43 protein-coding genes and 1 tRNA gene (2 of these 44 running past the window's edge) are annotated in these 57671 nt (G+C 40.3%); 24 read left to right on the top strand and 20 right to left on the bottom strand.

Translation table 11 applies throughout. The features are described from left to right. A protein-coding gene (locus VXM68_RS21670; protein ID WP_367210021.1) for a response regulator crosses the window boundary here: on the bottom strand, positions 1 to 1701 show its start. Its footprint begins 2370 nt before the window's first position; 1701 of the gene's 4071 nt are visible here — the first part of the coding sequence; its start codon is at positions 1699 to 1701; its stop codon lies off the left edge, out of view. Between the two features lie 376 nt (positions 1702 to 2077). On the opposite strand from VXM68_RS21670, the gene VXM68_RS21665 reads away from it, so the two are divergent. The 6 genes from VXM68_RS21665 (at position 2078) to VXM68_RS21640 (ending at position 13077) form a co-directional block, all read left to right on the top strand. Next, positions 2078 to 3193, top strand: coding sequence for a glycoside hydrolase family 88 protein (locus VXM68_RS21665; protein WP_367210020.1), 1116 nt, complete (start codon positions 2078 to 2080; stop codon positions 3191 to 3193). Positions 3194 to 3200: 7 nt separating this feature from the next. Further along, positions 3201 to 4448, top strand: a complete 1248-nt coding sequence (locus VXM68_RS21660; protein WP_293952141.1) for a DUF2264 domain-containing protein — start codon at positions 3201 to 3203, stop codon at positions 4446 to 4448. Between the two features lie 46 nt (positions 4449 to 4494). After that, on the top strand, positions 4495 to 5832 hold the full coding sequence (locus VXM68_RS21655; RefSeq protein WP_367210019.1) for a BNR repeat-containing protein: 1338 nt from the start codon (positions 4495 to 4497) through the stop codon (positions 5830 to 5832). A 14-nt stretch (positions 5833 to 5846) separates the two neighbouring features. Beyond that, a complete protein-coding gene (locus VXM68_RS21650) occupies positions 5847 to 7853 on the top strand; it encodes a DUF2264 domain-containing protein (RefSeq protein ID WP_367210018.1) in 2007 nt (668 codons plus the stop codon). Between the two features lie 463 nt (positions 7854 to 8316). Then, positions 8317 to 11325, top strand: a complete 3009-nt coding sequence (locus VXM68_RS21645; RefSeq protein ID WP_293952147.1) for a TonB-dependent receptor — start codon at positions 8317 to 8319, stop codon at positions 11323 to 11325. Between the two features lie 39 nt (positions 11326 to 11364). Then, a complete protein-coding gene (locus VXM68_RS21640) occupies positions 11365 to 13077 on the top strand; it encodes a RagB/SusD family nutrient uptake outer membrane protein (RefSeq protein WP_367210017.1) in 1713 nt (570 codons plus the stop codon). A gap of 434 nt (positions 13078 to 13511) precedes the next feature. Here the strand turns inward: VXM68_RS21640 and VXM68_RS21635 are convergent, their stop codons facing one another. Next, a complete protein-coding gene (locus VXM68_RS21635; protein WP_367210016.1) occupies positions 13512 to 14009 on the bottom strand; it encodes a DinB family protein in 498 nt (165 codons plus the stop codon). A gap of 307 nt (positions 14010 to 14316) precedes the next feature. Between VXM68_RS21635 and VXM68_RS21630 the strand changes: the two genes are divergently transcribed. Further along, complete coding sequence (locus VXM68_RS21630) at positions 14317 to 20316, top strand: alpha-2-macroglobulin family protein (RefSeq protein ID WP_367210015.1); 6000 nt, start codon at positions 14317 to 14319, stop codon at positions 20314 to 20316. Between the two features lie 73 nt (positions 20317 to 20389). Here the strand turns inward: VXM68_RS21630 and VXM68_RS21625 are convergent, their stop codons facing one another. The 4 genes from VXM68_RS21625 to VXM68_RS21610 all read right to left on the bottom strand — a co-directional run bounded on the left by VXM68_RS21625 (position 20390) and on the right by VXM68_RS21610 (position 26610). Further along, positions 20390 to 21829 carry a TolC family protein gene (locus VXM68_RS21625; RefSeq protein WP_367210014.1) on the bottom strand — a complete coding sequence of 480 codons (1440 nt, stop codon included), beginning with the start codon at positions 21827 to 21829 and terminating at the stop codon, positions 20390 to 20392. Then, entirely contained in the window at positions 21822 to 24983 is a 3162-nt protein-coding gene (locus VXM68_RS21620; RefSeq protein ID WP_367210013.1) for an efflux RND transporter permease subunit, read from the bottom strand. Before VXM68_RS21620 ends, VXM68_RS21625 begins: the two co-directional genes overlap by 8 nt. Before the next feature lie 16 nt (positions 24984 to 24999). Next, positions 25000 to 26121: an efflux RND transporter periplasmic adaptor subunit gene (locus VXM68_RS21615; RefSeq protein WP_367210012.1), complete on the bottom strand. Its 1122-nt coding sequence runs from the start codon at positions 26119 to 26121 to the stop codon at positions 25000 to 25002. 66 nt (positions 26122 to 26187) lie between these two features. Further along, complete coding sequence (locus VXM68_RS21610; protein ID WP_367210011.1) at positions 26188 to 26610, bottom strand: hypothetical protein; 423 nt, start codon at positions 26608 to 26610, stop codon at positions 26188 to 26190. Positions 26611 to 26969: 359 nt separating this feature from the next. Here VXM68_RS21610 and VXM68_RS21605 point away from each other — a divergent pair, with 359 nt between their 5' ends. Together VXM68_RS21605 and VXM68_RS21600 are read left to right on the top strand one after the other, a co-directional pair. Next, positions 26970 to 27704 (top strand): YoaK family protein, encoded by a 735-nt coding sequence (locus VXM68_RS21605; RefSeq protein ID WP_367210010.1) that lies wholly within the window; start codon positions 26970 to 26972, stop codon positions 27702 to 27704. A gap of 112 nt (positions 27705 to 27816) precedes the next feature. After that, the gene (locus tag VXM68_RS21600) at positions 27817 to 28224 is read left to right on the top strand and encodes a hypothetical protein (protein WP_293952186.1); all 408 of its coding nucleotides are present in this window, start codon (positions 27817 to 27819) and stop codon (positions 28222 to 28224) included. Between the two features lie 52 nt (positions 28225 to 28276). Here the strand turns inward: VXM68_RS21600 and VXM68_RS21595 are convergent, their stop codons facing one another. From VXM68_RS21595 to VXM68_RS21585, 3 genes are all read right to left on the bottom strand, one after another. Beyond that, entirely contained in the window at positions 28277 to 28453 is a 177-nt protein-coding gene (locus tag VXM68_RS21595; RefSeq protein ID WP_209577976.1) for a DUF6496 domain-containing protein, read from the bottom strand. Positions 28454 to 28536: 83 nt separating this feature from the next. After that, on the bottom strand, positions 28537 to 30348 hold the full coding sequence (locus VXM68_RS21590) for a glycoside hydrolase family 2 protein (protein ID WP_367210009.1): 1812 nt from the start codon (positions 30346 to 30348) through the stop codon (positions 28537 to 28539). Between the two features lie 182 nt (positions 30349 to 30530). Beyond that, on the bottom strand, positions 30531 to 32570 hold the full coding sequence (locus VXM68_RS21585; RefSeq protein WP_312363391.1) for a M13 family metallopeptidase: 2040 nt from the start codon (positions 32568 to 32570) through the stop codon (positions 30531 to 30533). Between the two features lie 411 nt (positions 32571 to 32981). Here VXM68_RS21585 and VXM68_RS21580 point away from each other — a divergent pair, with 411 nt between their 5' ends. Next, positions 32982 to 33950: an ROK family protein gene (locus tag VXM68_RS21580; protein WP_293952192.1), complete on the top strand. Its 969-nt coding sequence runs from the start codon at positions 32982 to 32984 to the stop codon at positions 33948 to 33950. A gap of 94 nt (positions 33951 to 34044) precedes the next feature. Beyond that, the gene (locus VXM68_RS21575; RefSeq protein ID WP_293952194.1) at positions 34045 to 34428 is read left to right on the top strand and encodes a hypothetical protein; all 384 of its coding nucleotides are present in this window, start codon (positions 34045 to 34047) and stop codon (positions 34426 to 34428) included. A gap of 62 nt (positions 34429 to 34490) precedes the next feature. Here the strand turns inward: VXM68_RS21575 and VXM68_RS21570 are convergent. Next, positions 34491 to 34572 (bottom strand) — tRNA-Leu (locus tag VXM68_RS21570). Between the two features lie 385 nt (positions 34573 to 34957). Between VXM68_RS21570 and VXM68_RS21565 the strand changes: the two genes are divergently transcribed. The 4 genes from VXM68_RS21565 to VXM68_RS21550 all read left to right on the top strand — a co-directional run bounded on the left by VXM68_RS21565 (position 34958) and on the right by VXM68_RS21550 (position 40540). Then, positions 34958 to 35524 (top strand): sigma-70 family RNA polymerase sigma factor, encoded by a 567-nt coding sequence (locus tag VXM68_RS21565; protein WP_312363198.1) that lies wholly within the window; start codon positions 34958 to 34960, stop codon positions 35522 to 35524. 2 nt (positions 35525 to 35526) lie between these two features. Next, positions 35527 to 36363 (top strand): anti-sigma factor, encoded by an 837-nt coding sequence (locus VXM68_RS21560; protein ID WP_367210008.1) that lies wholly within the window; start codon positions 35527 to 35529, stop codon positions 36361 to 36363. A gap of 391 nt (positions 36364 to 36754) precedes the next feature. Continuing rightward, positions 36755 to 39568, top strand: a complete 2814-nt coding sequence (locus VXM68_RS21555) for a PAS domain S-box protein (RefSeq protein WP_367210007.1) — start codon at positions 36755 to 36757, stop codon at positions 39566 to 39568. Between the two features lie 237 nt (positions 39569 to 39805). Then, on the top strand, positions 39806 to 40540 hold the full coding sequence (locus VXM68_RS21550) for an SDR family NAD(P)-dependent oxidoreductase (RefSeq protein ID WP_367210006.1): 735 nt from the start codon (positions 39806 to 39808) through the stop codon (positions 40538 to 40540). A gap of 154 nt (positions 40541 to 40694) precedes the next feature. Here VXM68_RS21550 and VXM68_RS21545 read toward each other — a convergent pair whose 3' ends face one another. Beyond that, a complete protein-coding gene (locus VXM68_RS21545) occupies positions 40695 to 41726 on the bottom strand; it encodes a fatty acid desaturase (protein WP_293952204.1) in 1032 nt (343 codons plus the stop codon). A 375-nt stretch (positions 41727 to 42101) separates the two neighbouring features. Between VXM68_RS21545 and VXM68_RS21540 the strand changes: the two genes are divergently transcribed. Then, a complete protein-coding gene (locus tag VXM68_RS21540) occupies positions 42102 to 42485 on the top strand; it encodes a DUF202 domain-containing protein (RefSeq protein WP_294183173.1) in 384 nt (127 codons plus the stop codon). 98 nt (positions 42486 to 42583) lie between these two features. Here VXM68_RS21540 and VXM68_RS21535 read toward each other — a convergent pair whose 3' ends face one another. Both VXM68_RS21535 and VXM68_RS21530 read right to left on the bottom strand, forming a co-directional pair. Next, a complete protein-coding gene (locus VXM68_RS21535) occupies positions 42584 to 42946 on the bottom strand; it encodes a VOC family protein (RefSeq protein ID WP_294183171.1) in 363 nt (120 codons plus the stop codon). Positions 42947 to 42951: 5 nt separating this feature from the next. Further along, positions 42952 to 43155, bottom strand: a complete 204-nt coding sequence (locus VXM68_RS21530) for a hypothetical protein (protein ID WP_293952210.1) — start codon at positions 43153 to 43155, stop codon at positions 42952 to 42954. Positions 43156 to 43444: 289 nt separating this feature from the next. Between VXM68_RS21530 and VXM68_RS21525 the strand changes: the two genes are divergently transcribed. Beyond that, the gene (locus VXM68_RS21525) at positions 43445 to 45367 is read left to right on the top strand and encodes a hypothetical protein (RefSeq protein ID WP_367210005.1); all 1923 of its coding nucleotides are present in this window, start codon (positions 43445 to 43447) and stop codon (positions 45365 to 45367) included. A gap of 82 nt (positions 45368 to 45449) precedes the next feature. Here VXM68_RS21525 and VXM68_RS21520 read toward each other — a convergent pair whose 3' ends face one another. Beyond that, positions 45450 to 45713 carry a hypothetical protein gene (locus VXM68_RS21520; protein ID WP_367210004.1) on the bottom strand — a complete coding sequence of 88 codons (264 nt, stop codon included), beginning with the start codon at positions 45711 to 45713 and terminating at the stop codon, positions 45450 to 45452. A gap of 56 nt (positions 45714 to 45769) precedes the next feature. Next, on the bottom strand, positions 45770 to 46687 hold the full coding sequence (locus VXM68_RS21515; RefSeq protein ID WP_367210003.1) for a diacylglycerol kinase family protein: 918 nt from the start codon (positions 46685 to 46687) through the stop codon (positions 45770 to 45772). Positions 46688 to 46738: 51 nt separating this feature from the next. Here VXM68_RS21515 and surE point away from each other — a divergent pair, with 51 nt between their 5' ends. After that, on the top strand, positions 46739 to 47515 hold the full coding sequence (surE, locus tag VXM68_RS21510) for a 5'/3'-nucleotidase SurE (RefSeq protein ID WP_367210002.1): 777 nt from the start codon (positions 46739 to 46741) through the stop codon (positions 47513 to 47515). Positions 47516 to 47528: 13 nt separating this feature from the next. After that, positions 47529 to 48560, top strand: coding sequence for an aldo/keto reductase (locus VXM68_RS21505; protein ID WP_367210001.1), 1032 nt, complete (start codon positions 47529 to 47531; stop codon positions 48558 to 48560). A 100-nt stretch (positions 48561 to 48660) separates the two neighbouring features. Here VXM68_RS21505 and VXM68_RS21500 read toward each other — a convergent pair whose 3' ends face one another. From VXM68_RS21500 to VXM68_RS21485, 4 genes are all read right to left on the bottom strand, one after another. Further along, the gene (locus tag VXM68_RS21500; protein WP_293952221.1) at positions 48661 to 49839 is read right to left on the bottom strand and encodes a GAF domain-containing sensor histidine kinase; all 1179 of its coding nucleotides are present in this window, start codon (positions 49837 to 49839) and stop codon (positions 48661 to 48663) included. Positions 49840 to 49916: 77 nt separating this feature from the next. Further along, complete coding sequence (locus tag VXM68_RS21495; RefSeq protein ID WP_367210000.1) at positions 49917 to 51341, bottom strand: SDR family oxidoreductase; 1425 nt, start codon at positions 51339 to 51341, stop codon at positions 49917 to 49919. A 207-nt stretch (positions 51342 to 51548) separates the two neighbouring features. Continuing rightward, positions 51549 to 51728 carry a DUF5670 family protein gene (locus tag VXM68_RS21490; RefSeq protein WP_293952225.1) on the bottom strand — a complete coding sequence of 60 codons (180 nt, stop codon included), beginning with the start codon at positions 51726 to 51728 and terminating at the stop codon, positions 51549 to 51551. A 259-nt stretch (positions 51729 to 51987) separates the two neighbouring features. After that, complete coding sequence (locus VXM68_RS21485) at positions 51988 to 52503, bottom strand: ferritin-like domain-containing protein (RefSeq protein WP_209577996.1); 516 nt, start codon at positions 52501 to 52503, stop codon at positions 51988 to 51990. Between the two features lie 349 nt (positions 52504 to 52852). On the opposite strand from VXM68_RS21485, the gene VXM68_RS21480 reads away from it, so the two are divergent. The 5 genes from VXM68_RS21480 to VXM68_RS21460 are packed head-to-tail and all read left to right on the top strand — an operon-like array spanning position 52853 to position 57056. After that, complete coding sequence (locus tag VXM68_RS21480; protein ID WP_367209999.1) at positions 52853 to 53503, top strand: MarR family winged helix-turn-helix transcriptional regulator; 651 nt, start codon at positions 52853 to 52855, stop codon at positions 53501 to 53503. A 53-nt stretch (positions 53504 to 53556) separates the two neighbouring features. Next, the gene (locus VXM68_RS21475) at positions 53557 to 55035 is read left to right on the top strand and encodes an NAD(P)/FAD-dependent oxidoreductase (RefSeq protein ID WP_293952229.1); all 1479 of its coding nucleotides are present in this window, start codon (positions 53557 to 53559) and stop codon (positions 55033 to 55035) included. Between the two features lie 4 nt (positions 55036 to 55039). After that, complete coding sequence (locus VXM68_RS21470; protein ID WP_367209998.1) at positions 55040 to 55876, top strand: phytoene/squalene synthase family protein; 837 nt, start codon at positions 55040 to 55042, stop codon at positions 55874 to 55876. Positions 55877 to 55896: 20 nt separating this feature from the next. Beyond that, a complete protein-coding gene (locus VXM68_RS21465) occupies positions 55897 to 56355 on the top strand; it encodes a sterol desaturase family protein (protein ID WP_293952233.1) in 459 nt (152 codons plus the stop codon). Further along, entirely contained in the window at positions 56352 to 57056 is a 705-nt protein-coding gene (locus VXM68_RS21460; protein ID WP_294183147.1) for a lycopene cyclase domain-containing protein, read from the top strand. Before VXM68_RS21465 ends, VXM68_RS21460 begins: the two co-directional genes overlap by 4 nt. A 75-nt stretch (positions 57057 to 57131) precedes the next feature. On the opposite strand, the gene VXM68_RS21455 is transcribed toward VXM68_RS21460, so the two are convergent. Next, positions 57132 to 57671, bottom strand: the 3' portion of a protein-coding gene (locus tag VXM68_RS21455; protein WP_367209997.1) for a hypothetical protein. The gene runs 759 nt beyond the window's last position; only the last 540 of its 1299 coding nucleotides appear in the window; the start codon falls outside the window, past its right edge — the gene reads right to left on this strand; it ends in the stop codon at positions 57132 to 57134.

Here is a 57671-nt window from a genome sequence, read left to right as displayed (position 1 = left end):
TTGATAATTGAGTAATCGATTATCTTTGGTGCCAATCCACAGATTTCCGGCCCGATCAACATCCATGGTTTCAATCTGATCCGTTCGTAATCCTGGAGTCTCCTTTCCTAGGTGTCTGATTATGGACTGTAAATCGCGATTATCGATACAATAGATTCCGTTTTCTTTCGTTGCGATCCAGATATGGTTTTCCTTTCCTTGGGCAATCGCTACAGGCTGATCCTTTATCTTAGCAATCATCGTGATGGATTCCGATTCCGATTTTTTTAGGAGGAGACCCTGCGTCGTTGCAATCCAGAGTCGTTTTTGCATATCGGTAAAGAAAAACGAAGGTTTCCCTTGATGCTTGATCTGTTGAACTAAATTGATCTTCCGTAAGAATTGAATTGTATTGCTCTTCTTCTGAAAAACATTGATCGAAGCTTCATAGGCAGAGCCGACCCATAGTTCCTGTCCAAAATCTGTGGCACAGGTAACAGCACGGATCGAAATTAGATCCCTGAAATTGGAATTGCTGTAGGTATTGAGTTGATTTGTTTTCGGAGAGAGGCTACCAAATCCAAAACGTTCCAGATTGAACCAAAAGGTTCCGGTTTGATCGCGATAGAGCATATTTAGATTTGGAGAAATACTATAAAGTGCCTTTATCTCTTTGAAACTATAGTTTTTGACAATTGGTTTGTCAAAGCTAAACATAGACACCCCCTTACCACCTACAGCGAGCCACAATGTGCCGTGTTTATCTTGGTAGATATCGTTAAAAATATTTGTCGTGTTGTTGAAGTGGCCCGAAAGATCAATTTCTTGTAATTGACCATTTCGATATTGAAGTGTCGATATGCCCGAGAAAGACAACACCCAAATATATCGGCGGCTTCGATCCTGAAGAATGTTGTAAAAGAGATCCTCTTTACCGCCATGTCGGCGCTTATTTTTTATTTCAATTTCTCGGTAGGGATTCGTCGAACGCATCGGATCGAATAAATAAATTCCATCTCCCCAAGTACATATCCATAGTTGTCCATGGTCGTCTTCCATGAGTTTGAACGGATTGTTGCGATGGCCTAGTCTAGGATAAGACTGTAATTTGTTGTTACCCTGACTTAACCTAAATAAGCCATCTCCCCAGACACCCAGCCAAATCCGAGCCTGGCTATCCTGAAAGATCGTATTGACGGTTTTGCCTCGCATGCTATTCGTTAGAATAGAAGCCATTTGGGCATCTGTTAAAGGCTTCAATGTGCTATCGTAGATATAGATACCATCATCTGTGCCGATCCAGAGCCGTTTTGATCCGTCAACCAAGAGGGTGTTGACGCGAACGTTGGCTACTCGTGGATCGTTCAGTGGGACAACTTTATAATTACGCTTATTTAATACGTAAACGCCCTTTTCTCCCCCTAAAATAAGTTTGTTTTCTAATTCTATCAGCGTACGGATCGCTTGTTGACTGCTAGCTCTCCCGCCGGCATCCTTCAATTTAAAATTTAGGATATTATAAGCATCATATCGACTTAAACCCTGTGTGGAGGCAAACCAGATGTATCCTTCCCGATCCTGTATCGTCTGATTGATCGTGAGTGAGGGAAGTTCATAATTTTTTGTTACGGGATCAAGTCCCATCTGTTGGCTATAAACAACAGTAGTCAAGGATAGATATAGATGCAAAAATGCAATAATCTGCCGAATACGTGCGCTCATCTTAATAATCTTTTAATCCACCTCTTTCAACATCCAGTTTAGTTAGCGTTCTTATTCATCAATCGCTGTTGTGCTACATTGACCGAAACGGGCGTCAGTGTGTTCTTTCACTCCGAGGTAGCTGTTTCACTGGGCGAATAGCGGGAATCCAACTGAAAATTTTTAGGTTTATAGGGATTAAAGATACAAATGTTTTTTAAATAAGTGTATATTGTACGTTTATTGAATCTGAGCTACTCTACGCGATTTTTAGACCCTCTAGAAGCAAAATGATCCCATTTTGGGTCATGATTAGTCTTTATTCAAACATCGACAAAATCGATTTGTGGTAGCTTTGTTTGTCCCGGTTGGGGATCAAATTTATAAATCTCAAGACATGCGTATCAATTTTATTTTATGCCTATTGTTTTTAGGGCATTTTTCTTTTGGACAGAAGCTAAAAAAAGAAGTTGTCCTTTCTCAACTCAGAAGTGCGAACGATTATTGGCAATCTCATCACAAGCCACAAGTTTGGGCATTTTGGGACCAAGCGGCCTATCATACTGGTAATATGGAATTCTATAAGATTTCCAATTCAAAAAGTGATCTGAAATATTCTGAGGACTGGGCCAAATTCAATGATTGGAAAGGTGCGAAATCAACCAACAAACAACAGTGGAAATATAGTTATGGTGAAACGGATGATTATGTTCTTTTTGGAGACTGGCAGATTTGTTTCCAAACCTATATTGATCTTTATAATTTGTCGCCAAGTCTTGAAAAGATAGCGCGTGCTAGAGAAGTTATGCACTATCAGATTCATACACCCAATACAGATTATTGGTGGTGGGCTGATGGTTTGTATATGGTCATGCCGGTGATGACCAAGATGTATAAATTGACGCAAGATCCTCTTTATCTTGATAAAATGTATACCTATTTGCGTTACGCCGATAGTATTATGTTCGATCAGGATGAGCATTTATATTATCGCGATGCCAAATATGTCTATCCCAAACACAAAAGCCTCCACGGTAAGAAGGATTTTTGGGCGCGAGGTGATGGTTGGGTGTTTGCAGCCTTGGCAAAGGTTCTTCAAGATTTACCCAAGGAGGATAAACATTATCACTATTACCAGGAAAGGTTCAAAAAAATGGCACATGCAATCGTGAGCTGCCAGCAGGAGGAAGGGTTTTGGACGCGAAGTATGCTGGATCCTGATCATGCTCCCGGGCGGGAGACAAGCGGTACAGCTTTTTTTACCTATGGTTTACTTTGGGGACTCAACCAAGGGATACTTATTGATCCGGAGTTTTCGAAAGCGGCACTTAAGGGATGGAGCTACCTCAGTGAAATTTCATTGCAAGCTGACGGAAGAGTTGGATATGTACAGCCTATCGGTGAGAAAGCTATTCCCGGACAGGTTGTGGATGCTCATTCTACGGCTCCATTTGGTGTAGGTGCATTTTTACTGGCCGGAACAGAGATGTACCGTTTTTTGAATAAAAAATAAGTGCCGTATGACAATGATAAATCGGGTTGTATTTTTCTTCCTTTTACTGTGGGCAGGTCAATCTGTTCAGGGACAAACTGTAAAAAAGACATCTACTGTGCCTGATGAGGCAAGTAGAACGTTCTGGCTCCAGGAAATGGACCGTATGCTACGGCCCGTATTGAGGAGTTTAGCACAGGATAGTCTTCGATTAAAAATGCCTCAGATGACATCCACGCAGGTGGATAACAAAGCGCATCGGATTAAAGTGCAGTACGTTGAGGTATTGGGAAGGGTATTGTCGGGTATTGGTCCGTGGCTTGCATTGGATGGAGGGTCCAAAGCAGAAAGAAAGCTTCGCGATCAATACAGAGCGTGGACTGTTCAGGGACTAAAAAATGCGTTAGATAGCAATGCGCGGGATTTCATGCGTTTTGATCTGGGCGGACAACAGCTTGTCGATGCATCTTTCATTGCTTTAGGTTTTATCCGGAGTCCGTGGCTGTGGGATCACCTTGATGAACGAACCAGAAAAAATTTGATTGCATCGATCAAGATAACGCGTCAATTTCGGCCTGCCTATTCCAATTGGCTGCTATTTTCGGCGATGAACGAAGCTTTTTTAGCTAAATACGCTACCGATTGGGATGTAATGCGGGTAGACTATGCCCTGCAGCAGTTAGAGCAATGGTATGTCGGCGATGGTATGTATATGGATGGTCCGCATTATGCTTTTGATTACTACAATAGTTATGTCATTCATCCTTTTTTGGCTGGCATCATGGACATGATTCAATTGAAGACCAAACATTACGATAGCATGTTTGCTAAAATCAGCCTTCGTAATGAGCGATATGCCATCATCCAAGAGCGGTTAATTAATGCAGATGGTAGTTTTCCGCCAACGGGAAGATCTGTAATTTATCGTGCTGCCGCCTTTCACCACTTAGCCGACATGGCGTTCAAAAAGCGACTTCCTCAAGAACTGACCAACGGGCAGGTCCGGGGTGCACTGTCTGCTGTGTTAAAAAAGACCACCGAAAATCCAAGTACCTACCAAAATGGCTGGTTGACATTGGGCTTGTATGGTAGCCAGCCTGGCCTGGCAGATTCGTATAATAACCAGGGTAGCCCTTATCTCTGTTCGGTTATTTTCTTGCCTTTAGGCTTGCCTGATGATGATCCTTTCTGGACAAGTGAAGTGGAAGACTGGAGTGCCAAGCGGATTTGGTCGGGACAGGATTGGAGTAAGGACTATAGTAAAACTATTCAATAAGATAGTGGCTCTGAAACCAATATTTCAGGCTCAAATAACAGAATGAATGAAAAGATATCGTAGTCAAATAGGTAGAATTGGAATGCTGTGCGCTGCATTCCTCTTGATTCTTTGTGCCGCGCAAGGACAAGAAATTAAGGAAACAATAGCCGGAAACGGATGGGCTAAGAATACGGTCAACACCGCTGTATTTCGAAAAAATTCCCTAACCAGCAACGGCAAATATCAATATATAGCCTATTACGATGGGCAGGGATATGTCGTTTTAGGGCGACGCCTACTTTCCGGTAAACTTTGGCAGCTGCGTCGCACAGGTTATACCGGCAATGCCAAAGATGCACATAATGTGATCAGCATCATGGTGGACCAGGAAGGGTATCTCCATGTGTGCTGGGATCAGCACAATAGTCGATTGCGCTATGCGCGGTCTATCCATCCGAATAGTCTTGTGCTTGGTGAAGAGCGGATTATGGTAGGTCAAAATGAAACACGGGTGACTTATCCTGAATTCTTAAAAATGCCCGATGGTCAGCTGTTATTTCTATATCGGGATGGTGGATCCGGGAATGGCAATCTTGTGGTGAATAGTTACGATAGTAAACAGCAGCAATGGAAACGTATCCATAGCAATTTAATTGATGGAGAGGGAAAAAGAAATGCCTATTGGCAAAGTTATGTCGATAAACACGGGACGATACACCTCTCTTGGGTTTGGCGTGAAAGTCCAAATGTAGCGAGCAATCATGATATGGCTTATGCTTGTTCAAAGGATGGTGGATTAACATGGGAGCGAAGCGACGGAATAAGATATGACCTGCCCATGAAAGCATCTACAGCAGAGTATGCCGCCCGGATTCCGGAACGGCACGAATTAATCAATCAGACCTCTATCGCTGCTGACGATAGCGGGAATCCTTTCATTGCAACGTACTGGCGTGCTCCAGCATCAGACATTCCGCAATATAAAGTTATTTATTTACAGGATGGTCAATGGAAGGTGCGATCTTTTGATTTTAGAAAAACCCCATTTAGCTTAAGTGGTGGTGGTACAAAGGAGATTCCTATTGCAAGACCACAGCTATTGGTTCGGGGTAAGGATAAGAAGATTGCATTAACATTGATCTTTCGCGACCAGGAAAGGGGTAGCCGGCCTTCGATTTTGACGTTACAGGGTATGCTGCAAGAATCCCACAAGATTACTGATCTGTGTCAAGAATCTGTAGGAGCATGGGAACCAACTTACGATACCGAGTTGTGGCGAAAGAAACGTAAAATTGCGCTATTCGTACAAGCTACGGTACAGAAAGATGGGGAGGGATTAGCAGAAACGGAGCCAACTGCAGTAAAAGTGCTGGAATGGCGCGACAAAGCGAGAACAAAATGATCAAATTAAGCAACATGAAAATAAAACAGAGCCTACTTAGACTGCTGGTGTTGAGCTGCGTTTTTATTGGATTCGCAACAACCGCTCTGAGCCAGAATAGTTCAGTTTTCGAACTGAAAAATCCAGATTTTAAAAAAAGTCCTTACACTGGACTGACACGCCAGCATTGGATGGATGCTGCATCCTATCTGTTGGAAGGGGCATTTTCTGTCGTTAGCGAATTAAATAGTCCCATGTTGTTTCCCAAGCAGCCTGGACGTAGCTACCCTAGAGATGGGGTGCACAATGAAACAGAACGATTAGAGGGTCTTTGCCGTACGCTTTTCATCGCTGTGCCGCTTTTAAAGAAAAATGCCGACTACGAGATCCGAGGTATTCGCGTAGCAGATTATTATAGGCATCAACTGGAACTGCTATTGCATAAGGGCTCCGAAAGCTATATTGCCCCACTTCCAGAAAAAGGCGGACCGAGTCAAAAGCTGGTCGAATTTGGAGGTTTGGCTGTGGCGCTAATGGCAGCGCCTGAAGTGCTTTGGGATCCGTTGCCACAACATACTAAAGATGAACTCGCACAAACGATGCTGAGTTACGGTAATGGACCAACGATACAGATGAATTGGCGATTTTTCAATATTATGATTCTAAGCTTTTTTAAAAGTAGAGGTTATCCTGTTCGGGAGGAGTACCTGAAGGATTTATTGGAAAAATGTCTTCAAGATTATAGGGGCGATGGCTGGTATAATGATAGTCCTTACTACGATTACTACAGTATGTGGGCTTTTCAGCTGTATGGATCGCTTTGGGCTGCTAACTATGGTGCGACAATGTACCCTGAACTTGCTGCAAAATTCAAATCGAATTTGCGTGATGTGGTGAAAAGTTATCCCTATTTATTTAGCCGTAATGGTGAAATGATTATGTGGGGCCGTAGCATTTCATATCGTATGGGGGCCGCAGTACCCTTTCCATTATTGGGGTTACTGGATGACCCTTCCATCAATTATGGTTGGATGCGGAGAATTGCTTCGGGTACTTTGTTGCAATTTTTAGCGCATCCGGATTTTCTTTCGGACGGTATTCCCAACCTGGGCTTTTATGGCGCTTTTGATCCTGCGGTACAGGAGTATAGTTGCCGGGGAAGTGCGTATTGGCTGGGGAAATTCTTTTTAGGTCTATTGGTTCCGGAAAATAGCAGTTTTTGGACAGCTTCAGAAAATCAGGGTGCCTGGGATCGTCAGATTCCAGATGCGAAGGTGTTGAATACCTATGTGGAGGGAGCCCAAATGTTGATCACTGATTATGATAGCATCGGTGCCTCCGAAATCCGATCTTGGAACACCAGTAGGGACATTGGCTATTATCAAGGGACGGAAAATTACAATAAGCTTTCTTATAATAGTGCTTTTCCTTGGCAGGCCGATGGCAAGAACGGGGAAATTGCAATGAATTATACCTTTCAGACCCAACCGGGCAAGTGGGAATCACTTCGTATGTATCAATTTGGTGGGTACGAGGCAGGAGTTTATCGCCGTAGGGCGACCTTGGCCTCAGACACGAGTATCCATCTATTTTTGGCGGAACGGACAATAGCAAATGGAATTTTGAGATGTGATCAATTACTTTCCGATAAGCCTTTGGCCTTACGGCTGGGGCATTATGCCCTCCCAAAATGGAAGGATTATCCTATCCTTTCAGAAAAAATTGAGTATAACGGCAATGAGGCGATGATTTTAGATAATGGGCAATACCAATTGGCTATGGTAAGGCTCATGGGTTGGGAGGGAATGGAAAACTTAAGTTGCCGAGGACTTCATCCTGTAGCGCAAGAGAGTGCTGTATTGAATTGTTTTGTAGGTGGAGAAAAGTCGCCAGGAAAATGGTATGTCACCTTGCAGTTGTGGAAGAAATCGGGAGAAAAATGGACGAATGAAGAGCTTTTTCCGCAATTGGAAGCAACGGATAAGAAAGTGGAAATTCGCTGGCGTAATGGAGAGAAATACATCTTTCCCACGCGCATTTAACAAGTAGTAGCTGTAAAGTGTACCAGGGTTGCCAAAAAAATGGCAACCCTTTTTTGTGGTCAAAGAAGGATATCCTTATCACCTGTGTTGCTCGATTGAACGTGGCTTTTTAAGCCTGGCTGTTTAGACTATCGCACTGTCATGAAGTGGCTTATTATTGTTTAATATTGATTTTTCAGCATTTTGAAGCGAATTTCAACTCAATTGAACTAAAATCGAACACCAAAATCTGGCTTCAAAGGTAATTTTGTCTTGTGCTCAAAACAATTTTGGGCGGAATTATTCACTTGTTTTCTTCTAAGATTTGCGCACTATTTTTTGAAGGAAACAAGGACACCAATTATAAACGACAAGCTATGAATTCAACTTGAGAAGCGTATGCATTGAATATTCTGGCATTGCTAGGTTTATTCCAGAATCATTAAGAATATGAAAAACTAACCAAATCATTTATTAATAAATTATGTTAAAACATTATTATAATCGATATTCAAAAAAGGGCATTTTATTGAACAGCCTTTTTCTGATAGCCCTATCCAGTTACGGGCAAAGTGCAAATGTGAAAGGGGTTGTTAAAGATACCTCGGGCAAGGGAATTGCAGGTGTTACGATTCGCGTAAAAGGCGGTGCGGAAACTGTGCAAACTAATGGACAGGGGAATTTTTCAATTCAGGCATCCCCAGGTAGTACCTTAATCATCACCTCCGTTGGTTTTAAAGAGAAGCAGATCACCATAGGGCAGCAGGCCAATCTGGACGTTGCACTTGTACCTGCAGAAAATGTTCTGGAAGAGCTTGTGGTGGTGGGCTATGGTAGTCAGAAACGATCGGATATAACCGGTTCGGTCGCTTCAGTTCCTAAAGACCGTCTATCAAAGATCCCTGTCAACAATGTCATGCAGGCCATTCAGGGTGCGGTGTCTAATGTGACGGTATCTCAGGCATCATCGATTCCTGGTGATGCGCCCTCGGTGCAGGTAAGAGGAAGAAATTCAATTAATGCAAATTCCCAACCTTACATTGTAGTAGATGGCATACCATTGTCTCGTACGGATGGCTCTATTAATGATATCAATCCCAATGACATTGAATCCGTCGAAATCCTGAAAGATCCTTCCGCTGTGGCTATTTATGGTGTAAATGGTTCGAACGGTGTGATATTGATTACCACAAAGAGAGGAACAACCGGTAAACCGTCCATTCGGTACAGTGGCTATGGCGGGGTAGAAAATATAGCGCACATCCTCGAACCTGTATCTGGCGAGGAACTGTTAAAGCGTTATGCGGAATATGCCCGTATCACCAATACGAGTTTGTACAATGGCGGTCCGGTGCGCAATCAATACGAGTATGACAATTATAAGAATGGCGTAACGACGGATTGGCTGGATGCGGTTACGCAGACAGGCGTCATACAAAACCACAATGTCAGTTTATCGGGCGGTAGTGAAAATGCCAAATATTTTGTGTCGGGCGATTATTTAAATGAAAAAGGAGTTTTGTTGGGTTACAATTACAAGCGTTATTCGTTCCGTACAAATACCGATTTTAAGGCCACCAAATACCTTTCGGTGGGTACGTCCTCCTTTATCGTTGCACACAATAGAGATGGTGGACGGGCTAATTTGTTGCAAGCTGCGGCAATGAGTCCCTACGCCAGAATGTATAATGAGGATGGCTCTTTAACACAATACCCGATGTACTCGGAGCAACTCTGGTCCAACCCTTTGTTGCCAACAACCTTAGATCCACAGCGCCGTCAATTTAACATTAGCCTGAATGGCTATGCCGATTTGAATTTTGGTGAATTGTACAAACCATTGACAGGGTTGAAATATAAGTTGAATGCAGGTTACTCCTTTGTGCCGGTTAGAAACAATGTATACGAAGGTGAGTCGGTATATAATTTTGCTGGTTTTGGACGCATAACCAATAATGAAACACAGACTTATACGTTAGAAAATATATTGACCTATACCAAAGATTTTGGTAAGCACCATATTGACTTTACCGGGCTATATGCGGCAAAAAGCAAATATTGGCAACAGGCAATTGCAACGGGCGAGGTTTTTCCCAATGATGCACTTGGTTGGGGAAATCTAGGGGCGGCTTCAACGCAAAAGGTTTCTTCACAGGCAGATTTATACCGTTCGATCTCACAAATGGGCCGTTTAAATTATGCGTACGATAGTCGTTATATGATGACCTTTACCGTTCGCCGGGATGGTGCATCCGTTTTCGGCAGAAACAACAAGTATGGTACTTTTCCATCCGCAGCAGCAGCGTGGAATTTGCATAACGAATCCTTTATGCAAAATGCCAAACATATTGTCAATAATTTAAAATGGCGTATTTCTTATGGTCTTTCGGGTAATGAGGCAATCGGTATTTATCAGACTCAATTTTTAATGAATTCGTATCCTATAGCGATGAATGGCTTGTCAAATACGGCCTTAACTATCCGAACCATGATGGGTAATGATAATCTGCAATGGGAAAAGACGAAAGGGTTCAATACCGGTGTTGACTTTGGATTATTCAATAATCGGATCTCAGGTAGTATTGACGTATACAAATCCAATACCTATGATCTACTTCTTCAACAACGTCTACCCAATCTAACAGGTTTTGCCTCAGTATATTCGAATATTGGCAAAATTGAGAATAAAGGCATCGACCTGACTTTAAACACTAAAAATATCGTAAAAGATCAATTTAACTGGTCGAGTACAGTGGTTTTTTCGCGTAATAAAAATAAGATCACGGATGTATATGGCAACGGGAAAGACGACTTGGGCAATCGGTGGTTTATTGGACAGCCCATCGGAGTCATCTATGATTATACAAAAGTGGGTATCTGGCAGGAGGAAGAGATCGCGTCGGGAGCGAACAAAGGATGGGATGATGCTGCGCAAGCGGGCGACCTTAAATTGGCCGATCTAAATGCCGATGGAAAGATTGATGACGGTGATCGATCTGTTCTTGGACAGACGACACCGAAATGGACTGCAGGTTTAACCAATACGTTTACTTATAAAGCATTTACCTTAAACGTTTTTCTCAATACGGTCCAAGGTGTATTGCTTAATAATCCGCAAATTGGTGCTGCCTCGGACGAGATGGGACGTCGAAGCACACCTGCGGCCCTCGGATATTGGACGCCGGAAAATAAAAGTAATGAATGGCGTTCGCTGGGGAATCATTCCAATGTTCATGGATATGGCTTTCCTTCCAATGCCAGTTTCACCCGTTTGAAAGATGTAACCTTAAGCTATACAATGCCACAACCACTTGTGGAAAAAATTGGTGTTCAGGGGCTGACAGTATATGCAAGCGGTCGAAATCTGTATACCTGGACCAATTGGCTGGGATGGGATCCGGAGGCTCGGGATATCGGACGCGGTTCTACAGATGACAATATCAATTATCCAATGGTGAGGACGTATGTTTTAGGCATTAACCTTAGTTTTTAATGCTTAGACATTTATTTTTCAAAAATCAATTACATACACATGAAAAAGACGATTAACAATTATACCACCTTATTTTCCATATTGGCTTTGTTATCCGTAGGAGCCAGCTCTTGTGGTAAAGGCTATTTGGACGAGAAACCATATTCTAATTACGATGCAACGAATGTTGATCCGACGACAGTGGAGAACAGGTTGCTGGGTTTACATTATAACTTTGCCCAGCTTTGGGGCTACAGTGGCAGGCAAGGATTTCTTTCCTGTTGGCAGATCGGGACGGATATTGCGAGTGCTGGATCGACAGAGGGGGTTGAGAATCCTTTTTACCAATATGCCGATCTCAATTCAGAAAATGGAGGCGTAAGTTTCTTGTGGGAAAAATGCTATGCATTTATTAATAATGCCAACCTCATCATTGACGGAGTAGGCGATAGCAATCCGAAGGCCGCCGCTGAGGCACGATTTTTTCGCGCATACGCCTATAATATGCTGGTTACTTTGTGGGGAGATGTACCTCTGTTGACCAGCTCCATTAAAGTGCCTTCATTTAATTATACACGAACCGCTGTTGCTGAAATTGACAAGGTTATCGCCGATGATTTGAATTATGCCGTGAAAGAACTTCCTGATCTTGCTACAGCGAGTACAGCTAGCCGAATCAATAAGGATATGGCGAGACAGCTTGCTGCAGAAGCTTTTTTACGTATTGGTATGCGTGACGCAAGCTATTTTGCACAAGCTGAAACGATGGCAACCGCTATTATCAATGGTGGTAACTATAAGTTGATTGAGGCACGTTATGGCAAATACCTGGCCGAAGGTGGTGATTACTTTAGGGATATGTTTCGTCAGGGAAACATGCGCCGTAGGCAGGGAAATACCGAGGCCATCTGGACTTTTGAGTTGGAGTATAACCGAGAGGTTAATGGCGGTACAATAGATAACCCACAGCAGCGCCGGGTATGGCAGCCGGCTTACCACAAATGGGACGGTATGGTCAATGCTGATTCGCTGGGCGGAAGAGGAAATGGCCGTTTACGGTTGAGTAATTTTATGAAATATACGGTATGGAAAGGGCTGAAAGGCGATATCCGGAATAGCAATTTCAATATACGCAGGACAACCAATTATAATCGTCCGAATTTCAGCGCAGAAATTGGTGTTGATGCGGATGGTTATCGGGTTGCAAAAGGTGCAGGAACTAAAAACATCGTCATTAAAACCGGAGATAAGGTCGTTCCTTTCCGTACCGATAGTTTGGAAGTCTGGTATCCATTTCCAACGAAATGGGGTGGTTATGATCCACTCGATGATTTTGGTTATGCGCTGGTGAAAGACTGGCCAGTCATGAGATTTGGAGAAACCTATTTGCTGCGTGCAGAAGCTCGGTTGCGGCAGGGAAATGCAGCCGGTGCGGCGGAGGATATCAATAAGCTGCGTGATCGATCATTTAAAGCAGCACGCGCAGAGTCTGGTAATAATCAGTTAGGTAAAGTGGCCTCAAGTGATTTGACGGTAGATTTTATCTTAGATGAACGCGCCAGAGAACTGATTTCAGAAGAGAACCGTCGGATGACTTTAGTCCGAACCAATAAACTGAAAGAACGGATTTTACGCAATGGGGATGCGGGACCTGCAAATAAGATAACAACTGGTTTTCAGGATTATAATGCTTTATTACCTATCCCCTTAAGTGAAATTCAGCTGAACAATAAAGACGGTGACAACCTGAAACAAAATATGGGCTATAAATAGTATTTTTTTGCGGATTAAACGTTTATTGTGGGGGGTGAAAGACCCTATTTGCAGGCAATGGGCTGATGCTCGAATCAGCTCATTGCCTTTTTTTAGGATAATGCTATTGTCGTTTAACATTACTGATGTTTATGTTAATGTATTTGATCAATAGCCATTACCGCAAGATCATCCGTTTTGGGATTGCCCTACTATTATTGTAGCCCGAATATTGCGAGCAGAATTAATATAGGCTCGTCCGTCTTACAGGTGGAGGATAATCATTTTGCGAAGAAAAAGTGCTTGTTAAATTTTATGTTTATGCTAGACGATAATAAGGGAGAAGATAGTATGTTTAACGTTGCGGTGTAATGCTCCGCTTGAAGACTGGAATTTTTGAGGAAAACCTACACTTTTTTGGATGAAAGTGTAGGTTTGGTCAACCCACTTTTGGCCTAAAAATTCTGCGAATCCGCAGAGGGGCCATAACTCGCTGGTAAAGGAATATCGTTGAGCCTATAATACACGCCTAATTGTGCTCTGTGATGTGTGATCTGATTTAATGCGTGGCGAATCGCTTCATATTTGCTCCAACTTGCCAATATATGGCCGTCATTTTTAATTGCCCAGTTTCCGGCCAAGTCTAACTCTTGCGCTTTTTCTAAGGCGTCTATTCCCGCTTGGTATGCTTCGTCCAATTTTTTTAAAAGATCTTCGGATGTCGCTAGGCTTGTAGGGACGTAAGGAACTTTGGCAAAATCAAGTTCTGAGGTTTTTAAAACGGTACTTGGCCATTCAAAAACCTCGACTATGTGAGTTGCCAGACGCATCATTTTCATACTTTTCTGATGTGGTGCATACTCATTCTTTCCAACCGGAAAAAGTGCGATAAAGTTTCTTGTAATTTGATACTCATTCGCTAACTCTGCTTTTAATTGTTGTAACGTATTCATTTTTTTTTGATTATGATTTAAAAATTTGATCCTACTTCCCATAGGGATATGCACAAAGATCAATCCAATGAGTGACAATAGTTTGTCAGCATAATCGCTGCCCCCGTTCGGCCGCTGTTGATTTTTCTTCAGACACTGAAGTTGTAGCTTCGATTAAAGAGCGGTTGAAGTTGTATTTTTCTTCATTTATGGAATAATGATATTCTCAACATCCCTGCACAAAAGTTGAAGTACTGGATGAAAGAATCTAGTGCTTGGGTTTAGTTAATTTTATTTATTTTTAAAAGAATTTAGCCAGTATCTAAATATGAAATGGAAATCATTTGTAGTATGCTTTTTAGCTGTGTTGTATGCTTCTGTACTTTGTGGACAATCGAGCTTATTCGATAGTCCACGCGGTTCTGCTGACTATTATATTTATAAGCTAAGCCCTGAGATTTTAAAAAAGATTCATTTGGATGGAAGAAAATTCGATGAAGCCATGCTCAGCGATTTTATTGTAAAATATAAGGTTGGAGACTCAAATCCGGTGTTACCACGTGGTAACTATGTAGAGGTCCGCGCTAATGGAACAGATCTCATGTATCGGGAGTTGATCAGCGATAACCTATATGTCAAAATTATTCCTGCGAAAGCTTTTGCGATTTGTCTATACGATTCTTTGGGAACGATTATAAAAGATGCGCAGGTAAAAGTGAACGGACGTCGCATGTCACTCGATAAAAAGTTCCATTATTATACAGCTGCCAATGCAAATACTGACGATATCGTCAGTATTGAACATCAGGGTGTCTATCATTATCTGACTGTAGAAAGGGTCTGGCCCTATAAAGATAAGGTGTTATTATGGAAAAAAATCAGCAACCGCTGGCTCAGAACTCGGTTGAAAATTCAGCGGATCTTTCATAAAAAAGAAACTGGTGGTACAGAAAGCTTTATGGTTTTTAATAAACCGATGTATAAACCAAATGAGCAAGTTAAATTTAAAGCGTATCTGGAGAAAACAAAATGGAAACCTTACCGTGATTCTATCGTCGTACGTCTAACGGGAGGATATGGTTATGCGAAGGATACCATTTTGGCTCGCCTAGCGCCTTATCGTCCGGGCATGTATAACTTCGCATTTGATTTGAAGGGGTTGGGCCTTACTCTGGATAGAAATTATTGGATTTCTTTGGAATCTCCGAAAACCAAACTAGTCTTGCATCGACAGCATTTCCGATATGAAGACTATGAGCTAAAAAGTCTGAGCTTTACTATGACTTCTGAAAAGACAGATTATGCCAAAGGAGACAGCGTGCGGCTGAAACTTAAAGCAGTAAATGAAAATGATATGCCCATATACGATGGGAAAGTCGATTTACAGGTGGTGGCTAGTCCAGTTTTGATACATACTTTAAAAGCCAATAAGGTCAATTTTATTCCAGATACATTATGGAAAAGAAGTGTTTCGCTTGCAGATGTGGCAGAAAAGGAGATTGTATTACCGGATTCAATTTTTCCGCCTGACATTGGTATTTCCTTTCGCGTTATTGGTACTTATTTAAGTTCGGATAATGAAAGAATAGCGCGAAGCCTTGATCTCCGTAGGCTCAACCGCGAAAAGGAAATCCGTGTTACGGTCAAAGATGGACAAGCATCGCTGAACTATGTGGAAAAGGGCATTGAGCAACCAGCATCTGCTGAGCTCAAGATATTTGGAGAACATGATGAAGTGCTGAAGGCTGAAAATTTAAGCTTACCAAATCTGGTTTCAATACCTTGGCAGGCCAAAAAACTTGTTGTCAAATCGAATGGTTTTAGTAAAAGTGTTGATCTGGAGGAACAACAGCAGGTCCAACTAAATTATCAATTTTACCGCACTGTAGATTCGGTACTATTGCATGTCGGCAACCCTGCTAGTATTCCATTTTGGTATCAAGTTCATCGTGGTGGTCGTATGATTGCTGCAGGCTATGAAACCGAATTGAATCGCGCATTTTTAGCTCGTGGAAAAGAGGGGTACAGCTTGGAGATCACCTACCTTTTTGGAGGAAAATCCAAAGTTATTCGTGAGGAATTGCCCTATGTGGAGAAAAATTTAAATTTGGAAGTTAATACCGCCACGACAGTATATCCGGGGCAGAAGGCTTTGTTCGAATTTTTTGTTACGGATAAGAAGGGCAAACCCTTGAAAGATGTCGATATTACAGCCTATGGTTTTACCTCAAAGTTTAAGTCAGCCGGGTCGCCAAAAATTACCGTCGGCGGGCTGATGCGCAGGGCGGCGGTCGGGCAAAACCTTCATGTTAGTTTGGATGATGATGAAAAAGTTTATCAGGGAGCGCTGCAAGATTATGAGAAATGGTCTAAAGTAATGCAGTTGGATACAATGCCCTTTTATCAGTTTTTAAATCCAGACGTCTATTTTCAGGAGTCTCTTCCGCTCAATGCCGTTAAGAGTCAGGTATCCCCTTACATTGTAGTAAACGGTGCTGTACAAGGGATTCATCTGGTTTGGATAGACGGCGTACTGACCTATGCTAAGCAAGATCAGCAAAATAATCCTACTATTTTTGAGGTTGCTCCAGGGCAGCATGATTTTAGGTTTAGAACCAAGGATCGTGACATTCGGGTAGAGGGGTATTATGTTGAAAAGGGAAAAAAGGTCATTGTTTCCTTTAATGCTTCACGAGATACGATTGGTTTTGATTACCCCGACAAAGCACGGAGAAAAGGCCATATTTCGGTTCTTCGATTGCCAAAAGAGCAACAGAGTAAGCTTTTCGATAAAGAAGTGGCCGAATTGAAACGACAGTTGATCACCGTGACCAACAATTTTGGAGCCTGGCAATTACCCAATAGTAATGTGCTGATCGAGCGACCAGCATATATCCAAACTGCTGGAGATCTCTATTACCTCAATCCGGTACAGCGAAGCGTTTACAATAATAGGTTGCAGAAACAGGTTCCCATTCCGCTGATGGCAGGGCCATTTCCAAGAACAGAAATGTATAATGGTGTGTCCAAAATAGGTACGCTTATGGTGGATACAGCGAAAATTGGCCGGTTTGAAATTGAGGGCGGCTATCAATATAGCATCTATAAAAACTATCAAAAGCAAAAAAGCTGGGATGGTAATCTTATCCGGCTGGATCTGTATGATTATAAACCAAGTTTAGATTTTCGGGAGAAAGTATGGTCGATAGAGGATATCAAGGCAAATGTAGAGCAGCGTTTTAGGGAGACGATGCAAAACAGTGCTGGACTTGCACAGTTTGCTACGGTGAAAAGAGAACATGAAAATGCTGGTTTTAAACTTAATTTAATGTTGGGCAATGATGCTTCACAAAAAAGCATTCGACCTACATTGATCTTTATCGAGCCGACGAATGTAGCGGAGCGAATGTATTTTCGCCTGTTTTACGGTGGACATCGAACTTTTGGAGATCTTCCGGTCGGCGATGTTACTTTGCATATTGTACAGGATGATTCAACTTCCTTTAGTTTGCCCGTCAAGCTCAAAGCGCATGGAATGAATTATTTGAAACTAGATTCTATCCAATGGAGTAAGACCTCCCAAGCAGCTCGGTTAGCTTACAAACTTGTACGGGATGAAATTATTCTGCGTACCGTGGATAATCCATTACGCGATGCTATCCAGGCTGCACAAGAAAACGATCTGCAGAGCTTAAAAATCAACCGGGATGATTTTAGCGCGCGAAGAGAGAGCAGCACGGCTGCGCGGATTTTGGTTTATGACGGTGATACGCCTTTAATTGGTACTAAAGTGCTTGATCGGGAGACGAAAAAGCAATATTTTACCAGTTTTGACGGTAGTTTGGAAATTGAGCTCTCCAACAATAAAAATACGGTACTTGAGATCGTAGCATTAGGGTACAATACCGCTACAGTTAAAGTCTCCAGTGGCAAAGATTATTTCGTGGAATTAAAGCCAAGCGAAAATGAATTGGACGAAGTGATTGTGATGGGATATGGCGTCCAGAAAAGACAATCATTGACTGCGGCAGTGCAATCGATCGATGCTAGGATGGATGGGGTGACTACGGCTATGTTACAGGGTGCGGTAGCGGGAATTCGAATTCGTGGAGCTGCGAGCCCTTCCCCTAGCGATAAGCCGTTAATTTTAGTGGATGGGCTTCCTTTTGAGGGTGATATTTCAAGTATTGATCCTGCTAGCATCGCGTCATTTAATGTGATTAAAGACCAATCCATGCTTGCCCTATATGGTGCTCGTGCTGCCAATGGTGTAGTGATGGTTCAGCTGAAAGCCGGAACTGCTGCAGTAGTGAAGGGTGCGGCGGATATGCCCTATTTGGAATCTGGAAATACGATGCGTGTAAACTTTCACGATGATGCATTCTGGCAGCCAAAGCTCACGACCGATGCTCAGGGAAGAGCTCATTTTGAAGCGACTTATCCGGATGATATTACGAATTGGCGAACATTCTTTATTGCTAAAGGAGGTGAAAATTTCGCCGACATGAAAGAGCTAAATGTCAAATCCTTTAAAGCTGTTTCGGCACATCTGGCAACTCCCCGATTTGCCATCAGAGGTGACCAGTTTACCGCCATGGGACGGGTTGTTAATTATGTTAGCGATAGCTTACAGCTCGCGCGTACCATCAACAATGGGTTAACAACGCAGGAGGCAAAGTTGAACATTGCGAAGTCCTATCGGGATCGTATATCGGTCATTGCCAATCAAGGTGACAGTATTCAGCTGTCTTATTCGATCGGAATGTCCAACGGATATTTTGATGGTGAAAAACGAAGCATTCCGATATTTGAAAAGGGGCTTGAACAGCATGAAGGAGATTTTAAAGTGCTCAACGGTGCGGCAGAATATGTGCTTAAAACTTCTCCGGCGCTAGGCGAGATCACCTTTCATGCCGAAGCAAATTCGCTGGAATTTTTACAACGCGAAATCGAATCGATCGATCGTTACAAATTTCTTTGCAATGAACAGATGGCCTCCAAATTAAGCGCATTGCTTTCGAAAAAGGTGCTAACTAAATTAATTGGAAAGCCCTTTACAGAGGATAAGAAAATAAGGGATCTCCTGAAAGAGTTACAGAAAAACAAAAATGCCAATCAGGGCTGGGGCTGGTGGAACAAGAGTGAAACTGTGACCTGGATCAGCAACTATGTGATCGGGGTACTGCTGGATGCGCGCGAAGCCGGATACCAGGTTGAGATCGATACGGAGAGCTATGCAGAACGTGAAAAGGCCCTATTGAAAAGCAGCTTGGCTTCGCTGGATTTTCTATTGGATAAAGATCAGCTTCACGGGGCCAAAGAGAATTTGTTTAGCTCCGTGCTATATCTACTCCGGTTGGATCCTAAAACCGATTACAAAAACTATTTCTTCGAAATTGATACAAAACTGAAAAGTAAAACCATCAAGGATAAACTGTTGAAATATCTCTTGATTTCAAAACTGGGTCTTAAAGATTCTCATGCGGCAGATACTATTCTTAAATACGCCTCAAAGACTATCTTAGGCGGGCTTTATTGGACTTCTGGAACTACAACAGATCAGAAAGGCAGATTTTTTATGCGACCTACGGAGACCAATACTGAGAATACACTGTTGGCTTATCATGTCTTAAGATCAATTGGTGGTCATGATTCGGATTTAGAAAATATCCGTAATTACTTTTTCGCGCAGCGGCAGCAAAACCAATGGTATAATATCTACGAATCTTCGCGTATCATACGAAGTATTCTTCCTGATTTACTGAAAGAGGGTGAGTCTTTCCAGGCACCGGTTATGGTCATCAATGGCAAACGTATCACGACATTTCCGTATACGCAAAGCTTTAAGTCGGATGAACAGATTAAAGTGCGGAAAGAAGGGACGGGGCCGGGGTTTGTGACAGCCTATCAACATTTTTGGAATCCAGATCCTGCCGTAGAAAAAGAAAAGGGGCTTGCCGTGACAACGCGATTTAAGGACAACGGTGCTACGGTAGCGGCGCTCAAGGAAGGAAAGCCTGTAAAACTTGAAGCAAGTGTAACGTTAACTGGTGAAGCGGAGTATGTGCAGATCGAAGTTCCGATACCGGCAGGATGTTCTTATGAAACCAAAACCAATGGATACTATAGAATCGAAGCGCACCGAGAGCATTTTAAAGATCGTGTTGTCATTTTTTGCAACAAACTGGGGAAAGGTACGCATACCTTTGAGATTGAACTTTTACCTCGTTATACCGGGACTTATACAGTCAATCCAGCGAAGGCTGAATTAATGTATTTCCCGACATACTATGGAAACGAGAAAATGAAAGAAATCGTGGTGGAGTAAATATGCTTTTACAAAAAAAAGGGACTTATCACATGATAAGTCCCCAACATATAAAAACTAAAATTAAATTGTGCTATTGATGATCCCATCCACCCCCCAGGGATCTGTATATGGCTACGCTCGCTTTGAGTTGGTTGACCTTCTTCTCCACAAGCTCAAATTTGGATTCCAGGGCATCGCGTTGCGTTAGTAGAACTTCCATATAATCTGCGCGGGCGTATTTAAAAAGGTCGTTGGAAATACCGATAGACTCATTTAATGCATCCACTTCCTTGGTCTTAATTTGTAGGCCATTCTCCAGGTTTTTAATTTTAGAGAGTTGGTTTGCAACTTCAATATAAGCAGCCAATATGGTTTGCTCATAATGGTAAACAGCCTGAACCTGTCGTGCATTTGCGCTGTAATAAGCGGCTTTAATTGCCCGTTTGTTGATCAGAGGGGCGGTGAGTTCACCAACGAGGGAAGAAAGAAAAGATTCTGGCTTAATGAGATAAGTCGGATCAAAAGCTTGAAAACCTACTCCTGCCGCAATGTCCAAAGACGGGTAAAAGCGGGCTTTGGCCGATTTAATATCCAGTTTGGATGCAGCAAGTTCATACTCCGCCTGCTTAATATCTGGCCTGTTCTCCAAGAGATCGGCCGGGATGCCTGCATAAACGGTTTGCGGAACAAGCTTATCAAATGATTGTTGATCCCTTTGAACCGGCTGCGGGAATCTTCCAACAAGGTAGTTTATTCTATTTTCTGTTTCTGTGATTTTCTGCTTGATATCATATTGCATACCTTGGGTTTTCAATATCTGGGCTTCAAATCTTTTGACGGCAAGCTTATTGGATCGTGCATTTTTCTTCAAGTCATTGACGACAGCCAGCGCATTGTTTTGAATCTTTACATTCTCATTGATAACTAGGAGTTCATTGTCGAGTGCAAGGAGTTCATAGTAGGAATCTGCAATTTCAGCGATCAGATGAGTGACCATAAAGTTTTTGCCTTCTACACTTGCAAAATACCGCTGTAACTGAGCCTTCGTTGCGTTATGGAGTTTACCCCAGATATCTGTTTCCCATTGTGCTTGTACACCTACTCCAAAATCAAATAGCGGTTCAGGCATTTCACGGCCGGGTTCGATTTCTGTATTCTTTTCCATCGCTCCAATGTTCGTGTAACGACTCACTTTGTCGACTCCGGCACCAACTTTTACACCAACAGAAGGTAGATATTCACCTTTTTTGGCACTTACCTCGTTTTGGGCAATTTGAATTTCCTGAAGCATAATATGTAGCTCCTGGTTGTTTGCCAATGCCTGCCCGATGAGTCCTTGTAAGTTGGGGTCCTTAAAATAGTTTTTCCAATTGATTTTTCCAGTATTCAAGGTGTCGCTTTCAGCATTACTATATTTCTCAGGTACGTTTTTATTTTCAGTACGTTGTTTTATTTCAAGTGGTTTGCAGGCCGCAAGACTAAGCAAGAAAAGCGCGAAACCTGTATAGTGATATAATTTATTCTTATTCATAATGTATCATGTCTTCGCTTAATGGTGAATCTTCTTCGGCTTGAATCATTTTTCTTCCGTCAGCCAATTTTGCAAAAATATAGTAGAGTCCGGGGATCACGATAACGCCAAAGACCGTTCCGACGAGCATCCCCCCAAGTGCGGAAGCACCTATGGTGTGATTACCTATCGCACCAGCTCCGCTGGCAAATACGAGTGGAACAAGTCCAGCGATAAAAGCAAACGAGGTCATGAGAATAGGTCTGAAACGTGCTCGTGAGCCCTCAATTGCTGCCTCTAATATACTGTCGCCAGCTTGTCGCCTTTTCACGGCAAATTCCACAATGAGCACGGCATTTTTACCCAATAAACCAATAATCATAATCAGCCCGACCTGTGCATAGATGTCATTTTCAAGTCCCATAGCTTTTAAGAGGAAGAACGATCCAAATACACCAACTGGTAGCGACAACAATACCGCAAACGGGATGATGAAGCTTTCGTACTGCGCAGCAAGTACAAGATAAACGAAAACTAAGACGACTAGAAAGACATAAATAGCTTCGTTTCCACGTTGTGCCTCATCGTAGGAGAGGCCTTCCCACGCCACCTTGTAGCCGTGCGGTAATGTCTGAACTGCGGTTTCGTTGATTGCCTGAATGGCATCGGCCGTTGTATATCCATTGGCCGGAAGCCCGCGGATGGCGGCTGAATTGTACATATTGTAACGAGTAATCTCATTTGGTCCCTGTGTTTTTTTAAGGGTCATAAAGGCCGAATAAGGAACCATCTGATCATGATCGTTTTTGACGTATAGGTTCATGATATCCGAAGGTAACCTTCTAAATTCTGGTGATGATTGTACATAGACCTTGAAGAATTGACCAAAACGGATAAAGCCCTGTTCATAGGTACTACCGATAAGGATATTGAGATTATCCATGGCTTTACCTATCGAGACTCCTTTCTGCATAGCCGCATTATTGTCAAAAACCAGTTCGTATTGCGGGTAGTTGGCGGCAAAGAAAGTAAAGACTCCAGTCAGTTCCTTACGTTTCTTGAGATTGGCGATAAATGCTTTATTCACTTTATCGAAATCTTGGTAATCGGTGGTTCTATTGAGGTCGAGTAGGCGCATGGAGAAACCACCTGAAGAACCAAAACCCGGAACAGCAGGAGGTTCGAAGAATTCTACTGTGGCACCTAAATTTTTAGATTTTTCTTCGAGTTCTTCCATGATCTCCTTCACTGAATGTTCACGTTCACCCCAGGTTTTGAGGTTGATAAGACAGGTTCCGGCATTCGATCCACGGCCTTCGGTCATGATTTCATAACCTGCCAGTGATGAGACAGATTCAACCCCATCTACCCCTTGACAAATCTTTTGGAGCTCTCTGGAAAGCTTGTTGGTTTGTTCGAGCGTTGATCCTGGAGGCGTCTGAATAATGGCATATATTGTACCTTGATCCTCACTCGGTATAAAACCTCCTGGTAGCGTTTTGTTAATGACGAAAATGCCGACACAGAAAGCGATTAAGATACCCCATGTCACCACTCTTCGGCTGGCAATTTTACGAAGTAAGGAGGCATATTTGCCGGTTATTTTATCGAAAGTTCGGTTAAAAACGTCAAGAGATTTAGTGAATACGTTTGATTTTTTGGGTTTACCGTGGTTATTTTTTAATAACATTGCGGCAAGCACAGGAGTAAGTGTTAACGCGACTACGGCCGATATCACGATGGAACTTGCCATGGTAATTGAAAATTGACGGTAAAATGTTCCGACAGGACCCGTCATAAATGAAATGGGGATAAAAACGGCTACCATAACAGCTGTAATGGCGATAATAGCACCTGCGATTTCGGCCATGACTTCTTTTACTGCACTGTACGGCGATATGGCACTTTCTTCCATTTTGGCATGTACGGCTTCAATGACTACAATGGCATTGTCTACGACAATCCCGATGGCAAGCACCAACGCAAACAAGGTCACTAAGTTGATCGACATGCCGAACCATTGGATGACGAAGAATGTACCTATCAACGAAACGGGCACGGCGATAATCGGAATTAAAGTCGAACGCCAGTCGCCCAGGAAAATAAACACGACAATAGCAACTAAAATAAAAGCATCGCGTAGGGTATGCATCACCTGTTCGATCGAAGCATCCAAGAATTGGGATACGTCATAGCTGATTTTATAGTCTATACCCGGCGGAAAGTTATCTTTCATTTCAGCAAGTTTGGCTTTTACATCTTTGATTACGTCATTGGCATTACTACCATAGTTCTGTTTCAACACGATCGAAGCCGACGGATGCCCGTCCAAATTGGAATAGATATCAAAAAATTCACTTCCCAGTTCGACTTTAGCCACGTCTTTTAACTTGATGTTTTCACCGTCGCCGTTTGCGCGAACAATAATATTTTCGTATTCTTCAGGTGTATTGTACTGCCCTTTGTAAGTCAGGACATATTCGAGGGATTGCGCAGCAATACCTGAGCTTTGTCCCAGTCGACCGGGACGGCCAATGATACTTTGTTCTCCTATTGCTTTCATCACTTCATCAACTGATAAGCTATAGGCGCGCATGCGATCCGGATTTAACCATACACGCATAGCATATCTACGGCTACCCAAAATTTGCGATTTGGCAATGCCGTGGATACGATTGATTTCGGGAATGATATTTACTGTTGCATAATTGTATAGGAACTTTTCGTCCATACTTTTATTTGTACTGTAGAGATTCACGTACATCAACATACTCGGCTGAATTGGATTAACGACGACCCCTTCCTTTTGGACAAGTTCAGGCAGAAGTGGCATCACCTGATCCACCCGGGTTTTGACCAATACGACGGCATCGTTGGGATCTGTGCCGGGATCAAATACAACGTTTACGGTCGCTTCACCTGCACTGGTTGCATCTGTGGCGATATAGCGCATTCCTTGTACACCGTTGATGGCATTCTCAAGGGTAATCAGTGACGATTTTACAAGTACATCCGCACTTGCACCAGGGTAGGCAATAGATACCGCAACTGTGGTCGGTGCGATTTTCGGAAATTGCTCTGTAGGAAGTTGCTTGATAGCCAGACCTCCAATAAATAGGATGACAACCGATATGACAATAGCAAATACCGGTCGATGTATTACTTTTTTAAACATGATGCTGCTTTTTTAATTACTCTGCATATAAATCTAAGTTTGACATGACTTTCTCCGGCGTCTGATATTTGGATTCAATAGTCTGGTTTTCCTGTACCATGCGAAGTCCATTCAGCAGAATCTTTTCGTCCTTACTCAATCCGGAAGAAACAACATAGATATGTGGCAGTTCGGCAGCAACTTTTATTTCTCTAGCTTTTACTTTATTATCTTTTGTAATAACATATACATATTTTTTTTCAAGCTCCTCGAAAGTCGCTTTTTGGGGGATCATAAGCGCATTGTTATAGGGGGATGTAATGACAATATTCCCTGTCTCGCCATAGCGTAATAAGCCCTTTGGATTAGGGAAAGTCGCTCGGTAGGCAATATTGCCCGTTTCATTATTGAAGTCTGATTCGATGGTCTCGACAATCCCCTCATGGCCAAATTCTTTTCCATTGGCCATGTTTAACCGCACATGCAGTGGGCTATTGTCTTTTTTTGCGTCCATTTGGTTGAGGTATTCCACTTCGGGGACATTGAAGTAAACCCACATCTTACTATTGTCGGACAGCTCAGTGATCAACTCGCCCTCATCTACAAGACTTCCTTTACGCACATGTAGCTTACCAACAATTCCTGAGAATGGTGCTACGATGTCGGTAAATTTGAGGTGCGTATTCATAGCGGCTAACTCAGCTTTGGCTTTTTCATATTTTGCTTTTGCCATTTCAGTTTCCTGCGGCGCTACAATATCTTTTTCAGACAGGTTTTTGGTGTTCTGATATTCGATTTCAGCATATTTTACCTCGGCTTTGGCGCGATTAACATCGGACTCATAGAGGTTGGGCATGATTTTAAAGAGGGGTTGTCCTTTTTGTACAAACTGACCCTCGTCGACAAATATCGATTGAATGTAACCTTTCTCCTGCGCGCGGAGTTCAATATGGTTAATCGAACGGATTTGGGCGACATAATCTTTATTGACGATGGTATCTTTGACCAAAGGTGTAGTAACGTTGAAAACTGCAGCTTCTTTTTTCTCTTTTTTTCTGACTGGCAGCTTGTCGATAGCATAATAAGGCACAGGCTTGTATACATGAAGCTTCTCATGAACATGATGATAGTTTTTAATTATTTTCGAAAAATTGAACAATAGTGTAACATGCTTTCAATTGATTTTGAAAGCTATTTTGATGTTTTTTAAGAAAGTATTAAAAAATCACAGCCTGAAAACACTGTATTGGATATATAGTGCGTTTTTGCGGAGAGTAAGAGGTGTTGTATTTGCTAGCGAAACCGCGGTGAGCGTATTGTGAAATTGGGGGAGGAAATCGTTTATTATATTGCCAAAACTGTCTCCTGTAAGTGCGAATAAATTTGGGCTATTGGAATCATTTCCTGTGTCATCGTTTTCATTTTCATTTTCTGAAAAGTAAGCTCTTAATTTTTCGTGCCGATGACGTTTAGTTTTGCGAATGACTTTGGTTCCATAACCTTTGCTTTCTACCTGATGACTGTGGTGATTGGCCGCATTCAGGTGGAAGTCAGGTGAATATTTTGGTGTGGAAATAGCATACCAGCCAAAACTGATAAGTATTGCGTAAAATACGCTGCACACATATTGATGGAATTTTCCTTGCATCGCTGTGAGCAAATGTAATTAAACTTTAAAAATGATACAAGCGGTTTTGGTCTACAAATTTTAAAGTTTAAGTGAATTGTTACAAAATGTTTAAATTGTATGTTAACGCGTTTAAAATGCCTTATTTCCGAAACAGCTGATTTGTTGATTGCTATAAAATCTGACGCCTTTTATATGATCTTAATCCTTTCGATATGAACTAATGTATTCGTATTTTTGACTCGTTTTATCACCTGTTGTCTAGGATAATAACATGATGAGCTTTTGGTGAATGCGCATGACGGACAGCGTTTTGTCAATCTCAATCATAAGCATCTGGGTGAAATGTGGAATAATGTAGGATATAAAGTTTAGTTCAAATGTTTAGACACCAAGGAAGAGGAAGGAATTACATCCACAATTTGAAGTTAGCCTCAATTTTATCCTGTGTTGCGGGGCTGGTTAATATTACGGGAGTTCTTTCACTTAACACGTTGACCACAAATGTCACGGGGCACTTTGCTTTTTTTTCTGAGCAGTTGATTTTGACAAATTATAAAATGGCCTTGATTTATCTATGGTATATCGGCTTCTTTTTATTAGGAGCTTCTGTTTCAGGTTTCATTATTGAATTGGCCTCAAAAAAGAAATCCCATAATGCCTATATCATCCCAATTTGTATAGAATCTATGATTTTGATTTCTGCAGGGCTTCTCCCACTTTTCATCCGAATAGAACCACCGTTTGTAACGTTAATTTCATTCGCCCTGCTTTTTGCGATGGGACTTCAAAATGCATTAGTAACAAAAGTCTCCAAGTCCGTTGTCAGAACGACACATTTGACCGGATTGTTTACTGATTTGGGGATCGAAATTTCACAGTTGTTGTTTTATAGCGAAGTTGGTGAACGAGTGAAACTACACAAAAGTATTTTTCTTAAACTAATGATTATTGCAGGTTTTTTCATCGGAGGGATACTCGGAGGTTTTATGTTTCAATTTTTTAAATTGAAAACATTATTACTACCCGCAGTAATGCTTTTGTTTGCTTTGTGGTACGATCATATCCTGCTTCAGTTTTATCATCTGAAACGAAGTTTAAGACACGATGAATAGCATCGGTTAATTGAAGTTTTTTGCGATCAAGAAATTATCTTTTGAGCCATTTGTACTTTGGCAGAATCTTTGTGCCTCGTCGTTAACGATATTGAGTAATATAGCAATTGATATGAAAATAAGACTAACGGCCCTTCCATTTCTTCTATTTAATTTCCTCTTTTTGGTTGGATGTCATAATAATCAACCGATCAGAATGATTGATAAAGATGGAAATACACATTTGCTGACAAGAGAAGGTGATCGAAAAGGTGAATTAGGGCTAGAGCGCATTATCGCACGTGGTAATGACACGGTAATAACTATTGACGGTACAGGCCGTAAAATGATTTGGACAGCTTCCGATGTAACAAATATAGACACGACAAAGATTCAATACTATCTCAAAAAGAGAAATGGAAACAGTATTCATATTTATACACCAGTCGATGTCAATCAAAATTTTATAAATGTTGAGGATAGTCAAAATGTTTTGTCCGATCCTTATGATCATAAAGAAGAGAAAAAATCGCTACTGTAGCTTTTTTGTAGAAAGCTTAATTTGATTAAAAGAAATCCTAGCAGTATAAATGCTAGGATTTCTTTTTAGGAACTTTGGCACCTTCCTTTCGGGCTTCGGATAAGCCAATAGCAACAGCCTGTTTTTTGGAAGTTACTTTTTTTCCGCTGCCGGATTTCAATTTTCCTTCCTTCATTTCATGCATTGTCTTTTCAACTTTTTCGGATGCTTTTTCTGAATATTTTGCCATAATCGTGTTTTTTTAATGATCATTGAACACTTACTACAAGAAGAACAGCGGTTTAATTCCAATGGTTTGAACATTTTTGAACCCTATTCATTCAATTCATTTCCAACGTTAATCACGGCTTTGTTTGCTACTTTAATTTTTTCGAGGTCCATTTTTTGTATTTTACGGTCATAAGTCAACAGTCCATTGACTTCGTGTTCCACATCGGTAGTTTGCGTATAAATTGCGACACTGAGACCTTTGTATCGGAGCAGTTGCTCGACATTATCCATGAGGAATATATAGCGGTCGGTAAGTGCACCGATCGTGGGCTCGTAGGCATAAGCATTATTTTCGACAGGCCACATATGACCGCGGACAAATAGACCTACACCACCAAATTCTCCAAGCGAGGCGGCTCTTTTATTGTCAGGTTGTGAAGCTCCTTGAGGACCAACGTAGATGTGCGTATCCACAAAATCACCATTTCCGGGGTCGCCATACGCTTTCTGATAGGACGGATTGTTATTAAATCCGGAGTTCCCGTTTACTAATCGCGAAGGGTCGTATTGTTTGGTCCACGCTGTAATATTGCGTACATCGAATGCACCCCAATTCTCGTTAAACGGAACCCAAGCAATGATGGATGGCGAATTGTAGTGGTCGTCAATAATAGCTTTGTACTCGTCACGGAAAGCTTTTCGATAAATTGTTGTATCTTCTTCCGGATACCAGAGGCAGGGCATATCCTGCCACACCAGCAGCCCCATTTTATCTGCCCAGTAATAGAAACGCTGAGGCTCAGTTTTCATGTGTTTACGAATGAGATTATACCCAGCTTTCTTTGTGAATTCGATATCATATTTAAGGGCCTCTTCGGTAGGAGCTGTTAGTATTCCGTCAGGCCAGTATCCCTGATCTAACAAACCGAGCTGCATAACAAATTTGTTATTCAATAAAGGCCTTACAATTCCGTTTACCTGACCAAGTTTAATATCACGCATGCCAAAATAGCTCTTCACTTCATCGACAATTTCTCCGTTCTCCCCGTGGATACTTAATTTTAAATCGTATAAAAAGGGAGAGTCAGGAGACCAAAGTTGAGGATTATCGATAGGAATATTAGACGCAACGCCGGTTTGTAGTACCGTTTTTGAAATTTCTTTCCCGCCTACTGAAACTATGGCTGTAACTTTTGACTTTTGGGAAGTATTGACCTGTAGTTTTAGCTGACTTTCGGCTACTTTAGGCAACAATTTGATTCCCTGTATATAGCTTTTATTTACTGGCTCTATCCATACCGTTTGCCATATTCCAGAGGAAAATGTATAGTCACCGCGAGGTCCATTTTTGCCTGAAGGATACTTGCCGTCATTCTTATCATGCGCAGCTACGACAATATTATTGGTGCCAGACTTTAGAAACTCAGTGATATTGACCCAAAAGGAATCGTAACCACCTGAATGGTTACCCGCCTTTTTCCCATTTACAAATACGGTCGCATCGTGATCCACTGCGCCAAAGTGAAGGATAATATCTTTCCCTTTCCAATGTTTAGGTAGTTCGAAGTTCCTATGGTACCAGAGGTTGATTTCTTGTTTGCGCTGTATTCCAGATAAATAGGATTCTGGGCAATAGGGGACAAGAATACTTTCCCGACTCTTATCAAAAGAAATCGGCATCACAGGGTTCAGCGCATTTGGAGCATTTTTCCCACCGATATAATCCCATTTACCATTTAGACATAGCCATTCGTTCCTTTCCATTTGAGGACGTGGATATTCGGAAAGTGGAATTTGTGTTTTTTTGGCTGTTTCGGTCCATGGAGTAGAAAGCAGGGGATATTGTGCCAAGGCATTCATCCAACTGAAGAACGATAATACGAGCGCAAAAATTGAGGTTTGGGTTTTTATCATGGTACACTTAATTGGTAATTTTATAGTGAATATAAGTATACTAAAATGATTTAGTGCATTATAAAAGAAATGTTACTAGCCGATCGTTAAGCGTTAGTGTGGTTGTGATTTTAAAGAAATGGTGGGGAGATTAAGCAGAAATGTAAAGGAGCAGCCTAAAGACTGCTCCTGTAGAAGTATGATTACCAGATTTTGATTCTTTCTTCTGGAGACTTGTAGAGTTTGTCGCCCTTTTTAATGTCAAATGCTTTGTAAAAAGCATCCACGTTGATCAGTGGAGCAAAACTTCTGAAATATCCAGGGGAGTGTGGATCAGTCTTAACTTGGTTAATCATGTATTTTTCACTGGATAAGGTTCTCCATACAGTTGCCCAACTGAGGAAAAATCGCTGATCTTGCGTATATCCACTTATTTCGCCTGGATTTCCCTTATCTTTTAAATACATTTGAAGGGCATCATAGGCGATGTTGACCCCGCCTAAATCTGCAATATTTTCGCCGTTTGTAAACGTTCCGTTAACGAACGTACCTTTCACAGGTTCATATTTATCGTATTGGGCGGCCAGTGTTTTTGTTGCTTTTTCGAAATTTGCTTTATCTTCTGGTGTCCACCAGTCGACCAAGTTTCCGTCCGCATCAAATTGCGCTCCCGAATCGTCAAATCCATGGCTCATTTCATGGCCAATCACAGCGCCTATACCACCGAAATTGACCGCGGCATCAGCTTGTGCGTTGAAAAATGGAGGTTGCAGAATAGCTGCCGGAAACACAATCTCGTTGTTCACCGGATTGTAGTAGGCATTTACGGTTTGTGGAGTCATGCCCCATTCCGATTTATCGACCGCTTTTCCAATTTTAGCCAGATCTTTTTCATATCGCCAAGTGGTGATATGTTGAAGGTTAGTATACAGATTACCGCCTTTGTTTTCGGATAGAATATTTAATTTCGAATAATCTTTCCACTTGTCCGGATAGGCGACTTTTACGGTAAATTTGTTGAGTTTGTCAAGCGCTTTGCCTTTTGTGACGGAAGACATCCAAGTCAAATCGTTGATATGCACAGCAAAGCTTTTCTTTAGGTAGTCGATCAATTCGACCATTTGCGCTTTAGCTTCTGCTGGAAAATATTTTTCCACATAGAGTTTTCCAAAAGCTTCACCCAATGTGGAATTGATCAGTTCAAATCCTCTTTTATTTAATGCGCGTTGTTCTTGTTGACCTCTTAAATATTTGCCATAAAAAGCAAAGCGCATATCGCCTAATTTTTCACTTAAATAAGAAGCACTGCCATTGATCATATGGAATTTTAAGTAATCTTTGATGATAGGAAGGTTTTGAGCATTGACCAACTTGTCGAAGTTTTTGTAATAACCTAACTCTCCAATAATTACTTTTTCGGTGTTGACACCTACTTTTTTAAGGTACTCAGGTAGATTGACATTTTTAACCAATGCTGTTAATTCATCCATAGTCTGCGGGTTGTACTGCAGCGTATTATCTCGGCTCTGTTCATTGGTCAAGTAGGTTTTAGCGATACTTTTTTCGTAGTCAACGATTCCTTTTGCGGCAGCATCACTATTTTTATAGCCCAATTCTTTCAACATTGAAGCTACATATTTTTGGTATTCTGCAATAGCTTCTGTATTTTTTTCATTCTCTTTTTGATAATAATCTCTTCCTAATCCTAAAGTCGCATCGCCTAAATATACCGCATTCATTTTAGAATCTTTCAAGTCAGCGTACACGCCCCAACCGTAAAAGTTGTTTTCACCTTCTTTTGTTACCGATATTAAATAATTCTGAAGATCTTTTAAATTTTTGATGGCGTCGATTTTGCTTAAATTTACCTGAATGGGCTTAATGCCTTCGGCATTTCTTTTCTGCAAGTTCATATAGGAAGCATACAAATCTTGTATTTTTTGGCCTTCACTGCCTTCCGGAAATTTATCTTTTAATAAAGAGTTCAGAATTTTCATCGAATTGTTGTCCGTATCTTCTGCCAATTTATTGAAGCTTCCCCAAGTAGGTTTGTCGGAAGGGATTTTAGCAGTTTTCATCCAGGTCCCGCTCACATAATTGTAAAAGTCATCTTGTGGGCGTACGGATCTGTCCATCAAGCTCAAATCAAGACCTTTGTCGGAATTTGTATCTCCTGTTTGCGCTTCCGCATGCTGAGTGTAGATTCCAGCCAAGAAAATTAAGGCAAGTGTTAGTTTTTTCATTGTTTTTTAACGTTGTATGATTTCAATAATTCAATCTGGAGATACGCACAAAATACGAATAAAATAGGGTAAATTATTTGCTTCGAATAATGGAAGCTGTATCAATCCTATCACTAATAATGAGCTGCGATTTTTTAAGCTAAAAAATCGACGACACAAATGACGGTAAATTCTAATTCAGCAACAAGTAAATTTGATCATTATCGCTAATTTTACAAAACATAAGGCAATAAGAAGCCTTTTTTTTAATGCCAATTTATAGCGCAGCGAGGTTTGGTGCATTCACCGTTGAACGGATTCGTCTGACAACCAAAAGGCAAGAGATTAAAATTAATTGTCAAGAAGATTTTGTCGACTGCTCATAAAATATTATATTTTAGTAATTTTTTAAATTAAGAAACATAAATAGAAATGTCGTTAATAAATTTATCAAGACGCGTGGCGTTGGGAATAGATATTGGGGGGACCAATACGAAGTTTGGCGTGGTCAATCATCGCGGTGAAGTGCTTGAAAAAGGGAGCATAAAAACAGATGATTATGAGACAGTAGAAGAGTTTATTGATGCGCTGTATGAAAAGGCACTTCCTTTAATTGAAAATTTTGGTGGCAAAGACAGTTTCGATGGAATTGGAGTTGGCGCCCCAGATGCCAATTATTATACTGGAACAATAGATCATGCGCCCAATCTTCCGTGGAAAGGTGTGATTCATTTCAGCGATTTAATGACTACCAAGTTTAGTATTCCTTGTACCATCACCAACGATGCGAATGCCGCGGCTTATGGTGAGATGCTTTTTGGTGCAGCCCGAGGAATGAAAGATTTTATTATGATTACCTTGGGGACAGGTGTCGGGAGTGGTATCGTGGCCGGAGGAAAGCTAATTTATGGTCACGACGGATTTGCGGGGGAGTTAGGTCACACGATCGTGAAACCCGGAGGGAGGAAACATTGGAGCACAGGTTCTGAAGGGAGTTTAGAAGCGTATGCTTCCGCTACGGGAATAACGATCACGGCAAAGAAAATGCGGGCTGAATTTCCCGAATCGATGTTAAATCAATATCCTGAAGATGCTATAAATTCCAAAACTGTCCATGAATGTGCAATGAAAGGAGACGCAATAGCCATTGAAGTATTCCGATATACCGGGCAGAAGCTTGGTGAGGCCTTGGCTAATTTTGTCATGTTTTCATCTCCTGAAGCAATTCTTTTATTTGGCGGTGTCATTAAAGCCGGAGATTTTATATTGAAACCCGCTAAATTGCATATGGAAAGAAATCTTTTCCCATTGTTTAGGAATAAAGTGAAACTTGTCTTTAGTGAATTGGAAGAAGCCGATGCAGCAATTCTAGGGGCAAGTGCATTGGTTTGGGAAAAATAAGCATTTCTATCACTTGCGTCATAGACTACAATTATCTTTATACGGGCTAAAGGCATAGTCTTTGCGGATAGATTGATTTAAACTCACAAATTATATGAAAAAGATCGTATTTCTTTCCCTGTTGCTATGCGCAGCTTTATTTTCGAAAGCAGACCAACTGCAGGCCCTTACACAGAAGCAGGCCGAAGCAGCTGTTGTTTACCTAAAGAAAGAGCCTATTATTATTTTGTGGTGCAGCTGCTGCGACAACCAAATTCCTCAAAAAATATCGGTAAATGAAGTTTATTATAAGAAAGATTCCGATGGAAAATATTATTCTGTTATCGTAAAAGGCCGAGATGAAAGCGGGATGGAAGTAGAAGAAGATGTGGATTTGGCTTATGTATTTGTAAAAAAAGGTAAAAAAGCGAAAAGTTTAGGGAAGGTTTTAAAATTTGAATGCGATCCTTGTACAAAACCATTCGATTGGTCTGCTTAATTGATGGAGCAAAGAGGACATTCTAAAAAAAATCCCGAACGTAACGTTCGGGATTTTTTTTGTGCGGAAGAAGGGACTCGAACCCCCACGCCTCGCGGCGCCAGATCCTAAGTCTGGTGCGGCTACCAATTACGCCACTTCCGCATTGGGATTTCTTATGGGACAAATATAGAAACGAAAGTATGATATTGCAAGTATGGAAGATATATTCTGTGCTTTAAATACGGATCATCCTGTTTATGAACACAATATTTTTCACCACAATGCTTATTTTTTTTTATCCTCTAGTTTTTAAGTAACCTTTTCAGGCTACTTCTCCGTTAAAGTTCGTGCTGATTGATGAAAATTTTATAGGATAAGAAACGTTTAAAAAATTGTGGTCATCATAAAGCCATTCATGTAACCATAGTCTTCTAAGTAGCATGATACGTATTTTTACTCGTTTTTCAGGAACTTTAACTTATTTTATTTTAGCTCTTTCTTTATGTAATTTTTAATGATCATCTTTAGTCTGTTATAAGCATAAAATTTGAGTCCATTACACAATCTTTCTGAAGAGACATTAATTCTTTTATTGAAAAAGAAGAATCAACAGGCTTTTAGTTATCTTTATGATCACTATGCCGATGCGCTCTTTGGGGTGGTTTGCCGTATCGTTATTTCAAATGAGCATGCCGAAGAAGTGATACAAGACGTCTTCGTCAAAATTTGGCGGTATATCGATGTCTTTGATGAGTCAAAAGGCCGTCTTTATACCTGGATGATTAATATCGCCCGTAACACAGCACTCGATCATCGAAAATCAAAAGCAATTGTTAACGAGCAGAAAAACCAACCGCTTTCAAATATCGTAAATAGGGAAGAAGAACAGGATCAAAGTCAGGGTGGATTACATATAAAGTCAGATTTTATTGGTTTCAGCACTATTTTAGATAAATTAAAGCCTGAATGGCGTATCTTGATTGAAATGGCTTACTATGAAGGTTATACACAACAAGAGATAGCCGAACAACTTGATGTTCCGCTTGGGACGATAAAAACCCGTACCAGGGCAGCATTTATACAGTTACAACAACTATTAAAAGAGTACCGTTAATTTTGGATATTAAAGCATACATATCATCGGGGATTATTGAATCGTACGTTTTGGGGCTCGCATCCGAAGAGGAAGTGAGTATCTTAAACTGTATTCGAAAAAATAATATCGAAGTGGAACAGGCCATCGCGGAAGCAGAGATAGCACTCGAAGAGCTGGCCGATAACCAAGCGATTGAAATGCCTATGCAGTTGAAACAAAATATTTGGAATAAGCTCGTTGCGGAGAATCTGATACCAAGCGAAGGTGGGGAAGTTAGCGAAATACAATCGGATTCTTCGGCCGACCCTCATGAAGTGGTTGTTATGAATTCAAATAGGAAAGCATTTGTTAAACGATCTTACGCGTGGGCCATTGCAGCGAGCCTATTGGCGGCTGTTAGTATCGGTACAAATATATACTTATATCAACGTGAACAAGAGTCAGTCAATAAATTGAATCAGACAGCGATCTTATTTGATGCCCAACAGGAAAAGCTCGCGATATTGCAGGATAAATGGACACTTGTTGAAAATCCTACGATTAAGACAATCCCTCTTAAGGGAGTAGAGAATAAACTGGATTATCGCGCCTTGGTATTTTGGGATCAGTCATCAAAGACAGTCTATCTGAGCATTGAACATCTGCCCCCGGCACCCAAAGGAAAGCAATATCAATTGTGGGCAATGGTTGATGGTAAACCCGTTAGTGCAGGAGTTTTCCCACTCGACGTAAAGACAGATATCGCAAGTAGGATGCTGGACATTGCTAAAGCGCAGGCGTTTGCTATTACACTCGAGGATGAAGGTGGAAAAGATGTGCCCACACTTAGTGCATTATGTGTGATGGGTAGTATATAAGAATAATCCTGCGCAATAACTTATTGCCATACCACTATTAATGCTTCCCAAAATCTAAGCTTCTTTTGATTGAATGCCCACTTCTATGGGCACAGTATTATTAAATGTCAGTTGATAAATTTTGATAAATTCAATGCAGAAGTTAGTTTACATTTAGTATGCTAATAATTTTCGATGCTTAGTTTTTTAAAATAAAAACTTTTTTAAAGTAGAGATGTTCATCTTTATATTTACAATGCTATTCTCTCTGTTGGTCTGCCTTTTTGTATAGAGCAAAGTACACTAAATTAAATCTATCTATGCGGGCGGAAAGGGGATAATTGAACCAAGCTATACCTTAGTACCTATAAATACGTAGAAGAAATAATTGATAACCAATACGGGTTTTTAAATGAATGCTAAATTATCGCCAGCAAATGAATCAGATCGGATACGTGTTTTGCACGAATACGAAATTCTAAATACAGCAAGAGAGGAAGAGTTTGACCGCATCACTAAAATTGCATCGCTTGTATGTGGTACGCCAATTTCTCTAATTTCATTTGTTGATAAAGATAAGCAATGGTTTAAATCGCGCGTAGGGTTAGATACTGAAGAAACAAAAAGAGAAGTATCGTTTTGCCAGTACACACTTCACGAAGATCAGTTAATGGAAGTGGAAGATGCCGAAAAAGACGAGCGTTTCAAATCCAATGAATTGGTGACTTTAGCACCCCATATTCGTTTTTACGCAGGCTTGCCACTCATTGATCCCAATGGGTATGCACTAGGTACACTGTGTGTTATCGATCGTGTTCCGAGGCAGCTCGATCAATATCAAAAGGAAATTTTAAGACTTCTGCGAGATGAAGTCGTCACACTGATCGTCAATAGAAAAGAAAAAGAGAAGTATAAAGAAAGTGAACAGAAGCTGAAAGCATTTTTCGAAAACTCTCAAGGACTGATGTGTACACACGATCTGAATGGTAATTTCATAACCGTGAATGATGCTGGGGCCAGAATTCTGGGTTATACAAAAGAGGAGATTCAGTCACGATCCCTTTTTGATATTGTTCCCCCCGAGGGACATCAAAATTTACAAGAATACCTACACGCAATTGTACAACGAGGAATTATCAAAGGGGAAATGCGTACCATCACACGTTCGGGCGAGATGCGTGTTTGGATGTTTAACAATATTCTACAAAACAGTACGAACAAAGTACCTTATGTGATTGGAAATGCCGTGGATATTACTGAGCAGCATTTTCTGGAAAAGAAACTTAAACATGCGCAGGCAACTTTAATGCGAACGGGTAGGGTGGCTAGGATTGGTGGTTGGGAATATACACCTACTGATGGGAAGATTGTATGGTCGGAAATTACCAGAGAAATTCATGAAGTACCTGATGCATATGAACCAAACTTAACAACTGCACTGAACTTTTATAAAGAAGGGGAATCTAGAAATAAAATAAGCCTTGCAATTGAACATGCACTCAAGACAGGAGAGCCTTGGGATTTGGAACTCGAAATTGTCACATTCACGGGGCACATCCTTTGGATACGCGCGTTGGGAAATGCCGATTTTGAGAATGGACATTGCGTTCGTTTATACGGTACTTTTCAGGATATTGACAAACGTAAACGCATCGAAGCCGAGTCCTCGCATTCCAAAAAAATGCTTACAGAAGTGTTGGATGCAACCTCCGCGGTCGCAATTATTGCAACCGATAAAAATGGTGTAATTACATTATTTAATACAGGAGCCGAAAATCTTTTGGAATACAGCAGTGAAGAAGTCATTGGAAGATTAGGTCTAGCCCATTTTCATTTGAAAGAAGAACTCGTTTTGAGGGCTAAAGAAATGGAGGTTGAATTGGGGCGGCTAGTGGATGAATATCGTATTTTTTCGGATATCGCTGACTTACACGGCGCAGAACAACGAGAGTGGACCTATTGTAGAAAAAATGGAAGTAGATTACATGTTTCGTTAGCAGTTACTCATATACGCGATATAAATGAAGATGTCATTGGTTACCTTGCTATCGCAACAGATATCAGCAGAATCGTCTATCAGCGTGAGGAGCTTGAAAAGGCTAAAATAGTTGCAGAGCAGGCAAGTGTAGCAAAAACGCAATTTTTGACGAACATGAGCCATGAACTTCGTACGCCTCTAAACGGAATTGTTGGCTTTACCGATTTATTGCTCGGAACCGCACTTGAGGATACGCAAAGGGAGTACCTCACTATCGTTGATCAATCTGCCAATTTATTGCTTGGAATTGTCACTGATATCCTAGACTTTTCTAAAATCGAAGCAGGTAAATTGGAACTGGATGTTGAACAGACCGATCTTTATGAATTGGTTATTCAATTGACAAACTTTCTTAATATTCAGCTCAAAGCCAAAAAACTGGCGTTTTATTTGAATATTGCTCCCAATGTACCAAAATACATCTGGGTTGATGCGCTGCGTATCAAGCAAGTATTAATGAATTTGCTGAGTAACGCGACTAAATTTACGGAGAAGGGCACCATTGAACTCAGCATTTCAGTCGAATCGGAAAGTCCTCATCAAGCTGTGTTGTGTTTTAGCGTAAAAGATACAGGTATAGGTATCAAACAAGAAAAATTAGAAAAGATATTTGAAGCTTTTTCACAAGAAGATAACTCGATGACTAAACGGTATGGCGGGACTGGTTTGGGACTGACAATATCGAATAAATTGCTTCATATGATGGACAGTGAATTGAAAGTTGAAAGCATTTTTGATGCAGGAAGCCGCTTCTTTTTCAATATCCAGGTTCCTGCTATTTGGGAAACAGATGATTTGGAAGGATTGGGCAAAATAAAGGACGTGCTCATTGTTGCTGAAGAAGAGTCTGAACGAAATCTTTTGGCTCGGATGCTGTCTTTGAAAAATATTAATGTAACCCAAGCAAAAACTGGATTTGAAGTAGTACAAATGTTGAAAGGGGGACGCCGTTTTGATTCGATTTTGATTGATAACCAATTGCCTATTATGAGTGGTATTGAAACCATACAGCATATTCGCGAAAAACAATACGATAGCAATTTTGAGCAGCATATTATTCCTATTTTTAGTGCTGACCGGCACAATATAGCTCAGCTTTGTCAGCCTCTTGCCATAACTTGTTGGTTAGTCAAACCTGTGACGCAGCAAGCCCTTTATGCAGCGTTAGTAAAAAAGTATATTGCCTAGTAATAACCAACTGTTTGTTTAGCACTATTGAATGTCTTTGCGTGTTGTATTATCCTATAGCTGCTTTGGTACTCAAGCTAGTCATTAACCACAATGAAATATCAATACGAGCTATTGATTTTCAACGATATAATTTATAGTCTTCCATAAATCAAGAGGACAGCAATTATCGCAAGTTTCGGATTTTTTAAGGTTTTCTTTTAATATAGTTTTGTGGGAACTAATAACGATAACATTATGCAAGTTTTTAAAGATAAAACCATCCTGGTTACAGGAGCCAATAGAGGAATAGGTAAATCACTGGTGAGCGCACTGCTTAATTTGGGAGCAATAAAGATATATGCCACCTGTAGAAATTTGAAATCGATGCCATTATTCGATGATGAGCGAATAGTCCCCTTACAACTAGACATAACGGACGATGAACAGATAGAAGAGATTGCAAATACTGCTTTCGATACAGAAATTCTGATCAACAACGCGGGAACCTTAAATCCGGGAAACATGCTACAAGGAGAACTGTTGGGCATGGAGCACGATTTAGCGGTGAATTATTTTGGGACAATAAAAATGATGCGTGCATTTGCTCCAATTCTTGTTAAGAATAGACCTTCTATAATGATCAATATTGTTTCTATTGCGGCATATTCTCCGTTACCCTCAATTGCTGGCTATGCGGCCTCAAAAGCAGCGCTTTATTCGGCTACACTATCCGTACGCATCGAATTGGCTAAAGATGGTGTAACCGTGTATGCCGTAAACCCTGGGGCTATTGACACGGATATGAACAAAGGAAGCGATTGGGAGATGCCAGATCCGGATACAACAGCGGTGAAAATATTGGACTATGTATCCGCCGGAAAACTAGACATCGTTCCGGATGATATGGGGCAAGGTATGTATGCTGCATGGAGGGAAGATCCTGAGAAATTGTCAAAAATGTTTTCGGATCTTTATTACATAGAAAAATAGTTTATAAATCTTTCGGTACCTATAAGCTTCTTTATAGGGCCGAATAGCTAGCAGGGTAGAATAATAAGCAATTCACAGCGCGTATCAGCTACGATCGGCATAATCTCGTCGGCGACATAATCGCTGTGAATGCGGTTACCACCAAATGTGAATATTATTCTTTTGATTGTAGGTAAGGGAGGCGGTATTGCTCATTAAATCTTTTCTTGTCATCCCGATAGCTGCTAACTGCTCCTAGTTTATGCATTATTTTAATATAACACCACGCAAGGTCTATTTGGTAGGGTTTGAAACCACTACGTGCACTCTTGGGGTATAAATGATGGTTATTGTGCCATTCACCTGCTACAATGCCAGGCCATAATTGATTTATGGATTTGTCCTTCTCATTAAAATCGACGCCTTCCCGTTGTTTGTCTTCGCCTTTTGCATGACCTTCATAGTTGAAGGTTCGGACGCCGACAGCCCAGAAGCCAGCGGCGCCAAAGAGTGTGCAAGCAAGGGCATGACCACCAATCAGATAAAATATGGCATACCAAAAGGCCCAATTAAGGATCCACGACCACACCGCGTGCGAGGGATTGACATAAGATCCCCACTTTTTATATTGTGCATAGCTATTGGCTGTAACACCTGTGTGTCGCATAAGTAATTTGACCCTGTTATATGAATTTTCCGTCAGGTCCTTAGCGATAGGCTGATGATTTACATCGGCTAAGAAACAGTATAGAAAACCCGCTTGCGCATTGTAAGGATCACCGGGTTTATCCGATTTGGCATGATGCACATGATGCGAAATCACATATATTTCTTCGGGAATGACATTGATAGTCAGATTTTGTGTGACAAAGCGCCAGAAACCGTTACGGAATTTAAATGCACCATGTGTGGCAAATCGATGATGCCATATCGTTCCATGGGTACCCATAACAATCATACTATAGAGGAAGGCTGCCAATACTGTCCACCAACTGAAGTGGTACACCAAAAAGAGGATAAAAAAGGGAATTAGGCAGGCTACCTTTAACCAGCTAAAAAAGGGTAGCCAATTTCGCTTATCCTTAAAAATATTGAGACGTTTGAAGAATTCTTTGAATATTTCTCTTTTGGTTGGCTTTACGAGGTTTCCATCGGTGTCTTTCCATCCATAGGTAGGAACTTGCAGAACGTGGTCTAAAAAGGGCATTTGTGGTTGATGTAAATTTTAATTTTTGTTAAAGTTACCATATTACAAGGTTAAAAAGTGTTAATCTTAAAAGTTTAACATATCCTTAAGATGTATTTTGGCGTAGCGCTCTATAATTGCATCGGCATTTTTGATTAGAGATCGGATAAATTGATGCGTCAACATATCGAATATAAACAGATGTTCTACTTTAGAAACATTGAAAGTATTTGCTTTAAATTTTAGGTAAAATTGTTGTTTTTTTTGTTCGCAAATCGCTTACGTTTTAAGAAAGATTTTGGATAACAATTTTAAAGATCGAAACATTAAAATATGATGCAAACTTTTTAAAGATATGCAGCGTTTATAAGGGATAAAACCACAAAATTTATTTAAATGTCTAATAACAATGTACCGCAGAAGGTGAATGACCATCTTGCTAATGAGCGGACTTTTCTCGCTTGGATACGAACCAGCTTAGGGATTATGGGCTTTGGATTTGTAGTCGTTAAATTTTCATTATTCATTCGTCAGATAGAGCTCATTTTAAAGAAAGATGTCGTTGTTGGCTCCCAGCATGAATCCTCTGGCGTTGTCGGAGTTTCTATTGTGGTCATTGGTGCATTGACGGTTATCGTTGCTTTCTTAAAATATCGTAAAACAAATAAGCAAATCGAGGACGAGAACTTCGTTCACACTTCGAATAGTATCACGATTGTAGCCGTATTGATATTTGTTATCGGTCTTATTCTGAGTTGGTATCTTATTGACGGTCTTTAGGGCGCTGAAATTATTGTATTAAAACCGACTCCTATTTATATCAATCGGTTTCCAAATAGGTCTTCCGCAGCGTCGTAAAAGCCCGATCGGTATCCAAATCAAATTTTATTTGACTTGGAATAATCGGTTATTCCAAGTTTGTTTCCGAAAGGATCGTTAAATTCGACTGCTAGACCTGTCATGATATCAAATGGCTCGCTTAAAAATACGATCCCCTTTTGCTTTAAAGATTCATAGGTTGCCTTAACATCTGCAACGGTAAACCAAATACTTGGTTTTGCCTGTTGTGCCGAACTCAGTATGATCGCTGGTTCATTGTCGCCTACTTTAAACGCAGTCATGCCTTTTGCTGGAAAGTCAAATTTAGTTTCGAGCCCAAGTTGGTCTCGATAAAATTTTTTGGCTTTATCCAGGTCATCGACCGGTATAAAGAAATTGTCGTAATCCAATAATAGGTTCATGGTAATCAGGGTTTAATTTGTGATAAGTCTATTCCAAATGCTGTCAATTGCGATTCACCAAGTTCAGTGATATAGAAGTTTTTATCTGGGGGATCGTTTTTCGCCAACCAACCTTTTGTTATCAAAGTTTCAAGTAGGAGCTGGCCGAGTTTACCGCCGATATGTTCATAACATAATTTTGCGGGTTTCAATTTATCGTTTTTGTTCATTTTTGTCTTTTTGTTATCGTTTACTTTTTGATTTATAATTCCTTAGCTGTAAAATTATGAAAATGCGAAGGACTGAAAAATGATAGAGATCATTCATTTCAGTGGTTCTTTGACACGACGTAAAGCATATCACTTTTGTTTTTGAAAAACAAAATGTGTCTAAACGTGGTATCTAGAATGGAATTTTATTATATATGGAAAAGGAAAAGGATAGCGAGTCGCAGGTAAGGCGTTTATTTGAACGTTCAATACTCAAATAGCAGACCCCGCTTATATAGATGTTGACTTTTTGGTTTCACTGGTGGATGTCGTTCGTCCAAAGCATGTGAATTTATATGTTCATGCCGACATCCAATTTTTACTCGACTATTTTGAAGCATCACCTGAAGAACTTCAATTCTTCCAGCTTTATCTTAAAAGAATCCTGTTGGCCAAGGATTTTGATCAGCTGATTTCCGATACGGGCATCATTAGTTATGCAGATTTTTTTTACGAGCTAAAAAAAAGAATGACCGAACGGTATCTACCTTTTCAGCCGCCGAAGTCTACTTTACAATATCTTTTAAATCAAGTTTTCTACAAATCTAGCGATGCTGAATGGATAGCAATGATCCCTCAGGATCAGGTTGATAGGTTGTTTTGTTTATGTGGATTTCAAACGATTTATGACGATGAAACTGGCTTTGGAATGATTGAAATATTGTATGGACTGGAATTGCTGGTCCAACGTATTACAGGCCGTGCTATGGAAACAGATGTAAATAAGATGGTACCGGAATTTCAAAATTTTGATAGTCCATTTATTGCAATCATGCGGGAATTTACTGAACTGAATGATCGTCTTTTGCAATCCAATGTCAAGTTTATCCCATCCAACGATCTATCTTATAAGCAGATTTTGGTATTACATAGGCAATGCGAAGCGTATATCGAAACAGCATTCGACAATTCACATCGTTTTGGAATTTCTATCAAAGTGAATCAATCGCTGCTGCGCATGCGGCAACAATTGGAAAGAATCCGAGAAATTTTATATTTTTTGGTGATTGATCATCCAGATGAAAAGAGGCAAAAGACAATCAAACTAGCAGTAACACTTCTTGGATACAATTCCGGGAAAAGCAATATTCGCAAATTAGTTGGACAGAGTACACAACTTTTGGCCTACGAGATTACGCATCATACCGCGCAGACGGGTGAACACTATATTACCTCAAGTGAAAAAGAATATTGGAAAATGTTCCGATCCGCCTGTGGTGGTGGCCTCATTGTAGGCGTAATGTGTATCTTCAAGTTATTGTTAGGAAAGGTACACACCAGTGAATTTGGTCACGCATTTTTATATAGCCTGAATTATGCGGTAGGTTTTACGTTAATTTATCTTTTTGGTGCAACTTTAGCAACCAAACAACCCGCAATGACAGCTTCTGCATTGGTCAACGCAATTGAGCAGGGAACTTCCGGAGCTGGAAATAACAGACATCGTTATTGGATGTTTGCTGAATTATTTGGAAGATTATTTCGGTCTCAGTTCATTGCTTTTGTCGGTAATGTTATAATGGCTTTTCCGATGAGTCTTTTTCTTGTTTGGTTGATTCAGCAGCTGTCTCACGTTAATATTGCGAGTGCGCAGTGGTCACATCTTGTTAACGACCTTAACCCTGTAAAAACACCTTTAGTTTTTCACGCATCAATCGCTGGCGTTTTCTTATTCCTCTCGGGAATCATTGCCGGAAGTATCTCAAATAGAGACAAGCACAATTCAGTTTATTATCGCATTCAGGAGCATCCTATGCTGAAAAAGATCTTCGGACAGCGGCAGACGAACAAAATAGCTTTGTTTTATGAGAAAAAATGGGCAGGTATCGTATCTAATGTTTGGTTTGGAATTTTTATGGGAACTACAGCTCCCGTCGGACTTTTTTTAGGTTTAAATCTGGATATTAGGCACATCACATTTGCGAGCGGGAATTTGGCATTGGGCTTATTTGGGAACGGTATGGAGTTGCCTGCCGAGATCTGGTTTTGGGGGATCTTGGGGATTGGATTAATAGGTTTTTTCAACTTTATGGTTAGTTTCTCCTTATCGTTGATTTTAGCTTTTCGTTCGCGCAACTTATCCTCGGGAGAATTGATTAAAATGGGGCGAGCCGTTTGGATCTATTTTAAGATCAATCCAAAGCTATTCTTCTTCCCACCTCGAAAAAGTTAAGTTCTAAAAAGTTAAGTTATAATGAAGTCCAGCAACTCTTAATCAATCCCTACCAATGCAAGGATAACAGGCTAATTTCCTTCTAAACATTGATATCACCGGAAAGATCGGGTGTGTCTTCTTCGTCCCTTTTTCTCTGTGCGGCCTGTTCTGCGTCCTTATTATGGGTACGATCGTCTTTAATACCCGTTAAATCGGTGTTAGGACGCTTTTTTCGTTTGGAAGTGTCCTCTTTATGACTTTCGGACAAAGCAGTGTTTGACTTCTTTGAATCTTCATGGGAGGTCGTCGTCATCATAAAAATAAGTATGCTTGCCGTACGAGATTTATTTTTCAATCTATGCATTTGCCATGTTGTTGTTTAGTAGGGAACAGCGTTCGTAGCGTTATCGTTGGTACAAACTACAGCTTACTTTCGCCAGCAACGACTTCAATAAGGTTTTCAAGCAAGGTAATTTTTATTTGCTGGCCGCTGTAGTTCCTGCATTCATCATCAATGTGTATTTTTTTGCCTTCCCATTCCATTGTCAACTGGCTTGCTCGGATGGGTTTTATTGTCAACTCTACATCGGTTCCATTCAATAGTCCGTCAATATAGTCTATAAGTTCCTGCCGTTGCTTGTCAGTTACAATGATGATGTCGAATTGTCCGTCGCCCGGATCAGCATTGGAAGATAAGATTAGTCGAGGCCCCATGCTTGGAATATTCATAACTTCGGCGAGAATACATGCTGTTTCAAAGTGACTTTCTCCTAGCTTCATTTTCAGTGTTTTAGCCGGGAACGTTTGGACCAGTTCGCGTAATTGCTGGAGTGCAATTTTTATCTCTTCTTCCGCACTAAGATCTTCATCTAAACTCTTTTTGTCCATTTTCTCCATCAATAAAGGAAATACGCCGAAGCCGATGGATTCTATAAAATGGAGTGGCTTTCCTGCTAATCCCAGAATCATTCCTACATCGAACTTTTTAAGTTTACAGTCGTTCCAAAGACCAATGGCTTTTTCACAGTCAAGAGGAATGCCAAGAGAGAGCGCAATATTGTTTGCAGTTCCTTGTGGCAGTATGGCGATTGGTCTTTTAAATTTTAGTTTTTTTTCTAATAGCGCTAAAACTGCAGTTTTTATCGTGCCGTCACCGCCGGCCAAGGCAATAATATCAGTTTGCTGATCGATCTTCTTGACAGCGTTCTGCTTTGAGACTACTGAGCAACTGTGTCCAAGATTTTCAATCAATTGACATAGTTCATCTTTGTCCCCATTCGTATCATCCCCAGCTTTAGGGTTATGTACTAATCTTATGTTTTTGCCATGTTCTTTCATAACAATTGAACAAAGCATGGCTGAGATTGGTTTTCAAATAAAAGAACAACTATGAATATACTTATTACCAACGACGATGGCATTTATTCGCCTGGTATCGCAGCACTGGCAAGAATAGCGAAACAGTTTGGGACAGTAAAAATTGTGGCACCCGATGTGGAACAGTCGTCAATGGGACATGCGATTACGCATTCCCGGCCGCTAAGTTATCGGCGGGCACCTATTACTTTTGAAGATGTTGAAGCTTTTAAGGTCAATGGAACGCCGGCAGATTGTGTAGCATTGGGTTTACATATGTTTCCTGATACGCAGGTTGTACTTTCCGGTATCAATATGGGACCAAATCTTGGTAATTCTATGTGGCATTCGGGTACCCTAGCTGCTGCAAAGCAGGCTACCCTTCTTGGTGTTACGGGTATTGCCTTGAGCACCCCTGTCGGAAAGACGGAGCCGGATTTTGAAGGCTTATCTCAATGGACAAGGGATGTGCTAGAGATATTAATTGAAAATAAAGAACTTGTTGAAAATAAAGAACCCGCTCTTTACAATGTGAATTTCCCAGCCCAACCTCAGGGCATAGTATGGACAAGGCAATCAGTAAGGCTGTATGATGGCAGGGTGGTCGCTGGAGAAGATCCTATGGGAAGGGAAAACTATTGGATCACTGTCATACCTTTAGAACCTGCTGATAAAGGCACAGATCGTTGGGCAGTAGAAAACAATTTAGTATCCATTACACCATTACGTCTTGATCTTACCGCGCATGATAAACTTGCGGAAAGAGTGAAACGCGAGCAAAGTGAATTCAATGGAGCTAAGCGAATGTGAAAATTAAATATGAATGGAAAAAGATATGAATGCAACAGAAAATTTAATGCAAAAGGAAAGATTTCGTCCAGTTGATAAGGCTGGATTCGGAGGCGTAGCCTTGGGGAATGGATTTCAGCACCATACTGATTATGAATGTTTGAAGGCAGTAGAAGCGGCGTGGAAGGCTGGAATACGACTCTTTGACACTTCCCCATGGTACGGTCTAGGCATAAGCGAACGTCGAATGGGCTTATTTTTAAAAGATCAACCTAGGGAAAGTTTCACTTTGTCAACAAAAGTCGGTAGACTCATGTTGCCTCAAGAAGATTTTAAGATGGACCAGTTGCTGTGGAAAGGAAAATTAAATTTTGGGTACCGTTATGATTATACGGCGTCAGGTGTAAGAAGAAGCTTAGAAGATAGTTTGCAACGCTTAGGACTGTCTTCGATAGATATGGTATTTATTCATGATCTTTCCCCAGACAATGTAGATATGAAAGACAGCTATGCTTATTATTTTGAGCAAGCTGCGAACGGTGCGATGCCTGAATTGACTAAGATGAGAGAAGAAGGGCTTATTAAAGGCTGGGGGCTGGGAGTTAATACCGTTGAACCGATTTTACAGACATTGGAAGTTGCAGATCCAGACGTTTTTCTTTCAGCCTGTCAGTATTCACTGATAAAACATGAGGAAGGGCTGAATCAAGTTTTTCCTAAAGTCGCTGAACGAGGTATTTCAATCATCGTGGGAGCGCCATTATGTGCTGGATTTTTAGCTGGAAAAGATCGTTATCTCTACGATGGAAATTTTCCAGCCGGTGTAAAGGAAAAACTCAATGCATTATATCAGATTGCAAAAAATCACCATGTCGATCTTCGCACCGCAGCATTACAATTTTCGGCAGCACCCGAAGAAGTATCTGGCGTGATACCAGGCGCACATACTGCTGAACAAGCGGAGGAAAATGCAAATTCGTTTAGCGTTAAGATTCCAAACGACTTCTGGGACGAGCTAAAACACGAGAAACTTATTGAACAGAACTGTCCAGTACCCAACATGTGATGTACTTGACAAAATTTGGGGTGTGATTGGCACACCCTTTTTGAACTGATGTGAATTGGGAAATATGTTAGGCTAACTTTACGATCTGTCAATGAATAGATCATTTAAAATCTGCAGGTATAACCAGTTTAAACGTGATCGTATTATGATCTAAGTGAACGGTTATGGTCCCTTTGTGAAGTTTTGCTATTTCATGTGCAATAAATAATCCTAATCCCAAACCTTTACTATTGGAACCTCTTGTAAACGGTTCGAATAAGTTTGATAAATCCGACAGGTGCTGTGGGAATATTACGTCATTCGTGACGCTAAAAATAAATTGCCCGTCTTCAATGCTTGCATTGATCTCTATGTTTTTATCAGGATTTCCGTGCTTTATTGCATTTCCAATTAAATTTGAAAAGGCCCGTCCCATTTTATGTTGATCACAACGTATTTCAGTTGGAACCTCGATGTTGGCAATTAACTTTTTATTATGCAATAACTCATATTCTGATAGGATTTGTCTAATTAACGTATCTATTCGGCAATATTCATTTATTATCGAGGGTTTATTTTCAAGACGAATACTACTAAAATCCAATATATCGTCGATCATCCCTTTCATCCGAAAAGACGCTTCTTCTATTTTCTTTATTAAGCGTTTTTGGTTATCATCTTTTACACTTCCCATCAGGTATTGTGATATCACCTTTACGATACTGACAGGGTTATTCAGATCGTGGGCCAAGGCGGTCAAAATGAGCTCTCTATTTTTAGTGTAACTAAGCTCCTGTTTCAGTTCTTTTCTTACGTTATTTAAGCCGAAAATCGTATTAAAGTTTAGGGCAATTAGATCACTGCAAACGGGGAGCAGCGTTTCTAATTTGTTTCGGTCAAGATGTACAGGCTCCGCATTCATAAAACTCATGTGTCCTACAATAGCGTCATTTTTGTTCACTATTGGGTAAGAGATATAACTTTTTAAGCCGAATTCCTGTAGAACGTGAGCCCATTGATCAACTGTACATTGTGTGCTATCATCAATGTAAATAGGTGAAAAACCTGTTCTAATCTCTTGATATATTTTAACGTATGTGTCACTGTTTTTATCGACTATTTGTTGGGAGTGATAGTCATAAACGCACCAATTTCCCCATTTTGCCCCATCTTTCTTACGTATCAATCCATATCTCATTTTGGTTTGGCTACACAGTTCCTCCAGAATACGTTGACAGGTAGTGAAGTCGCTTTTATCGGATGTTTCGTACGGTTTATTTATTTGATTTGGGATGGTCATTTTTTTTTGCGTTTTTAGCTACTTGAACCCATCAACGGGTGTTCATTTCTCAGTGAAAATACAACATAATTTCCATATTATTTTTCCAATTTTGCTATTTGCTCGATTAATCCTTTAAATATAAAGGCGTGAAAGGGTAGCACGGCATACCAATATAGCCTACCTGAAATTCCCAAAGGCCTAAAAGTTGCAGTTTGTATCAACGTTTGGTCTTCGATTTTAAATTCGAGCCACGCTTCGCCAGGTAATTTCATCTCTGCATAGAGAAGTAGCCTTTTCTGTTTTTTATCTGCAATTAAGACACGCCAAAAATCAAGGGTGTCACCTGCGGAAAGGTCAGTTTTGCTTTTGCGCCCTCGTCGCATGCCGACCCCACCCACCAACTGATCCATAAAACCTCTAATTTTCCAAAGCCAATTGCCATAGTACCAACCCGATTGTCCACCTATAGACCAAATTTTGTTTAATGAAGTGTCACTGTTGCCGAGTGTCACACTACGAACATCTTTAAAGCAACCATAAGCGGGCACTTCCAACAGTCTGCTTAATCCTCCAGATAGGATATTACTGGTTTGTGCATCTTTCCAGCTCGAAATCACATGGTTACTTTCAATTTTTTGGAAAGCCAATTGGATAGCCGTCCGGTAGTTGATAAGTATTATGCCAAGTTGCTCGGCAAGGCGATTTGGTTTACATATCACTTCTACTTTCATGCTGTCAACTAAGTTTTTTGCCAAATTGTATGAAGTCGAAGTAACAAAATAAAGCCAATAGGAAGATAGCCTAGGTGTCATAACTGGAACAATGTAAATATGTCTCGTAAGCTTTCTCTCAGCGGCATACTGCAAAAGCATTTCTTTGTAAGTAAGAACATCCGGACCACCAATATCATAACTTTTATGGTATGTTTCAGCATTCAGAATAACACCGACCAAAAATTCAAGGACATTCCGGATTGCTATTGGCTGGCATTTGGTTTTAAGCCATTTTGGGGTCACCATAATGGGGAGTTTTTCCACTAAATCGCGTATGATTTCGAAAGAAGCACTACCAGACCCGACAATTATACCAGCCCTTAATGTTGTAATGGGAATTGAGCCACTTGCTAATATCTTTTCTACATTTTTCCTTGAATCCAGATGTTTGGACAGCTGGTTGGAATTACTTATTCCACTCAAGTAGATAATCTGCCTTGCTTTGGTCGACTCAATAAAGTTTTTGAAATTGGTAGCGCATTCAATTTCCATACGTTGAAAGTCACCAGTTTGGGTAGCCATTGAATGTATAAGATAGTAAGCTACATCAAAGTCAATCGGCAGGTTTTTAAGAGTTTCTTTATCCAGAAAATCTACCTCGATAACGACTATGTTGTGCTGTTCAGTTGGTATATTGAGGCGATCTTTATCCCTCACACAACAGATAAGCTCATGGCCTTGCTCCAATAAAACGGGTAAGAGGCGTTTGGCAATATAGCCCGTCACACCTGTTAAGAGAACCTTCATAAGCCATTATATCTTTTATTTGTGTTGTTTCCTATATAAATATCCTAAAATTTAGCTAAATTTTTAAATTTACTTCGCGGATTAGCTAGTTATTCTTTCCTTAGCACTGTCCAAATCTGCCCTTTTTCGTAAATAGCTTGGGTTTTTACAAGTAGAATAAATATATCTTTTTCATTACATGATGCGTAGGGGATTTTAGGCAATAACTTATTCCTCAGATCTGCTAGCTTCGCGGCTTCCATTGACCGTTATTGCACGAAATATAAAGGTTACAATTGCTAAAATTAATAAAACATGAACAGTATCTTCTGTTACAAACCCGCCAAGAAAAGTAACCGCCCAAATAATGATTATGCTAACGGCTATTGAATACAATAAATCTTCCATATGCTATTTCTTGATTAGAGAACAATATGCCGATGGAATCGTTTAAAATTTGATAGGAAAAGATAACTCTCAATTTCGATATTGGGAGCATAGATATATTTCTTGTACGATTAAAATTAATCAACGTGTACTCGGAATATAGAAGTTTAAAAGCGCGATTCCCTTATGCTACTGAGCAGATAACATGTAATTAATATTACGGGAACAGGATTTGAAACCAGAAATGCCCGATTTTTCGGGCATTTCTGGTTATTCATTATTAAGCAGATTCATTTACGCCAGATACCGCAATTTCTGTCAGTAACGTATCTGTCTCCTTTTCTTCATCAAGTGTTTGTTGGAGCAACTGCTCTGCCTCTGAATGTTTCATGAGCTTTGCAAATGTGACTAGACAACCATAGCTCGCTATTTCATAATGTTCAACTTTTTGCGCTGCGGAAATAAGCGCTGCGTCCAATGCTGGGTCTCCTTCAAAATTTTCGATAATCTCGTCAGCTTCCTCTAGGAGACCCTCCATGGCTTTACATTTCTTACCTCGCGCAGCGATTCCCAATACGGAAAACACTTCCTTAAGCCGCTCAATCTGCTGTTCGGTCTGGCCATGATGTTTTTCAAATGCTTGTTTTAGTTGTTCATCTTCGGCTGCTTTGCTCATTTTCTTTAAACCTTTTAAAAGTTGTTTTTCAGCACCCAAAATATCTTTTAATTCGTCTACAAATAATTCATGTAAATGCTCATTTGGCATTTTTTGTTGATTTTGATTCGATTTTGCCATAATTCTTTTTAGAGATGGACATGTGTCAAAATGAGATCGTTTTTAAAATCTCATTTTCATCTCCTTATTGTCGCTCGTATGCATCACTTGGTAGTAGTTAAACCCTTACACTCCTTTACTCAATCAAGTAAAAGTGAGTTTAATCGTAACATTCGGAACAAAATTTAATACTTATGCTGTCTATTTGATTTCTATGGCAGATTGTATTGCCTTTTTTTAGTATATTACGAAATAATAGTATATCAGATTAAACTTCAGATTATTTTGATTAGTTTATTTTTATTCCAAAATAGCCCTTTATTTTTATACATAAAACTATAATGGTATATTAGTGTTCTAATTAGTGCATATGAAGTATAAGCTTTTAAAAGAAATCATTGGATTAGTCGAGGAATTTGACGCGGAAAAAGGAGTTAATGGTAGCTTTAGCGATGACTTCGATGGATTTAAGCGTTGGATAGCGGCAAAGGAAACTGGAATTTCTGTTGAGCCCTATTGGGAAGGAAAGGAAAATGGGCGTACGCCAGAAAGTGTAATCAGCACCTTACTTGTGCATCTGAATAGGTTTGCAAAAAGCTATTCTAAAGCAGCTATATGGGAATCTGATTTTTCAACTCAAGAGGAGTATATCTATCTTATTACCCTGAAGTCATTTGGCGAGATGACAAAAATGGAGCTGATCAGAAGGAATATTCATGAAAAACCAGCAGGTATGGCCATTATTAACCGTTTAATCAAACAAGGCTGGATCAGCCAACAAAACTCAGAATTGGACCGTCGAAGTAAAGTGATCTATATTACGGAAAGTGGTCGATTGGCTTTAGATCAACAAATGGAAAAAATACGGTATGCAACACAAATTGTTTCAGGTAATTTGGCATACAGTGAAAAAATAACATTAATAAGTCTATTGGATAAGCTGAGCAAATTTCATCAGGTAATTTACGATAAGAATATTTCGCCAGATAAACTTTTGGAGCAGATAAATATAGCGAAATAACATCTTTAGTTTAAATTTACATAAATCAAAAGGAGCGTATCAAATTAACATAAATGAAGAAGAAGGTAGCAGTTATAGGTGCAGGTTTTTCAGGTCTTTCAGCTGCGGCTTATCTCGCACAGTCTGGATGCGATGTGCATGTTTATGAGAAACATGCGGTGCCCGGTGGGCGGGCGAGGCAGTTTGACACAGTGGAGGGATTTAAATTTGATATGGGACCAAGCTGGTACTGGATGCCTGATATCATTGAATCATTTTTTTTAGATTTTAATTGCAATACAGCTGATTTTTTTGAGCTTGTTTCGCTCAATCCACAATTTGAAATGATATTTAGCTCAGGACAGATCAGCGTACCCGAATCTTACGGGGAATTAAAGCAGCTGTTTGAGCGGATCGAACCTGGGGCGGGTGGGCAGTTGGACAAATTTATGGAGGCTGCCAAATTTAAGTATGAGGTAGGCATGCGCGACTTTGTCAATAAACCCTGTCACAATTGGAGTGAATTTCTGTCTCCAAAGATTGCACTTAGTGCGTTTAAGCTCGATCTGCTTTCTGATTTTAGGTCCTATGTCGCTAAATATTTTAAGGATCAAAGGCTACGCACATTAATGGAATTCCCTGTTATATTTTTGGGTGCCTCACCCAAAGATATTCCTGCATTATACAGCTTAATGAATTATGGCGGTTATGCATTGGGTACTCATTATCCAAAAGGAGGTTTTTTTCAATTGGTGCTAGCGATGCAGCAGGTAGCTGAGAAGCAAGGCGCAACTTTCCATTTTGATCACAATGTCGATGGAATGACGATTAAAGATAATGCGATCAGTTCGCTTGAAATTAACGGCGTGAATCATGATTTTGATGTCGTTGTTGCATCGGCAGATTATCATCATATTGAAACATTATTAGATAAAGAGTTTAGAAACTACGATGAGGATTACTGGAAAACGAGAACGTTTGCACCATCCAGTTTGATCTATTACCTCGGTATGAAGTCTCCAATTTCTAATTTAACGCATCACACCTTGTTTTTTGAGCATCCGTTGGATGATCACATTGAATGTATTTATGGTGAAAAGAAGTGGCCTCAAAATCCATTGTTTTATGCATGTTGTCCATCCAAGACGGATCCCAATGTAGCGCCTCCAAATACCGAGAATCTCTTCTTGTTAATGCCATTGGCTACAGCTATCTCGGACGATGAAGCGACGCGTGAAAAGTATCTCATGCACATGTTAAAGCGGTTAGAGAAGCATACTGGTTCAAGTAGGCTATATGAACAGATCGTATATAAAAGAAGTTACTGTGTAAGCGACTTTGTAAGCGATTATAATGCTTATGGCGGAAATGCGTATGGATTAGCAAATACATTGAAACAAACAGCGGTATTGAAACCTAAAGTCAGGAATAAGAAAGTTAAGAACCTCTTTTATTCGGGGCAGCTGACCGTGCCCGGCCCGGGGGTGCCTCCATCCATTATATCGGGTAAAATAGTCGCCAAAGAAGCCATTGAATTATTGCGTAAATTATAAGATCATGAAAAAACTATTTGATGAACTCGCTTATGAAGTGAGCAAAAAAACAACTGAAAAGTACAGTACAAGTTTTTCGCTTGGTATTTTGGCTCTAAAGCCGAGCATTCGGGCGAGTATTTATGCGATATATGGTTACGTTCGATTGGCTGATGAAATTGTCGATAGTTTTCATGGCTATGATAAACAACGGTTATTGGGACGACTTCATTTGGAAACCACCAATGCCTTAAATGAAGGGATTTCGTTAAATCCCATCCTACAGTCTTTTCAGGAAACCGTACGCAAATATAATATTGATATGTCCCTTATCAATCAGTTTCTTCATAGTATGGAGATGGATCTCAACAAAGTTGAGTACAATTCAGAACGCTACAAAGAATATATTTATGGCTCTGCAGAAGTCGTGGGACTAATGTGTTTACAGGTTTTTTGTGACGGCGACCGCCAACGCTATGAGGAGTTGAAGCCTTATGCCATGAAGCTCGGTTCGGCTTTTCAAAAAATTAATTTTTTACGCGATCTAAAAGAAGACTACCAGGTGCTTGGACGTACCTATTTTCCAAATTTGGATATGGGTCAATTCGATAATATCATGAAACGTGGTATCGAGGAGGAAATTCATGCCGAATTTAAAGAAGCACTTTTGGGCATCAAGAAGTTACCTGCGTCGTCTAAGTTTGGAGTTTATTTAGCTTATAAATATTATCTTTCTCTCTTTTCACAGATCCGAAAGAAATCTTCTGAAGAAATCTTGGAAAATAGGATTAGAATACCTAATATTCAAAAGGCTTATGTCGCCGTTAAAAGTTACGTGCGTTATAAGGCGGCTTATTTATAAATCCATCAGCTTATTGCAATATGAACTTGCTTATTTTACTGTTCACTTTTATCGCCATGGAAGGCGCTACCTGGTTAATTCATAAATATATTATGCATGGCTTCTTATGGGTACTCCATAGGGATCATCATGATCATAGTAACGAGGGATTTTTGGAGAAGAATGATTACTTCTTTATTATTTTTGCTGTTCCTACCATCGCCCTAATGTATTTTGGCTCTTTAAGAGATTACAATTATCTTTTTTATATTGGCATTGGGATCATGCTGTATGGCATGGCTTATTTTTTCGTTCACGATATCTTTATACATCAACGTTTCAAATGGATGAGTAAAACAAATAATCCCTATTTTTTGGCTCTTCGGCGTGCTCACAAGCAGCATCATAAACATTTGGGAAAGGAAGAAGGCGAATGTTTCGGTTTTTTATATGTTCCGATGAAATACTTTAAAATGTATACTAACAATGAAAAAATATGATGCAATATACTTATTCGCTTATCTTATTTTTTACGGTCGTAATCTGTTTTGCCGCATCCTTCGACAAGCGGCTTCGATTCGACCGTGAATTTTTTCCATTCTTAAAGTCGGCTGCACTTGTTGCTGTATTTTTTATCGCTTGGGACGTGTGGTTTACAAGTGAGGGCGTTTGGTGGTTTGACACACGATATACTTTAGGACTGGTGATAGCAGGACTGCCAATAGAAGAGTGGCTGTTCTTTATCTTCATTCCTTTTTCTTGTATTTTTACTTATTTCTGTATTGATAAATTTTTTAGACTGCAATCCCTCTCCGCCTTTAACAACATCGTTGTTTTTGTCAGTATCATTATATGCGCTGTGGTGGCTCTTCGTTATACCGATCGGATTTATACGTTAGTAACCGCAGTAGTGACTATTTTAACACTGGTGACTTTCCATTTCGTATTACGCGTACAATGGATCACGCAAGCCTCTTTAGTTTTTACCTTGCTCATGTTGGGATTTTTACCTGTGAATGGTATACTCACGGGTACTGGACTGGAATCGCCGATAGTTAATTACAACCCAATGGAATTTATGGGCATCAGGATACTGACTATTCCTGTAGAAGATGCGGTATATGGCTATACACAATTTTTATTGGTGCTCTATTTCTTTAAAAAATTTCAAAATAAAGGTGTAGATCCAATAGCAAATTGAGATGCATTGGATCAACCGGATTACAGAAAGGTGTGCAATAAATGTGGTAGAAGAGCTGATGCTGACTTTATTTTGTTATTTTATTTCTACATGCTTTAAATAGAAATTGTTTTGTTGATCAACTTCTATCGTGTAATTACTATTGAGCTCCAGTATCCATCCGTCACCCTTAATGAGATTTTTTTCGATGGATATAGGGTTAGTGATGGATACCTTTTTCCAATCAGGACTTATTAATGCCCCATTTGTAACATCTAATATCCCCCAAACATCTGTAATTCGGGTTGTAGGATAGTATGTGCCCAAGTTTTCGATCGGAATGATGGTTCTGGGGTCGAAAGAATAGTTCATTTTCTCGAACTGAATTTCAAAATGAGGCGATTCAACAAACTTATTTTTGTAAGTTTTGACTAAGCGTTTATTTTCAGCATCCCTTTTATTTTCCTCTTCAAAAATTACAGCTGCGTTATATGTTTTGGAAAGATTCTTAAAATTTTGTTCAGTTGGCGTAAGAAGCGAAATTCCAAACTCCCGAATAATTAATGCGGTTAGGTCAGTTTCTTTATCTATTTTCTTATTCCAATTTTTATTCTTTTTATGCAGCAGATAACCATA

It is taken from the genome of Sphingobacterium sp. R2 (assembly GCF_040760075.1).
Lineage (GTDB): Bacteria > Bacteroidota > Bacteroidia > Sphingobacteriales > Sphingobacteriaceae > Sphingobacterium.
Note: the sequence above shows the minus strand (reverse complement) of the source record. Positions and strands in the feature narration are given on the sequence as shown.

Coding starts and splice junctions, on each gene's coding strand:
- VXM68_RS21665 (WP_367210020.1), top strand. CDS start 2,078: ATGCGTATCAATTTTATTTTATGCCTATTGTTTTTAGGGCATTTTTCT.
- VXM68_RS21660 (WP_293952141.1), top strand. CDS start 3,201: ATGACAATGATAAATCGGGTTGTATTTTTCTTCCTTTTACTGTGGGCA.
- VXM68_RS21655 (WP_367210019.1), top strand. CDS start 4,495: ATGAAAAGATATCGTAGTCAAATAGGTAGAATTGGAATGCTGTGCGCT.
- VXM68_RS21650 (WP_367210018.1), top strand. CDS start 5,847: ATGAAAATAAAACAGAGCCTACTTAGACTGCTGGTGTTGAGCTGCGTT.
- VXM68_RS21645 (WP_293952147.1), top strand. CDS start 8,317: ATGTTAAAACATTATTATAATCGATATTCAAAAAAGGGCATTTTATTG.
- VXM68_RS21640 (WP_367210017.1), top strand. CDS start 11,365: ATGAAAAAGACGATTAACAATTATACCACCTTATTTTCCATATTGGCT.
- VXM68_RS21635 (WP_367210016.1), bottom strand. CDS start 14,009: ATGAATACGTTACAACAATTAAAAGCAGAGTTAGCGAATGAGTATCAA.
- VXM68_RS21630 (WP_367210015.1), top strand. CDS start 14,317: ATGAAATGGAAATCATTTGTAGTATGCTTTTTAGCTGTGTTGTATGCT.
- VXM68_RS21625 (WP_367210014.1), bottom strand. CDS start 21,829: ATGAATAAGAATAAATTATATCACTATACAGGTTTCGCGCTTTTCTTG.
- VXM68_RS21620 (WP_367210013.1), bottom strand. CDS start 24,983: ATGTTTAAAAAAGTAATACATCGACCGGTATTTGCTATTGTCATATCG.
- VXM68_RS21610 (WP_367210011.1), bottom strand. CDS start 26,610: ATGCAAGGAAAATTCCATCAATATGTGTGCAGCGTATTTTACGCAATA.
- VXM68_RS21605 (WP_367210010.1), top strand. CDS start 26,970: ATGTTTAGACACCAAGGAAGAGGAAGGAATTACATCCACAATTTGAAG.
- VXM68_RS21600 (WP_293952186.1), top strand. CDS start 27,817: ATGAAAATAAGACTAACGGCCCTTCCATTTCTTCTATTTAATTTCCTC.
- VXM68_RS21595 (WP_209577976.1), bottom strand. CDS start 28,453: ATGGCAAAATATTCAGAAAAAGCATCCGAAAAAGTTGAAAAGACAATG.
- VXM68_RS21590 (WP_367210009.1), bottom strand. CDS start 30,348: ATGATAAAAACCCAAACCTCAATTTTTGCGCTCGTATTATCGTTCTTC.
- VXM68_RS21585 (WP_312363391.1), bottom strand. CDS start 32,570: ATGAAAAAACTAACACTTGCCTTAATTTTCTTGGCTGGAATCTACACT.
- VXM68_RS21580 (WP_293952192.1), top strand. CDS start 32,982: ATGTCGTTAATAAATTTATCAAGACGCGTGGCGTTGGGAATAGATATT.
- VXM68_RS21575 (WP_293952194.1), top strand. CDS start 34,045: ATGAAAAAGATCGTATTTCTTTCCCTGTTGCTATGCGCAGCTTTATTT.
- VXM68_RS21555 (WP_367210007.1), top strand. CDS start 36,755: ATGAATGCTAAATTATCGCCAGCAAATGAATCAGATCGGATACGTGTT.
- VXM68_RS21550 (WP_367210006.1), top strand. CDS start 39,806: ATGCAAGTTTTTAAAGATAAAACCATCCTGGTTACAGGAGCCAATAGA.
- VXM68_RS21545 (WP_293952204.1), bottom strand. CDS start 41,726: ATGCCCTTTTTAGACCACGTTCTGCAAGTTCCTACCTATGGATGGAAA.
- VXM68_RS21540 (WP_294183173.1), top strand. CDS start 42,102: ATGTCTAATAACAATGTACCGCAGAAGGTGAATGACCATCTTGCTAAT.
- VXM68_RS21535 (WP_294183171.1), bottom strand. CDS start 42,946: ATGAACCTATTATTGGATTACGACAATTTCTTTATACCGGTCGATGAC.
- VXM68_RS21530 (WP_293952210.1), bottom strand. CDS start 43,155: ATGAACAAAAACGATAAATTGAAACCCGCAAAATTATGTTATGAACAT.
- VXM68_RS21520 (WP_367210004.1), bottom strand. CDS start 45,713: ATGCATAGATTGAAAAATAAATCTCGTACGGCAAGCATACTTATTTTT.
- VXM68_RS21515 (WP_367210003.1), bottom strand. CDS start 46,687: ATGAAAGAACATGGCAAAAACATAAGATTAGTACATAACCCTAAAGCT.
- surE (WP_367210002.1), top strand. CDS start 46,739: ATGAATATACTTATTACCAACGACGATGGCATTTATTCGCCTGGTATC.
- VXM68_RS21505 (WP_367210001.1), top strand. CDS start 47,529: ATGGAAAAAGATATGAATGCAACAGAAAATTTAATGCAAAAGGAAAGA.
- VXM68_RS21500 (WP_293952221.1), bottom strand. CDS start 49,839: ATGACCATCCCAAATCAAATAAATAAACCGTACGAAACATCCGATAAA.
- VXM68_RS21495 (WP_367210000.1), bottom strand. CDS start 51,341: ATGAAGGTTCTCTTAACAGGTGTGACGGGCTATATTGCCAAACGCCTC.
- VXM68_RS21490 (WP_293952225.1), bottom strand. CDS start 51,728: ATGGAAGATTTATTGTATTCAATAGCCGTTAGCATAATCATTATTTGG.
- VXM68_RS21485 (WP_209577996.1), bottom strand. CDS start 52,503: ATGGCAAAATCGAATCAAAATCAACAAAAAATGCCAAATGAGCATTTA.
- VXM68_RS21480 (WP_367209999.1), top strand. CDS start 52,853: ATGAAGTATAAGCTTTTAAAAGAAATCATTGGATTAGTCGAGGAATTT.
- VXM68_RS21475 (WP_293952229.1), top strand. CDS start 53,557: ATGAAGAAGAAGGTAGCAGTTATAGGTGCAGGTTTTTCAGGTCTTTCA.
- VXM68_RS21470 (WP_367209998.1), top strand. CDS start 55,040: ATGAAAAAACTATTTGATGAACTCGCTTATGAAGTGAGCAAAAAAACA.
- VXM68_RS21465 (WP_293952233.1), top strand. CDS start 55,897: ATGAACTTGCTTATTTTACTGTTCACTTTTATCGCCATGGAAGGCGCT.
- VXM68_RS21460 (WP_294183147.1), top strand. CDS start 56,352: ATGATGCAATATACTTATTCGCTTATCTTATTTTTTACGGTCGTAATC.